Genomic DNA, 57,671 nt, shown 5'->3' with positions numbered 1-57,671 from the left:
AAGCATTTAAAGGAGAATGATGATTCATGTCAGATTATTTAGTGCGGGCGATGGCCTTTGATGGACAAGTGAGAGCGTACGCTGTTCAGTCCACCAACACCGTCGAAGAAGCAAGACGCAGGCAGGATACGTGGGCGACAACATCAGCCGCTCTGGGTAGAACCTTGACGATCAGCTCTATGATGGGAGCTATGCTTAAAGGAGATGACAAAATCACAGTGAAGGTTGAAGGCGGCGGCCCGGTGGGTGCCATTGTCGTGGATGCCAACGCTAATGGGGAAGTTCGCGGCTATGCGAAGAATCCTCATGTTGATTTCGAGTCCAATGCCCAAGGAAAGCTGGACGTATCACGTGCGGTCGGTACGTCCGGGACATTGAGCATTGTGAAGGATCTTGGGATGAGGGATCATTTTACCGGCCAGGTACCGATTGTGTCCGGAGAAATCAGTGAGGACTTCACTTATTATTTCGCGAACTCTGAACAGGTCCCTTCCGCTGTAGGGGCGGGTGTGCTCGTGGATACAGATCACAGCATCCTTGCTTCCGGGGGCTTTATCATTCAAATGATGCCGGGCGCTGACGACAAGACGACGACAGAAATAGAGAAACGTCTCTCTGATATGCGCCCTATTTCCACGCTTGTACAGGAAGGAAAAACACCAGAGCAGATTCTTCATACCGTTCTAGGGGAAGAAAATGTCCAGTTGTTGGACACAAAGCCTGTGAATTTCCAATGCCATTGTTCACGCGAACGGGTCGAGATGGCCATTTCCAGTCTTGGTGATGAGGAAATTGAACGCATGATTGAAGAGGATAACGGTGCGGAAGCGAAGTGTCACTTCTGCAACGAAGATTATCAATTCTCTGCGCATGATCTGGAAGAACTGAAATCTCAGAGCACCAGCTGATTTTTTTCATCAACAGCAGCCGATAAGGATATAAATAAAAGACGGGACTTTCGTTCCGTCTTTTTCTATTCTTTCAGCATGAATTGTTTGACAATTGTAGTGGATTTCAGTAAGTTAAAGTTAAATCCTATTTAAATACTTGGTTTTAGGAGTGATGGTGTTGAGAATCGTTAATAACGTAAGTGAACTTGTAGGACAGACTCCGCTGGTAAAACTGAACGGCAGTGCTGACGAAGACAGTGCAGACATTTACCTTAAACTGGAGTACATGAATCCAGGGAGTTCCGTTAAGGATCGTATTGCCCTGTCCATGGTGGAAGAAGCGGAAAAAGACGGCCGATTGAACGAGGGCGACACGATTGTGGAACCAACGAGTGGAAACACGGGGATTGGTCTGGCTATGATTGCTGCAGCCAAAGGCTATAAAGCGATTCTCGTCATGCCGGATACGATGAGTCAGGAACGTCGGAACCTTCTGCGTGCCTACGGGGCGGAACTGGTTCTTACACCGGGAAGCGATGGTATGAAGGGAGCGATTAAGAAGGCGGCTGAGCTTCATGAAAAGCATGGCTACTTCATGCCTCAGCAGTTTAACAATGAAGCGAACCCTCTCATCCACGAAAAGACCACAGGACCTGAAATCATCGAGCAGATGGGTGATCAATTGGATGCTTTTGTTGCTGGTATTGGCACAGGGGGAACAATTACCGGTGCTGGAAAAGTGCTGAAGGAAAAGTACCCTGACATGAAGGTCTATGCAATTGAACCGGAAGAATCCCCGGTATTATCCGGCGGAAATCCCGGCCCTCACAAAATCCAGGGGATCGGTGCCGGCTTTGTGCCAGGAATCCTGAACACAGAAATCTACGATGAAGTCGTAACGGTTTCAAAGGAAGACTCCTTTACGGCTGCCCGCGAAGCAGCGCGTAAAGACGGAATCCTTGGAGGGATTTCTTCCGGTTCAGCGATCCACGTAGCGAAACAAGTGGCTAAGCAGCTTGGAAAAGGTAAAAAAGTGGTAGCGGTCATCCCTAGTAATGGAGAAAGATATCTATCCACTCCTCTTTACCAATTTGATGAAGAATAAAGCCTGACGCACTCCTTTTAGCAGGGGGTGCGTTTTTTCGTAGGACAGGAATTCCTGTCATGATAGAACTTATGAAATGTTGTAAGATAGGGGAAGAGTAATAAAGAAATGAGGGAAATACATGTCCTTATACTTACACACGCGCGTAAAAACCTATGATTTAACGGAACAGACGCTCGTTATGGGCATTTTAAACGTCACTCCTGATTCCTTTTCGGATGGCGGGCTGTACACAGATGTTGACAGGGCTGTCCAACAGGCTGAAGCTATGGTGGAGGCAGGAGCCCACATCATTGACATTGGTGGTGAATCAACCCGTCCAGGCCATGACCCTGTACCGGCGGATGAGGAGTTGAAAAGAGTTCTTCCAGCGATAGAGGCGGTGAGTCAGGCGGTCGATGTACCCATCTCCATTGATACGTACAAGTCGGAAGTGGCTGACCGGGCAGTCCAGCATGGCGCCTCCATCATTAACGATGTTTGGGGAGCTGTAAAGGATCCAGCTATAGCTGATGTCGCTGCCCGGCATGACGTTCCACTTGTTTTGACCCACAACCGGAACGATCGGAATTATACTTCGTTAATCGATGATATCAAAAAGGATCTGACGGAAATGGTGAGCCGTGTGAAGGCGCGGGGAGTGAAGGATGAGCAGATCATCCTTGATCCGGGTATCGGTTTTGCCAAGAGCCAGCAGGATAACCTCGTCGTCATGCGTCACCTGAGCGACCTTCGTGACCTCGGTTACCCGGTTCTTCTCGGTACTTCAAGGAAATCTTTTATCGGTACAGTGCTGGATCTTCCTAAAGAGGAACGAATGGAAGGGACAGGCGCAACGGTGTGCTACGGGGTGGCCCAGGGAGTGGAAATGGTAAGGGTGCACGATGTGGGTCCCATGGTCCGTATGACGAAAATGATGGATGCTATGATTGGAAAGGGTGGAGGAATTGGATAAAATCTACGTTAATCAAATGGAATTCTGGGGCTATCACGGCCTTTTTCCGGAAGAAAACAAACTGGGGCAGCGTTTTTATGTAGACCTTGAATTGGAGCTGGACTTAAAACCGGCCTCCCAATCTGACGATATGACAAAGTCCATTGATTATGGGGCGATTTATGAAACAACCAAAAAGATTGTAGAAGGGAAGGCCTATAAGCTTGTGGAGTCTGTAGCTGAGCAGATATCCGGAGAGTTGTTCTCCTCCTTCCCGCTGTTAGAAGGGTGCCTTGTAAAAGTATTCAAACCGGACCCGCCCATTCCCGGCCATTATCAATCCGTAGCAATTGAGATATACCGGAGCCGGTCTGATGAATAAAGCTTATATCGCACTCGGCTCCAACCTCGCTGAAAGGGAACAGTACCTTCGTGATGCCATTACTTTACTGGATGAAAATGAAGCCGTTCAAGTAGAGGGGAGATCGGGGGTATATGAAACGAGTCCTGTGGGTTATACAGATCAGGGGGATTTCCTGAATATGGTGATCATCGTGGAGACATCCCTTCCTCCTGAAGATCTGTTGGCGGCTTGTCAGGCGATTGAAGAAGGGCTGGGAAGAAAAAGATTGGTGAAATGGGGGCCGCGGACTATTGATCTCGACATTCTTTTGTATAACGAAGAAAACAGAGCAGCTGCCGACTTGACGATTCCCCACCCCCACATGCATGAACGGGCGTTTGTTATCGTCCCTCTGGCCGATGTAGATCCACAGGCCTACCTTCCCCATCTGCAGAAGCAGGCGGCCGAACTGCTTCATGAACTTCCCGATGCAGAAAGGGAGAGCGTCACGTTATGGGGGCACCTGTGAAGAGAAAGCCGTGAAGCAGCAAGGGCATCAGCCGGGAAAGCTGTGGTTCCCGTGAGCGTTGACACACCCATAAGACTTTTTTATACTAAACCATAGTTAGATGCTGCCAGTCCTTTGCTGGCAGTTTTTGTTATTGTGGCGGCACAGTACAAGGAAAAGATGAGGAATGGAGTGATAGCAGTGTCAGAAGAACTGAATGAATATATGCAGGTGCGCAGAGACAAGATGAACGCTCACCGTGAGCAAGGTCTGGATCCGTTCGGCGACCGTTTCGACCGGACCCACTATGCGGATCAGTTAAAAGAACAATACGATACCTATACAAAAGAAGAATTGGAAGAAAAGCAGTTCCCGGCGACCGTAGCTGGACGAATCATGACCAAGCGCGGGAAAGGGAAAGCCGGCTTCGCGCACATCCAGGATGTCACAGGGCAGATCCAGTTGTACGTCCGTAAAGATGAAATCGGCGAAGAAGCCTATGATAATCTCTTTAAAACAGCAGACTTGGGGGATATTGTCGGAGTAACCGGAGTGATGTTCAAAACAAACGTCGGAGAACTTTCTGTAAAAGCGGAGGAATTCCAGCTGCTTACGAAATCCCTGCGCCCGTTACCTGAAAAGTTCCACGGACTCCAAGATGTAGAACAGCGCTATCGACAGCGTTATCTTGACTTGATTACGAACCCTGACAGCAGGGACACGTTTGTTCTGCGCAGTAAAATCATTCAATCCATGCGCCGTTACCTGGACGGTTTAGGTTTCCTTGAAGTGGAGACACCATTAATGCACGGCATTCCGGGAGGAGCTTCCGCCCGTCCGTTCATTACCCATCACAACGCTCTTGATATGCAGTTGTACATGCGTATAGCCATCGAGCTACACTTGAAGCGTCTCATTGTAGGCGGCATGGAGAAGGTATACGAGATCGGACGTGTCTTCCGTAACGAAGGCGTATCTACGCGTCACAACCCTGAATTTACGATGATTGAATTGTATGAAGCGTATGCGGATTATAAAGACATTATGGCCTTGACGGAAAACATGGTCGCTCATATCGCTAAAGAGGTGCTGGGTACGACAACGGTCATGTATGACGATCAGGAGATTAACCTGGAACCAAACTGGGCCCGCCTGCATATGGTGGATGCAATCAAGGAATATACAGGCGTTGATTTTTGGAAGCACATGAGTAATGATGAAGCTAAAGCTCTTGCTGAAGAACATGGCATTGAAATTAAAGACACAATGACATTCGGTCATATTGTCAACGAGTTCTTTGAGCAGCGTGTCGAGGAAAAGCTCGTCCAGCCGACCTTTATTTATGGACATCCAATAGAGATCTCTCCACTTGCCAAAAAGAATCCTGAAGATGAACGCTTCACGGACCGCTTTGAATTATTCATCGTTGGACGCGAACATGCCAATGCGTTTTCTGAGTTGAATGATCCGATCGATCAGCGCGAACGGTTCGAAGCTCAGCTTAAAGAGCGTGAAGAAGGTAATGATGAAGCCCACATGATGGATGAGGACTTCCTGGAAGCTCTTGAGTATGGTATGCCGCCGACCGGTGGATTGGGCATCGGCGTGGACCGCCTCGTTATGCTGTTAACCAATTCAGCCTCTATCCGTGACGTCCTGCTGTTCCCGCAAATGCGACATCGCGATTCCTGATCCAGCTATCCTCCGCCGGTTATAAAGGCGGGGGATTTCTTTTTACAATAAAATGATAAGATATTTTTAAAAAACTATTGCGTTAGGTTCGTATCCGTGATAAATTATTACTTGTCGCTTTAAGAGAGCGGCGCGGTGTTGAAAAACGCCAAAACGAATCATGAAAAAAGTTGTTGACACAAACGGCTTCCCATGATAAATTAGTATTTGTCGCCAAAAACGACAGCCAAACGCTTTCTCAACTTAATGAAAAAAGTTGTTGACATGAAAAACAACACATGTTAAGATGATTAAGTCGCTGTTTTCAAACGGCCGACAACATTTGATCTTTGAAAACTGAACGAACCAACCAGTACGTCAAAACATTTCTTCTTTAATGAAGAAATTTGAAACAAGCACATTCGGTGTGCAGATGAGCAAGTCAAACTACTTTTATGGAGAGTTTGATCCTGGCTCAGGACGAACGCTGGCGGCGTGCCTAATACATGCAAGTCGAGCGCGGGAAGCGAGCGGATCCCTTCGGGGTGAAGCTCGTGGAACGAGCGGCGGACGGGTGAGTAACACGTGGGCAACCTGCCTGTAAGATCGGAATAACCCCGGGAAACCGGGGCTAATGCCGGGTAATACTTTTCTTCGCATGAAGATAAGTTGAAAGATGGCTTCTCGCTATCACTTACAGATGGGCCCGCGGCGCATTAGCTAGTTGGTGAGGTAACGGCTCACCAAGGCAACGATGCGTAGCCGACCTGAGAGGGTGATCGGCCACACTGGGACTGAGACACGGCCCAGACTCCTACGGGAGGCAGCAGTAGGGAATCTTCCGCAATGGACGAAAGTCTGACGGAGCAACGCCGCGTGAACGATGAAGGTCTTCGGATCGTAAAGTTCTGTTGTCAGGGAAGAACAAGTACCGTGCGAATAGAGCGGTACCTTGACGGTACCTGACGAGGAAGCCCCGGCTAACTACGTGCCAGCAGCCGCGGTAATACGTAGGGGGCAAGCGTTGTCCGGAATTATTGGGCGTAAAGCGCGCGCAGGCGGTTCCTTAAGTCTGATGTGAAAGCCCACGGCTCAACCGTGGAGGGTCATTGGAAACTGGGGAACTTGAGGACAGAAGAGGAGAGTGGAATTCCACGTGTAGCGGTGAAATGCGTAGATATGTGGAGGAACACCAGTGGCGAAGGCGACTCTCTGGTCTGTTTCTGACGCTGAGGTGCGAAAGCGTGGGTAGCAAACAGGATTAGATACCCTGGTAGTCCACGCCGTAAACGATGAGTGCTAGGTGTTAGGGGGCTTCCACCCCTTAGTGCTGAAGTTAACGCATTAAGCACTCCGCCTGGGGAGTACGGCCGCAAGGCTGAAACTCAAAGGAATTGACGGGGGCCCGCACAAGCGGTGGAGCATGTGGTTTAATTCGAAGCAACGCGAAGAACCTTACCAGGTCTTGACATCCTTGGACCTCCCTAGAGATAGGGATTTCCCTTCGGGGACCAAGTGACAGGTGGTGCATGGTTGTCGTCAGCTCGTGTCGTGAGATGTTGGGTTAAGTCCCGCAACGAGCGCAACCCCTAATCTTAGTTGCCAGCATTCAGTTGGGCACTCTAAGGTGACTGCCGGTGACAAACCGGAGGAAGGTGGGGATGACGTCAAATCATCATGCCCCTTATGACCTGGGCTACACACGTGCTACAATGGATGGTACAAAGGGCAGCGAAGCCGCGAGGTGTAGCAAATCCCATAAAACCATTCTCAGTTCGGATTGCAGGCTGCAACTCGCCTGCATGAAGCCGGAATCGCTAGTAATCGCGGATCAGCATGCCGCGGTGAATACGTTCCCGGGCCTTGTACACACCGCCCGTCACACCACGAGAGTTGGCAACACCCGAAGTCGGTGAGGTAACCTTTTTGGAGCCAGCCGCCGAAGGTGGGGCCAATGATTGGGGTGAAGTCGTAACAAGGTAGCCGTATCGGAAGGTGCGGCTGGATCACCTCCTTTCTAAGGATATTACGGAAACGTACTGTGTTGGTTGTTCAGTTTTGAGAGATCAAAGCATCTTTCAAATTTGTGAACCTTGAAAACTGGATAAGGAATTATGACTCATCTAGCGATGAGATCATGATGACAAGACATCTAATTGATTTATATAAACGTCTTTTCACGAAGATAGTTAAGTGAATAAGGGCGCACGGTGGATGCCTTGGTACTAGGAGCCGATGAAGGACGGGACTAACACCGATATGCTCCGGCGAGCCGTAAGCAGGCTTTGACCCGGAGATTTCCGAATGGGGAAACCCACTGTTCGTAATGGGACAGTATCCTATACTGAATACATAGGTATAGGAAGGCAGACCCGGGGAACTGAAACATCTAAGTACCCGGAGGAAGAGAAAGCAAACGCGATTTCCCAAGTAGCGGCGAGCGAAACGGAATCAGCCCAAACCAGAAAGCTTGCTTTCTGGGGTTGTAGGACACTCCTTTGGAGTTATCAAGGAGGAAGATAGACGAATCGATCTGGAAAGATCAGCCGAAGAGGGTAACAGCCCTGTAGTCGAAATCTTCCTCTCTCCGGAGTGGATCCTGAGTACGGCGGAACACGAGGAATTCCGTCGGAATCCGGGAGGACCATCTCCCAAGGCTAAATACTCCCTAGTAACCGATAGTGAACCAGTACCGTGAGGGAAAGGTGAAAAGCACCCCGGAAGGGGAGTGAAATAGAACCTGAAACCGTGTGCCTACAAGTAGTCGGAGCCCGTTAATGGGTGACGGCGTGCCTTTTGTAGAATGAACCGGCGAGTTACGACCGTATGCGAGGTTAAGCAGCAGAAGCGGAGCCGCAGCGAAAGCGAGTCTGAACAGGGCGAGTGAGTATGCGGTCGTAGACCCGAAACCGTGTGATCTACCCATGTCCAGGGTGAAGGTCAGGTAACACTGACTGGAGGCCCGAACCCACGTAAGTTGAAAATTACGGGGATGAGGTGTGGGTAGGGGTGAAATGCCAATCGAACACGGAGATAGCTGGTTCTCTCCGAAATAGCTTTAGGGCTAGCCTCAGAATAGAAAGTCATGGAGGTAGAGCACTGATTGGACGAGGGGCCCCTATCGGGTTACCGAATTCAGTCAAACTCCGAATGCCATAGACTTTGTTCTGGGAGTCAGACCGTGGGTGATAAGGTTCATGGTCGAGAGGGAAACAGCCCAGACCGCCAGCTAAGGTCCCAAAGTGTGTGTTAAGTGGAAAAGGATGTGGAGTTGCTTAGACAACCAGGATGTTGGCTTAGAAGCAGCCATCATTCAAAGAGTGCGTAATAGCTCACTGGTCGAGTGACTCTGCGCCGAAAATGTACCGGGGCTAAACACACCACCGAAGCTGCGGATTGATCTTATGATCAGTGGTAGGAGAGCGTTCTAAGTGCTGCGAAGTCAGACCGTAAGGACTGGTGGAGCGCTTAGAAGTGAGAATGCCGGTATGAGTAGCGAAAAAAGAGTGAGAATCTCTTTCACCGAATGCCTAAGGTTTCCTGAGGAAGGCTCGTCCTCTCAGGGTTAGTCGGGACCTAAGCCGAGGCCGAAAGGCGTAGGCGATGGACAACAGGTTGATATTCCTGTACCACCTCCTTTCCGTTTGAATGACGGGGGGACGCAGGAGGATAAGGAGAGCGTGCCATTGGATGTGCACGTCCAAGCAGTGAGACGGTCGGAATAGGCAAATCCGTCCGGCAACGTCAAGCTGTGATGGGGAGGGAACTATAGTACCGAAGCTCCTGATTTCACACTGCCAAGAAAAGCCTCTAATGAGGAAAGAGGTGCCCGTACCGCAAACCGACACAGGTAGGCGAGGAGAGTATCCTAAGGTGAGCGGGAGAACTCTCGTTAAGGAACTCGGCAAAATGACCCCGTAACTTCGGGAGAAGGGGTGCTCCTCTGCCGAGGAGCCGCAGTGAAAAGGCCCAAGCGACTGTTTACCAAAAACACAGGTCTCTGCGAAGCCGTAAGGCGAAGTATAGGGGCTGACACCTGCCCGGTGCTGGAAGGTTAAGGGGATGCGTTAGCTTATGCGAAGCGTTGAACCGAAGCCCCAGTAAACGGCGGCCGTAACTATAACGGTCCTAAGGTAGCGAAATTCCTTGTCGGGTAAGTTCCGACCCGCACGAAAGGTGCAACGACTTGGGCACTGTCTCAACGAGAGACCCGGTGAAATTATACTATGTGTGAAGATGCACATTACCCGCGACAGGACGGAAAGACCCCGTGGAGCTTTACTGCAGCCTGATATTGAATGTTGGTACAGCTTGTACAGGATAGGTAGGAGCCTTGGAAACCGGAGCGCCAGCTTCGGTGGAGGCGCTGGTGGGATACTACCCTTGCTGTACGGACATTCTAACCCAGGACCGTAATCCGGTCCGGAGACAGTGTCAGGTGGGCAGTTTGACTGGGGCGGTCGCCTCCTAAAGAGTAACGGAGGCGCCCAAAGGTTCCCTCAGAATGGTTGGAAATCATTCGCAGAGTGTAAAGGCACAAGGGAGCTTGACTGCGAGACCTACAAGTCGAGCAGGGACGAAAGTCGGGCTTAGTGATCCGGCGGTACCGTATGGAAGGGCCGTCGCTCAACGGATAAAAGCTACCCCGGGGATAACAGGCTTATCTCCCCCAAGAGTCCACATCGACGGGGAGGTTTGGCACCTCGATGTCGGCTCATCGCATCCTGGGGCTGTAGTCGGTCCCAAGGGTTGGGCTGTTCGCCCATTAAAGCGGTACGCGAGCTGGGTTCAGAACGTCGTGAGACAGTTCGGTCCCTATCCGTCGTGGGCGTTGGAAATTTGAAAGGAGCTGTCCTTAGTACGAGAGGACCGGGATGGACACACCGCTGGTGTACCAGTTGTTCCGCCAGGAGCATCGCTGGGTAGCTACGTGTGGTCGGGATAAGTGCTGAAAGCATCTAAGCATGAAGCCCCCCTTGAGATGAGATTTCCCTCTGCTTCGAGCAGATAAGATCCCTCAGAGACGATGAGGTTGATAGGTCCGAGGTGGAAGCGTGGTGACACGTGGAGCTGACGGATACTAATGGATCGATGACTTATCTATATATACTTCGTGAATGATGTTTCATCAAAAGTTGTTTCCTTATCCAGTTTTGAGGGTTTTCAAAAAAACTTTCAAAAACATCTTGATTTTCAATGCGAGACACGGTATAATAGTTCTTGTCCTTGAAAAAAGGTAAACAAAAGATCTGGTGATGAAGGCGAAGAGGTCACACCTGTTCCCATGCCGAACACAGTAGTTAAGCTCTTCAGCGCCGATGGTAGTCGGGTTTACCCCCGTGAGAGTAGGACGTCGCCAGGTCGATACATATTGGAGGATTAGCTCAGCTGGGAGAGCACTTGCCTTACAAGCAAGGGGTCGCAGGTTCGAACCCTGCATCCTCCACCATTTACATTTAGTTAGCCGGCCTAGCTCAACTGGCAGAGCAACTGATTTGTAATCAGTAGGTTGGGGGTTCAAGTCCTCTGGCCGGCACCATGAGTTGCCTGTTGCTAACTTAAAGTTTTCGAGAGCCATTAGCTCAGCTGGTAGAGCATCTGACTTTTAATCAGAGGGTCGAAGGTTCGAATCCTTCATGGCTCACCATGTATTCTATGCGGGTGTGGTGGAATTGGCAGACACGCTAGATTTAGGATCTAGTGCTTCACGGCGTGGGGGTTCAAGTCCCTCCACCCGCATTATTAAGCGGAAGTAGTTCAGTGGTAGAACATCACCTTGCCAAGGTGGGGGTCGCGGGTTCGAATCCCGTCTTCCGCTCCATTTACTAAGCTAAGTTACTTAATGATATTATAATAAACAACACGACATATACGAAACTGCCGAGCCGGGGTGGCGGAATTGGCAGACGCACAGGACTTAAAATCCTGCGGTGGGTTTCCACCGTGCCGGTTCGAGTCCGGCCCTCGGCACCAAATATATACATGCGCCCGTAGCTCAATTGGATAGAGCGTCTGACTACGGATCAGAAGGTTAGGGGTTCGACTCCTCTCGGGCGCGCCATTATAACGGGAAGTAGCTCAGCTTGGTAGAGCACTTGGTTTGGGACCAAGGGGTCGCAGGTTCGAATCCTGTCTTCCCGACCATTCCAAATTTATAACGGGGCCTTAGCTCAGCTGGGAGAGCGCCTGCTTTGCACGCAGGAGGTCAGCGGTTCGATCCCGCTAGGCTCCACCAATTATTTTATTTGATCTTTGAAAACTGAACGAACCAACCAGTACGTCAAAACATTTCTTCTTTAATGAAGAAATTTGAAACAAGCACATTCGGTGTGCAAATGAGCAAGTCAAACTACTTTTATGGAGAGTTTGATCCTGGCTCAGGACGAACGCTGGCGGCGTGCCTAATACATGCAAGTCGAGCGCGGGAAGCGAGCGGATCCCTTCGGGGTGAAGCTCGTGGAACGAGCGGCGGACGGGTGAGTAACACGTGGGCAACCTGCCTGTAAGATCGGAATAACCCCGGGAAACCGGGGCTAATGCCGGGTAATACTTTTCTTCGCATGAAGATAAGTTGAAAGATGGCTTCTCGCTATCACTTACAGATGGGCCCGCGGCGCATTAGCTAGTTGGTGAGGTAACGGCTCACCAAGGCAACGATGCGTAGCCGACCTGAGAGGGTGATCGGCCACACTGGGACTGAGACACGGCCCAGACTCCTACGGGAGGCAGCAGTAGGGAATCTTCCGCAATGGACGAAAGTCTGACGGAGCAACGCCGCGTGAACGATGAAGGTCTTCGGATCGTAAAGTTCTGTTGTCAGGGAAGAACAAGTACCGTGCGAATAGAGCGGTACCTTGACGGTACCTGACGAGGAAGCCCCGGCTAACTACGTGCCAGCAGCCGCGGTAATACGTAGGGGGCAAGCGTTGTCCGGAATTATTGGGCGTAAAGCGCGCGCAGGCGGTTCCTTAAGTCTGATGTGAAAGCCCACGGCTCAACCGTGGAGGGTCATTGGAAACTGGGGAACTTGAGGACAGAAGAGGAGAGTGGAATTCCACGTGTAGCGGTGAAATGCGTAGATATGTGGAGGAACACCAGTGGCGAAGGCGACTCTCTGGTCTGTTTCTGACGCTGAGGTGCGAAAGCGTGGGTAGCAAACAGGATTAGATACCCTGGTAGTCCACGCCGTAAACGATGAGTGCTAGGTGTTAGGGGGCTTCCACCCCTTAGTGCTGAAGTTAACGCATTAAGCACTCCGCCTGGGGAGTACGGCCGCAAGGCTGAAACTCAAAGGAATTGACGGGGGCCCGCACAAGCGGTGGAGCATGTGGTTTAATTCGAAGCAACGCGAAGAACCTTACCAGGTCTTGACATCCTTGGACCTCCCTAGAGATAGGGATTTCCCTTCGGGGACCAAGTGACAGGTGGTGCATGGTTGTCGTCAGCTCGTGTCGTGAGATGTTGGGTTAAGTCCCGCAACGAGCGCAACCCCTAATCTTAGTTGCCAGCATTCAGTTGGGCACTCTAAGGTGACTGCCGGTGACAAACCGGAGGAAGGCGGGGATGACGTCAAATCATCATGCCCCTTATGACCTGGGCTACACACGTGCTACAATGGATGGTACAAAGGGCAGCGAAGCCGCGAGGTGTAGCAAATCCCATAAAACCATTCTCAGTTCGGATTGCAGGCTGCAACTCGCCTGCATGAAGCCGGAATCGCTAGTAATCGCGGATCAGCATGCCGCGGTGAATACGTTCCCGGGCCTTGTACACACCGCCCGTCACACCACGAGAGTTGGCAACACCCGAAGTCGGTGAGGTAACCTTTTTGGAGCCAGCCGCCGAAGGTGGGGCCAATGATTGGGGTGAAGTCGTAACAAGGTAGCCGTATCGGAAGGTGCGGCTGGATCACCTCCTTTCTAAGGATATTACGGAAACGTACTGTGTTGGTTGTTCAGTTTTGAGAGATCAAAGCATCTTTCAAATTTGTGAACCTTGAAAACTGGATAAGGAATTATGACTCATCTAGCGATGAGATCATGATGACAAGACATCTAATTGATTTATATAAACGTCTTTTCACGAAGATAGTTAAGTGAATAAGGGCGCACGGTGGATGCCTTGGTACTAGGAGCCGATGAAGGACGGGACTAACACCGATATGCTCCGGCGAGCCGTAAGCAGGCTTTGACCCGGAGATTTCCGAATGGGGAAACCCACTGTTCGTAATGGGACAGTATCCTATACTGAATACATAGGTATAGGAAGGCAGACCCGGGGAACTGAAACATCTAAGTACCCGGAGGAAGAGAAAGCAAACGCGATTTCCCAAGTAGCGGCGAGCGAAACGGAATCAGCCCAAACCAGAAAGCTTGCTTTCTGGGGTTGTAGGACACTCCTTTGGAGTTATCAAGGAGGAAGATAGACGAATCGATCTGGAAAGATCAGCCGAAGAGGGTAACAGCCCTGTAGTCGAAATCTTCCTCTCTCCGGAGTGGATCCTGAGTACGGCGGAACACGAGGAATTCCGTCGGAATCCGGGAGGACCATCTCCCAAGGCTAAATACTCCCTAGTAACCGATAGTGAACCAGTACCGTGAGGGAAAGGTGAAAAGCACCCCGGAAGGGGAGTGAAATAGAACCTGAAACCGTGTGCCTACAAGTAGTCGGAGCCCGTTAATGGGTGACGGCGTGCCTTTTGTAGAATGAACCGGCGAGTTACGACCGTATGCGAGGTTAAGCAGCAGAAGCGGAGCCGCAGCGAAAGCGAGTCTGAACAGGGCGAGTGAGTATGCTGTCGTAGACCCGAAACCGTGTGATCTACCCATGTCCAGGGTGAAGGTCAGGTAACACTGACTGGAGGCCCGAACCCACGTAAGTTGAAAATTACGGGGATGAGGTGTGGGTAGGGGTGAAATGCCAATCGAACACGGAGATAGCTGGTTCTCTCCGAAATAGCTTTAGGGCTAGCCTCAGAATAGAAAGTCATGGAGGTAGAGCACTGATTGGACGAGGGGCCCCTATCGGGTTACCGAATTCAGTCAAACTCCGAATGCCATAGACTTTGTTCTGGGAGTCAGACCGTGGGTGATAAGGTTCATGGTCGAGAGGGAAACAGCCCAGACCGCCAGCTAAGGTCCCAAAGTGTGTGTTAAGTGGAAAAGGATGTGGAGTTGCTTAGACAACCAGGATGTTGGCTTAGAAGCAGCCATCATTCAAAGAGTGCGTAATAGCTCACTGGTCGAGTGACTCTGCGCCGAAAATGTACCGGGGCTAAACACACCACCGAAGCTGCGGATTGATCTTATGATCAGTGGTAGGAGAGCGTTCTAAGTGCTGCGAAGTCAGACCGTAAGGACTGGTGGAGCGCTTAGAAGTGAGAATGCCGGTATGAGTAGCGAAAAAAGAGTGAGAATCTCTTTCACCGAATGCCTAAGGTTTCCTGAGGAAGGCTCGTCCTCTCAGGGTTAGTCGGGACCTAAGCCGAGGCCGAAAGGCGTAGGCGATGGACAACAGGTTGATATTCCTGTACCACCTCCTTTCCGTTTGAATGACGGGGGGACGCAGGAGGATAGGGAGAGCGTGCCATTGGATGTGCACGTCCAAGCAGTGAGACGGTCGGAATAGGCAAATCCGTCCGGCAACGTCAAGCTGTGATGGGGAGGGAACTATAGTACCGAAGCTCCTGATTTCACACTGCCAAGAAAAGCCTCTAATGAGGAAAGAGGTGCCCGTACCGCAAACCGACACAGGTAGGCGAGGAGAGTATCCTAAGGTGAGCGGGAGAACTCTCGTTAAGGAACTCGGCAAAATGACCCCGTAACTTCGGGAGAAGGGGTGCTCCTCTGCCGAGGAGCCGCAGTGAAAAGGCCCAAGCGACTGTTTACCAAAAACACAGGTCTCTGCGAAGCCGTAAGGCGAAGTATAGGGGCTGACACCTGCCCGGTGCTGGAAGGTTAAGGGGATGCGTTAGCTTATGCGAAGCGTTGAACCGAAGCCCCAGTAAACGGCGGCCGTAACTATAACGGTCCTAAGGTAGCGAAATTCCTTGTCGGGTAAGTTCCGACCCGCACGAAAGGTGCAACGACTTGGGCACTGTCTCAACGAGAGACCCGGTGAAATTATACTATGTGTGAAGATGCACATTACCCGCGACAGGACGGAAAGACCCCGTGGAGCTTTACTGCAGCCTGATATTGAATGTTGGTACAGCTTGTACAGGATAGGTAGGAGCCTTGGAAACCGGAGCGCCAGCTTCGGTGGAGGCGCTGGTGGGATACTACCCTTGCTGTACGGACATTCTAACCCAGGACCGTAATCCGGTCCGGAGACAGTGTCAGGTGGGCAGTTTGACTGGGGCGGTCGCCTCCTAAAGAGTAACGGAGGCGCCCAAAGGTTCCCTCAGAATGGTTGGAAATCATTCGCAGAGTGTAAAGGCACAAGGGAGCTTGACTGCGAGACCTACAAGTCGAGCAGGGACGAAAGTCGGGCTTAGTGATCCGGCGGTACCGTATGGAAGGGCCGTCGCTCAACGGATAAAAGCTACCCCGGGGATAACAGGCTTATCTCCCCCAAGAGTCCACATCGACGGGGAGGTTTGGCACCTCGATGTCGGCTCATCGCATCCTGGGGCTGTAGTCGGTCCCAAGGGTTGGGCTGTTCGCCCATTAAAGCGGTACGCGAGCTGGGTTCAGAACGTCGTGAGACAGTTCGGTCCCTATCCGTCGTGGGCGTTGGAAATTTGAAAGGAGCTGTCCTTAGTACGAGAGGACCGGGATGGACACACCGCTGGTGTACCAGTTGTTCCGCCAGGAGCATCGCTGGGTAGCTACGTGTGGTCGGGATAAGTGCTGAAAGCATCTAAGCATGAAGCCCCCCTTGAGATGAGATTTCCCTCTGCTTCGAGCAGATAAGATCCCTCAGAGACGATGAGGTTGATAGGTCCGAGGTGGAAGCGTGGTGACACGTGGAGCTGACGGATACTAATGGATCGATGACTTATCTATATATACTTCGTGAATGATGTTTCATCAAAAGTTGTTTCCTTATCCAGTTTTGAGGGTTCACCTCAAACTTTATATTGATGTGGTGGTGAAGGCGAAGAGGTCACACCTGTTCCCATGCCGAACACAGCAGTTAAGCTCTTCAGCGCCGATGGTAGTCGGGTTTACCCCCGTGAGAGTAGGACGCTGCCACGTCAACCAAAAAACCAGAAGTATTTACTTCTGGTTTTTTTCTATTAAGAATATATTGTTGAATAAAGGAGGTTATCCATGAACTGGTCCTACTTTTTCCATGAAGATATACTTATGTTCATCTTTCGATTATTTTTCGCGTTACTATTAGCAGGACTCATAGGTTTTGAGAGGGAATTGAAAAATCATTCCGCTGGATTCCGGACGCATATCCTTGTAGGGGTGGGTGCCTGTATGATGATGCTCCTTTCTTTATATGGATTTCAAGCGTTCATAGAGGAATATGATCAAGTGCGCTTTGATCCCGCCCGTATTCCATCTTATGTAATCAGTGGGATCGGCTTTTTGGGAGCGGGTACGATCATCGTCAACGGCATGACCATCCGGGGGCTGACAACAGCTGCCTCTATTTGGACGGTTGCTGGCATCGGTCTCGTTGTTGGAGCGGGAATGTACGATGTTGCAACAGTAACCACACTGTTTGTGCTGATCAGTCTGATTCTTTTAAACAAAGTAGAAAAAGAGAAATTGAATGGCGGTCCTACGTACCATATTACAATAAAAAAAGATCTGCAGATTCATCAGCTGCTTTCTTTGTTTGAACAGGAGGACCTGGACATCCGCAGTTTGGATGTAACGGCTCTTGATGGCGAGCAGAAGAGAGTGACCGTTCAGATTGAAAAAAAGCCCGGCCTCGATCGTTCAAAGCTGCTGGCGGAGATTACATCTATTAATGGAGTGGAAGGCTGCGGTCATGATCGGTCATGAAATCTACACAGACATCTGTGTAGATTTTTTGTTTTAATTCAAGTTCAATCGGGGAAACATAGATGGTGTGTATCAAACAAACAAGATAGTTGCGTACGGATAAAATTTGAGTATAATAAAATTAAAGTCAAAGATAGTCAAAGTCAGAAGAAGGGGGAGGGGCGATGCGGAACATATCCGATGTCATTGAGGATTATTTAAAAGATATACTGGATCAAAGTCAAAAGCAGATCATTGAAATTAAGCGAAGCGAACTGGCGGAAAGGTTTCAGTGTGTTCCATCTCAAATCAATTATGTGATTAAGACACGTTTTACAGTGGAAAAGGGTTATATCGTAGAAAGTAAACGTGGAGGTGGAGGGTATATCCGCATCAGCCGGATCCAGCATCGCAAGGATTCTGAAATGATCGAAGATGTGATGCACCTCATTCACCCACGTGTCTCTCAGTCTCAGGCGGAGGACGTTCTTGCGCGTCTCGTAGAATTTGATGTGATTACGTTAAGAGAAGGGAAACTTCTCCAGAGTGTCATTGACCGCGATGTGCTGGCTTTTCCTCTGCCTGTCAGGGATGAAATTCGATCGCGGATTATGAAGGCGATGTTATTTACCCTTAAATACAAATGCTGACTGAAGGGAGAGATTCAGATGGAATGCCAGGAATGTCATCAGCGTCCGGCAACGGTGCATCTGACGCAGGTTGTGAATGGTCAGAAGACAGAGATTCACGTCTGTGAGCAGTGTGCAAAGGAAAATGGCTATATGAACTATGGTGAAGAAAATTTTTCGCTGAACGATCTGCTTTCCGGTCTTTTTCATTCTGAGGGCCCTTCTCCATTTAAGGGGCAGAGTCCTCAAACGTATCCTAAAAAAGAAACTCTAAAATGTCCGAACTGCGGACTTACTTATAATGAATTTGCTAGAATCGGCAAATTTGGCTGCGCCGTCTGTTATGAAACATTTAATGATCGGCTTAACCCGATTTTAAGACGTGTACACAGCGGGAATACCCGTCATGATGGGAAGATTCCAAAGAGAGAAGGCGGAAACCTTCATCTGAAAAAAGAAATCGAAGAATATAAAATTAATCTTCGACAATTAATCGAGCAGGAAGAATTTGAAGAAGCAGCGAAATGTAGAGATAAGATACGTTCATTAGAGAACGAACTTCATCAGGATGAGGGTGGTGAAGAGTAATGTCCCTGAAGCAGTTTATCAATGAAGCCATCAGTCCATGGATGAAACAGGAGGGACCGGACAGCGATATTGTGATGAGCAGCCGCATACGCCTCGCCCGGAATTTTGCAGAACATCCTTTTCCTATCATCGCAAAGGAGGACACCTTAAGTAAGGTCCTGGCTCATTTTGAAGAAAATTTTCAGCAGACGTCTTTCCGGGACTATAAGGATTTTGAATTGGTCCGGATGCGGGACCTTCAACCTGTAGAGAAAAGGGTGCTTGTAGAAAAGCACTTGATCAGCCCTCACCTTGCTGAGCACTCAGAAAACTCAGCCTCACTGATTTCTCAAAATGAACAGGTCTCCATCATGGTTAATGAAGAAGACCATGTACGCATACAATTATATTTCCCGGGTTTTCAGCTTGATAAAGCACTGGAACAGGCGAGTCAGCTTGATGACTGGCTCGAGGAAAAAGTAGATTATGCCTTTGATGAAAATCGAGGATATCTTACGGCCTGTCCTACAAACGTAGGTACGGGGATGAGGGCTTCCGTAATGATGCACCTCCCTGCTTTATCGATGACTCAGCAGATCAACCGGATGATTCCGGCGATCAACCAGCTGGGGCTGGTGGTAAGAGGTATTTACGGGGAAGGCAGTGAAGCACTGGGGAGCATTTTTCAAATATCCAACCAGATTACTCTCGGAAAGTCGGAGGAGGACATTGTGGAAGATCTCCATAGTGTCGTGAAGCAGCTGATCGACCAGGAGAGGAAAGCAAGAAAGACGTTGATGCACCGCTCCAGTATCCGTCTGGAGGATCGGATTTTCCGGTCGTACGGGGTGTTGACAAACAGCCGCATCATCGAATCGAAAGAAGCGGCGAAATGTCTGTCCGACCTGCGGCTCGGTATCGATCTTGGTCTCATTGATCATATTCCAAGAACCATTTTGAATGAATTGGTGATTTTGACACAGCCGGGCTTCCTTCAGCAATACGCTGAAACATCGTTATCCCCTGATGAGAGGGATGTAAGGAGAGCTTCGCTTATCCGTGAGAGGCTCCAGCTTGAGCATAAAGAATAATGTTAGGAGGGAATGTCCATGATGTTTGGGCGATTTACAGAAAGAGCACAGAAAGTACTTGCTTTAGCGCAGGAAGAAGCTGTCCGTTTAGGACACAACAATATTGGAACAGAACACATTCTGCTTGGACTTGTCAGTGAAGGGGAAGGCATTGCAGCCAAAGCTTTGACGGCTTTAGGTCTGGAATCCTCTAAAATCCAGCAGGAAGTCGAGAAGTTAATCGGCAAGGGAGAGAAAGTATCCCAGACGATTCACTATACGCCGCGTGCGAAAAAGGTGATTGAGCTTTCCATGGATGAAGCACGCAAGCTTGGTCATTCCTATGTCGGAACCGAACACATTCTTCTCGGTTTGATCCGCGAGGGAGAAGGAGTTGCGGCCCGTGTATTGAACAACCTTGGTGTAAGCTTGAATAAAGCCCGTCAGCAGGTTCTTCAGCTGCTTGGGAACAATGAGTCCACCGGCGGTCAGAATCGCAGAGGCGGCGGCTCAGGAGCTCAGGCGGCGAATGCGAATACGCCGACCCTTGACTCCCTTGCCCGTGACTTAACAGCAATTGCCAAGGAAGGTAATATCGACCCGGTCATCGGCCGCAGTAAGGAAATTGAGCGCGTGATTCAAGTATTAAGCCGCCGTACGAAGAACAACCCTGTTCTTGTAGGTGAGCCTGGTGTTGGTAAGACCGCTATCGCTGAAGGTCTTGCCCAGCAGATCATGAATAACGAAGTGCCCGAAATCCTTCGTGAAAAACGCGTCATGACGCTTGATATGGGAACCGTTGTCGCTGGCACGAAATACCGCGGTGAATTTGAAGACCGTCTGAAAAAAGTGATGGAGGAAATCCGTCAGGCCGGCAATATCATTTTATTCATTGATGAGCTTCACACGCTGATCGGCGCCGGTGGTGCTGAAGGTGCCATTGATGCTTCCAACATCCTTAAACCGTCGCTTGCCCGTGGTGAGCTGCAGTGTATCGGAGCTACGACACTTGATGAGTACCGTAAGTATATTGAAAAGGATGCGGCTCTTGAGCGCCGATTCCAGCCGATTCAGGTGGATGAGCCGACGCTTGATGAGTCTGTTCAGATCCTTCAAGGACTGCGTGACCGCTATGAAGCGCACCACCGTGTAACGATTACAGATGAATCCATTGATTCTGCCGTCCGTTTTTCTGATCGTTACATCACAGACCGGTTCCTTCCGGATAAAGCGATCGATTTGATTGATGAAGCAGCATCCAAAGTGCGGCTGCGTTCCTACACGGCTCCACCGAACTTAAAAGAGCTCGAACAGAAGCTTGAGGAAGTTCGCAAGGAGAAAGATGCAGCGGTACAAAGCCAGGAATTTGAAAAGGCCGCTTCCCTGCGTGACAGCGAGCAGCGCCTTCGTGATGAACTGGAGCAGACGAAAGACGAATGGAAGGAAAAGCAGGGACAGGAAGACTCTGAGGTAACTGTTGAAGATATCGCAGCCGTCGTTTCTGTTTGGACCGGCGTTCCTGTTTCCAAGATGACGAAAGATGAAAGTGAGCGTCTGTTGAACCTTGAAGAGACGCTTCACAACCGTGTCATTGGTCAAGAAGAAGCCGTTAAGGCCATTTCCAAGGCGATCCGCCGTGCCCGTGCCGGTTTGAAAGATCCGAAGCGTCCAATCGGTTCCTTTATTTTCCTTGGACCTACAGGTGTAGGTAAAACAGAACTCGCCCGCGCCCTTGCAGAAAGCATGTTCGGCGAGGAAGATGCCATGATCCGTATCGACATGTCCGAGTACATGGAAAAACACAGCACGTCCCGTCTGGTCGGCTCTCCTCCAGGTTATGTCGGCTACGAAGAAGGCGGCCAGCTGACTGAGAAAGTGCGTAACAAGCCTTACTCCGTCGTTCTGCTGGATGAAATCGAAAAGGCGCACCCGGAAGTCTTCAACATCCTTCTCCAGGTTCTGGAAGATGGTCGTTTGACAGATTCCAAGGGCCGTGTCGTTGATTTCCGTAACACGGTGCTGATTATGACATCCAACGTTGGAGCCCAGGAGCTTAAGCAGAATAAATATGTTGGATTCTCTATGGGAGAATCGGGCCAGGATTACAAGGACATGAAGTCCAAGGTTACGGATGCATTGAAGAAAGCCTTCCGTCCTGAATTCCTGAACCGTATCGACGAGACAATCGTCTTCCATTCTCTTGAGAAGAAACATATGAAAGACATCGTTGTTCTTATGGCTGAAGAACTCAGAAAACGCCTGTTGGAACAGAAAATCGACTTTACGCTCACAGACGCAGCCATTACCTATATTGCAGATTCCGGTTTTGATCCGGAGTACGGTGCAAGACCACTGCGACGTTCCATTCAGAAAAACGTCGAAGATCTGTTGTCTGAAGAGCTTCTTAAGGAAAACATCGCTAAAGGCCAAAAAGTTAAAATTGATCTGGACGATGAAAAGAACTTCGTCGTTCATAAGCAGCAGGAGTCTTCAACAAGCTGACTGCATGAGTAAAGAATCGGAAGGTGTCTGCCTTCCGATTTTTTTCTTATTCCGGTATGATTTGAATCACAACATTTAATAAAAATGATAAGACTGTGAAACTTCCTCACAATCTTTTTCGTATACACTCATAGGAATAGAAGAGGTGATCTCTTGGCAAAAAGAAAGACAAAGTTTGTCTGCCAGGAATGTGGATATGAAACACCGAAATGGATGGGGAAATGCCCTGCGTGCCATCAATGGAACACGCTCGTGGAGGAAATGTCGGCTCCGGCTGCCAATTCCCGTCACGTTTTCCAGACCAGTTCCACTTCTGCAACGACAAAACCTGAAAAAATTACACAGATCAAATCACAGAAAGAGCCACGGCTGCCGACAGATATGCCTGAATTCAACCGCGTGCTCGGCGGTGGTATTGTAGCAGGCTCCTTAGTTTTAATCGGGGGAGACCCGGGTATCGGTAAGTCAACATTACTCCTTCAGGTTTCCGCGCAGATCGCTGATAAGGATTTTCCGGTCCTCTACATATCAGGGGAAGAATCTCCCCGGCAGACGAAGCTGAGGGCGGAACGTTTAGACATCACATCTGACGAGCTTTATGTACTGTCGGAGACGAATCTCCAGGACGTGACGAACCAGATTGAACAGATCGATCCGAAGTTCGTCGTCATTGACTCGATCCAGACGATATTCAAAGAGGATGTCACATCTGCCCCGGGGAGCGTTTCCCAGGTGAGGGAATGTACGAGTCAGCTGATGAGAATTGCCAAAAGCAAAGGTATCCCGATTTTTATTGTGGGGCATGTTACGAAAGAAGGATCCATCGCGGGGCCGCGGCTTCTGGAGCATATGGTGGATGCCGTCCTTTATTTTGAAGGAGAGCGCCATCACACCTTCCGAATTTTGAGAAGTGTGAAAAACCGTTTCGGAAGCACGCACGAAATGGGTATATTCGAAATGAAGGAAAAAGGACTTGAAGAAGTGCTCAACCCTTCGGAGATCTTTCTTGAGGAGCGGTCCCAGGGGGCAGCCGGCTCAATTGTTGTTGCTTCCATGGAAGGAACGAGACCCGTGCTTGTGGAAATTCAGGCCCTCATTTCACCAACGGCCTACGGGAATCCGAGGCGTATGGCGACAGGACTTGATAACAGCCGGGTGCCGCTGCTTATGGCGGTTCTTGAGAAACGGGCCGGTCTTCTGCTCCAAAACCAGGATGCGTATGTCAAAGTCGCCGGTGGTGTCAAACTGGATGAACCGGCTATTGATCTTGGCGTGGCGATCAGCATTGCCTCAAGCTTCCGCAACCAATCGTCCAATGGGGATGATGTCGTAGTAGGGGAAGTGGGTCTGACCGGTGAAATCCGTCGTGTAGCAAGGATTGAACAGCGTGTTCAGGAAGCGGCTAAGCTTGGCTTCAAGCGGGTCATCATTCCTAAGAAGAACATGGATGGCTGGACACCGCCCTCCCAGATTGAAGTGATCGGAGTCAGCACCGTCCAGGAAGCTATGAAGGTCACATTGGGGGACACATAAATGGAATGGCACGAAATCAAGGAAAACGGAATTGGAGACATTTTGAAGCTGGTGGCTCCGGGGACGCCACTTAGGGACGGCATTGACAACGTCCTCCGTGCAAATACGGGGGGCTTAATCGTCCTGGGCTATGGAGACGGTATGCGGGAACTCGTGGATGGTGGTTTTCACATCCAGTCAGACTTCACACCGGCGCACTTATATGAATTGGCCAAAATGGACGGAGCGCTCATCCTTAATGATGAAGGTACGAAAATTTTATACGCGAATGCCCAGTTGATGCCGAACCCTGATATCCTCTCCAATGAAACAGGGATGCGTCACCGGACAGCTGAGCGGGTGGCCAAGCAGACAGGTTCACTTGTGATTGCCATCTCCCAGCGGAGGAATGTCATAACGCTGTATAAAGGATCGCTCCGTTATTCCTTGAAAGACATCGGCGTCATCCTGACGAAGGCGAATCAAGCGATTCAGACATTGGAAAAGTATAAAAATGTGCTCGACCAAAGCGTCACCAACCTTGGAGCCATGGAATTCGAGAACATGGTTTCCTTTTCTGAAGTGGTCCAGGTTGTACACCGGATTGAAATGGTTCTCCGCACAAAGACAGAAATCTTAAATTATGTGAATGAGCTTGGAATTGAAGGACGTCTGATCCAGCTTCAGCTCACGGAACTGGTCTCCAACATTGAGGAAGAGGCAGAGCTTCTCATGAAGGATTACAGCCGCCGGCCTGATTACGAACCTTACTATATGTTAAAGAAGATGCAGGAAGTGTCCAATCCGGAACTTCTTTCTGATGAGCAGGTATTAAAACTACTGGGGTATTCAACCGGAACGAAGCTTTCTGATGCCGTTCATCCACGAGGCTACCGGATTCTCAGCCGGATCCCGCGTCTTCCGTTTTTAATTATTGAACACCTGGTGCAGCGGTTCAGCACCCTTGATGATCTCATCCAGGCTTCCCCCAAAGAGCTTGTCAAAGTCGATGGCGTCGGGGAAATCCGGGCAGCAAAAATCAGAGACGGACTCGACCGCATACAGGAACAACTGTTTGTAGACCGTCATATATAAGAACATTGACTTATTTAAAATAAATGTGGTATGATGAATGTTTTGCTCATTGACTAAAAATGGAAGTTGTGCTAAGTTTAAGACCATCATTCCTTTTTATATGATTAATGGTTGTGAGGTTTGGTCATACTGTGTTTGAGGAGGTGAATACAAGTGCTTAAACGTATTGTACAGTTGTTTATTGTTATTACCGGCGGAACCATCGGTTACCTCTATTTCCCTGAACTGTTTACAACCATGGGGCTTACGTGGCAGACCTGGATTCAAGCTGTCATGGGAGCTGTAATAGGAGCACTTATTTTATTTTTATTAACATTCTGGATCGTAGATTATATTGTCGATTTCATTCGATGGGTGGAGGATTCTCTTGTCCGGGCCCCTGTCGCTGATTTACTGTTCGGAAGTTTAGGTTTAATTGTTGGACTGCTGATCGCGTATTTGATTAATGTGTTTGTCCAGGATATTCAAATTCAGGTCATCAACCAGGTCGTACCGATTGCTCTTACCGTTCTGCTTGGCTACCTCGGTTTTCAGGTCGGATTCAAACGTAAAGATGAATTCTTGAATCTTGTTTCCAAAAAGGATAAAAAAGCGGACGAGGACGCGGAAAGCTCTTCCGGTACAGCGGTGGATGAGTCGTTGATTCCAAAGCAGAAGATTCTTGATACCAGTGTCATTATTGATGGTAGAATCGCAGATATCTGTGAAACTCACTTTCTGGAAGGTACGATCGTGATTCCCCAGTTTGTTCTTGAAGAACTTCAGCACATTGCTGATTCCTCTGACGGACTGAAAAGAAACCGCGGACGCAGAGGTTTGGATATTCTGAACCGGCTGCAGAAGGATCTTCCTGTTAATGTGGAGATTTATGAAGGTGACTTTGAAGAGATTCAGGAAGTGGACAGCAAGCTTGTCAAACTCGCTAAAGTCACGGACGGTATTGTCGTGACCAACGACTTCAACTTAAATAAAGTCTGTGAGTTTCAAAATGTTCAAGTGCTGAACATCAATGATCTTGCAAATGCTGTGAAGCCTGTTGTGCTCCCTGGTGAGGAAATGACCATCCAGGTGATCAAAGACGGGAAAGAGCAGAATCAGGGTGTCGCTTATCTGGATGACGGAACAATGATTGTCGTTGAAGAAGGGAAGGACTTTATCGGTAAGACGATTGAAGTTGTGGTCACCAGTGTCCTTCAGACATCAGCGGGCCGCATGATTTTCGCAAAGCCTAAATCACTTGAAAAAGCCCTTTAAAAACGGTATAAACTAAATAGAGAAATACAAAAGTGATAACGCGTATGTTATCGCTTTTGTTCTTTTATGGGGAATTTCACAACACTATCCCGCTCAAGGTGGCTATTATGATAAAATACACAGCGATTGTGCTTGCGGCCGGACAAGGAAAGCGGATGGGTGCAGGTCACAATAAACAATTCATTAACATCAATGATAAACCTCTGATCCTTCATACTCTGTCTGTCTTTGAACAAGATGAGTGGTGTGGGGAAATCGTTCTCGTTACGAATGAACAGGAGCAGGACCAGATGGAGAGACTGCTTGAGCGATTTCCTTCAACCACACCCATCAAGGCTGTGAATGGGGGAGCAGAACGGCAGGACAGTGTACATGCCGGACTATCTGTCGTGCAGAGGAAAGACATCCCTGTACTGATCCATGACGGGGCGCGTCCTTTTGTCATGGAGGAAAGTCTTCATCAATTAGCAGAAACAGCTGTGGAAAAAGGAGCGGCGCTGCTGGCTGTTCCGGTCACGGATACGATTAAACAGAAAGAGGGAAGGACGCTTACAACCCTCGACCGTAACAAACTGTGGGCTGCCCAGACGCCGCAGGCTTTTCAGTATGATCTGATTACCGAAGCGCATGAAGAAGCGCAGGAACGTGGATACTATGGTACAGATGATGCATCGTTAGTGGAACAGTCTGGTAAAGAAGTGGCGGTCGTGCAGGGAAGTTATGACAATATTAAGCTGACAACTCCTGAGGACTTACATAAGGCAGAAGCCTATTTGAATAACCAAAAGGAAAAGGAGGCACATTCAATGTTTCGAATCGGACAAGGTTTTGATGTGCACCAGCTGACAGAAGGTCGTCCATGTATCATCGGGGGAATTGAAATCCCTTATGAAAAAGGACTCCTCGGACACTCGGATGCCGATGTTCTGCTTCATACCATCGCGGATGCTTGTCTTGGAGCGGTAGGAGAAGGAGATATCGGCAGGCATTTTCCGGATACCGATCCGGAGTTCAAGGATGCAGACTCCGGCCGTCTTCTCCAGCATGTATGGGAAATCATTAAGAAAAAAGGGTATACGCTTGGGAATATGGACTGTACTGTGATCGCCCAGGCACCGAAAATGGCCCCTTATATTGAACAAATCAGAGAAAACATTGCGGATCTGCTCCAGACCGAAAAAGATCTCATCAATGTCAAAGCCACAACAACAGAGAAGCTTGGTTTTGCCGGACGAAAAGAAGGAATTGCGGCCCAGGCGGTTGTTCTGTTGCAAAAGAATCCACAATCCTAAGCAAAAAATGATAAAATGAGTCAAGGATTATGACCGGTTACCGGAAAGGAGAACAATTATGACAAACGAAGTACGTGTGCGGTATGCACCAAGTCCAACGGGGTATCTTCATATCGGAAATGCCCGAACAGCTCTGTTCAATTACCTGTTTGCTAAAAATGCAGGGGGGAAAATGGTCGTTCGTATTGAGGATACGGATGAAAAGCGGAATGTCAAAGGCGGCGAGCAAAGCCAGCTGGATTATTTGAAATGGCTCGGGATTGAATGGGAAGAAAGTCCGAACCTTGGTGGGGAATACGGACCTTACCGTCAGATGGAACGCCTGGACATCTACAAGAAATATGTCGATGAACTGATGGAGCGCGGACTAGCCTACAAGTGCTACATGACGTCTGAAGAACTGGAAGCGGAACGTGAGGCGCAGATGGCCCGCGGGGAGGCACCTAAGTATTCCGGCGCACACAGCAGCCTGACAGAGGAACAAATGGCGGCATTTGAAGCCGAAGGCCGTGAGCCGAGTATCCGCCTGCGTGTGCCGGAGAACCATACGTATACGTTCAACGACATTGTACGCGGAGACATCACGTTTGAATCCGGCGACTTTGGAGACTGGGTCATCGTTAAGAAAAACGGTACACCGACGTACAACTTTGCTGTAGCCATCGATGATTATCTAATGAAAATCACTCACGTGCTGCGCGGAGAAGAGCACATTTCCAACACACCAAAGCAGATGATGGTTTATGAAGCATTCGGATGGGAAGCTCCGAAATTTGGTCATATGACGTTGATCCTGAACGAAGACCGTAAAAAGTTGAGCAAGCGTGATGAGCACATTCTTCAGTTCATTTCCCAATACAACGATCTGGGGTATATGCCTGAAGCGCTTTTCAACTTCATCACCCTGCTGGGCTGGTCCCCTGTAGGTGAAGAGGAGATCTTTACGAAGGATCAGCTGATCGATATTTTCGATGCTGAGCGCCTTTCCACGTCCCCGGCTGTATTTGATGCAGCCAAGCTGAAATGGATGAACAACCAGTATATTAAAGCGGCTGACCTTGATCACGTCGTTGAACTGGCTCTTCCTCACCTCGTGGAATCCGGCCGTGTATCGGAAGACATGAGTGATGAGGATCGCCAATGGGTGAAGGAACTCATCGGCCTTTATCAGGAGCAGTTGAACTACGGAGCGGAAATTGTCGAATTGACAGAGCTCTTCTTCAAGCAGGAAATTCAGTATGATGAAGCGGCTATGGAAGTGCTTCAGGGCGAGCAGGTGCCTGAGGTGCTTGAAACGTTCAAAAAGAACCTTCAGCAATTGGAAGAGTTCACACCGGCCAATATCAAGGCACAAATTAAAGCGGTGCAGAAGGAAACCGGCCATAAAGGGAAGAAACTCTTCATGCCGATCCGTGTCGCTACAACCGGTCAGACACACGGTCCGGAGCTTCCTAACGCGATTCATCTGCTTGGACTTGATACCGTTACGGTCCGACTGAACGATGTATTAAGCAAAGGACAAGCTTAAATCGTTCACAGGAAGGAAATAATATCATATAGTAGAGTTACCTATACGAAACGTTGATGAGGAGAAGTAAAGGAACCACTCTTCTGCAGAGAGAATCACCTTTGGCTGGAAGTGATTTGGAGAGAGTTCCTTGAAATGCACCTCGGAGTCTTCCGCTGAATATCAGTAGGCGGAAGCGGCTGCCTTCCGTTATCAAGGCTCGAGAGGGGAAAGGATTTCATGTTTCCCAAACAGAGTGGAACCACGTTCAAGCGTCTCTGTGCTTAAGGCACAGAGACGCTTTTTTTCTGCTTTGTGTTATTCAAAGGAGGGAGCAAGTATGGGGCTTTTTAAGATGTTCAAGGAAGATGTGGATGTGGTGTTTGATCAGGATCCTGCTGCTCGTTCTTACATTGAAGTCATTCTTACCTATTCCGGCCTCCACGCCATCTGGGGGCACCGGGTGGCCCATGCGTTTCACAAAAGGAAATTCTTTTTTCCTGCCCGGCTGATTTCCCAGTGGAGCCGCTTCTTAACCGGTATTGAAATTCATCCGGGAGCGAAGATCGGCCGCCGTTTTTTCATTGACCACGGCATGGGAGTCGTTATCGGGGAAACGTGCGAAATCGGTGATAACGTGACGATATTCCAAGGCGTGACCCTCGGAGGGACTGGGAAGGAGAAAGGGAAGCGGCACCCAACGCTGCTCGATAACTCCCTTGTTGCTACAGGAGCGAAGGTTCTTGGATCCATCACTATAGGAGAGAATTCCAAGGTAGGGGCTGGGTCTGTCGTGTTGAAAGATGTCCCTGATAATTCCACAGTCGTCGGAATCCCTGGTCATGTCGTTATCCAGAACGGCAGGAAAGTCCAGAAAAACCTCGACCACCATAAACTGCCGGATCCTGTTTATGACCGGCTGAACAATCTGGAAAAAGAACTACAGCAGCTGCGTGATCAGCTGAAAGCGAAAGAAGGAGTGAAGACTAATGGCGATTAATGTATACAACACTTTAACGCGTAAGAAAGAACCATTTACACCCATTGAAGAAGACAAGGTAAAAATGTATGTGTGCGGACCCACCGTGTACAACTACATTCATATCGGAAACGCGCGCCCGGCCATCGTCTTCGATACGGTCCGCCGTTATTTTGAATACCGAGGCTACGATGTGCACTATGTGCTCAACTTTACTGATGTGGATGACAAATTGATTAAAGCGGCCAACGAAATGGGCGAAGGTGTGACAGAAATCGCCAACCGGTTTATCGATGCCTATAAGGAAGATGTCGGTGCCCTTGGAGTTAAAGAAGCCGTCGATCATCCCCGGGTAACAGAAAACATGGAAGAAATCATCAGTTTCATTCAAGGACTTGTTGATAAAGGATACGCCTATGAAGCAGGCGGAGATGTTTATTTCCGCACCCGCTCCTTTGACAACTACGGAAAGCTTTCTCATCAATCCGTCGATGAGCTTCGTTCCGGATCGCGTATTGAGGTTGGAGATAAGAAAGAAGATCCGCTTGATTTCACCCTTTGGAAAAATGCGAAGCCGGGGGAAATTACATGGGATAGTCCCTGGGGCACCGGACGTCCGGGCTGGCATATTGAATGCTCGGCTATGGCGAAAAAGTATCTTGGAGATACGATTGATATTCATGCAGGCGGACAGGACCTTACCTTCCCCCACCATGAAAACGAAATAGCACAGTCAGAAGCCCATAACGGAGAATCCTTTGCTCGTTACTGGATGCATAATGGGTATATTAATATCGACAACGAAAAAATGTCGAAATCCCTCGGAAACTTTATTCTTGCTCATGATCTTGTGAAAAAGCATGATCCAAAAGTCATCCGCTTCTTCATGCTGAGTGTCCAGTACCGTCATCCGATCAATTTCAGTGATGAATTATTGAAGGGCGCAAAGAGCAGCTTTGAACGAATTCAGAATGCTTATGAAAACCTTCGTCACCGTAAAGAAACGTCGGTGAGCCTGCAGGCCGACCGTGACGAGTGGATGGAGAAAGTACAGGGATTCAAGGATCAGTTCATTAAAGAAATGGATGATGACTTCAATACAGCGAATGCAATTTCTGTCATTTTCGACCTGACCAAGGCCGCCAACCTTTACCTTCAGGAAAGTCAGACACATGTCGATGTGCTTGATGCATTCGAACAGACGCTGGAAGAATTGCTGCGTGTGCTTGGTATTCAAATTGGAGAAGAAACAGACCTTCTTGATGAAGAAATCGATGCTTTAATCGAAGAGCGTAAACAGGCAAGGAAAGACCGGAATTTCGAGCGTGCCGACCAAATCCGTGATGAGTTGAAAGACCGTCATATTATCCTGGAGGATACATCACAGGGAACGCGCTGGAAGCGGGGCTGAAGACCATGAAGGATGTTAAACAGATGAAGAGCCTCGCCCTCGCCTACATGGGGGATTCCGTGTATGAACTGTATGTCAGGCATCACCTTTTGGAAAAAGGAGAAGTGAAACCACAGCAGCTACATCAGGCGGCGGTCCAGTTCGTATCAGCTGGATCGCAGGCCGCTGTTGTCCAAGCCTGGCAGGCGGACGGACTTTTGACGGAGGAAGAAGAAGGGGTGCTGCGCCGGGGGCGCAATGCCAAATCCGGCTCCGTACCGAAAAGCACGAATGTCCAGACCTATCGTTATTCCACAGCTTTTGAAGCTGTACTTGGCTTTTTGTATTTGTCCGGTCGTACTGAAAGACTGGAAACTCTGATCGACTATTCCATTAAGCACGTAGAAGAAAGGAGCGAGCATTCATGACAAACGGAGAATGGATCATAGGAAAAAATCCGGTGCAGGAAGCGCTGAGAGCCGGACGATCCATCAACAAGGTGATGGTATCCGATCAGCTCCAGTACCAGGCGTTTAAAAAGCTGGAGCTACTGGCTAAAGAACAGGGCGTCAACGTTCAGAAGGTACCGAAAAAGAAAATCGACCAGCTTGTGGACGGAAACCACCAGGGGGTGGCTGCTTCTGTAGCCGCCTACGAATATGCAGACCTTGAAGATCTTTTTGCTAAAGCGGAGGAAAAAGGGGAGGCGCCGTTTTTCATCATCTGTGATGAGATTGAAGACCCTCATAATCTGGGATCGATTCTGCGGACAGCAGACGCAGCAGGAGCTCACGGAGTGATCATTCCGAAAAGGCGGTCCGTTGCTCTTACGGCGACTGTTGCGAAAACGTCAACAGGAGCGATTGAATACATTCCTGTGGCCCGTGTAACGAACCTTGCCCGTACCATTGATGAATTAAAGGAACGGTTCGTCTGGGTTGTCGGCACAGATGCAGAGGGTACGGAGGATTACAGACAGCTGGATGGCGGTATGCCGATTGCCCTTGTCATCGGAAGTGAGGGCCGGGGGATGAGTCGTCTCACCAAAGACAAGTGTGACTGGACCGTCAGTCTGCCGATGGCTGGCAGAGTAACCTCCCTGAACGCTTCTGTTGCCGCATCCCTCCTTATGTATGAAGTCCATCGCAAACGGCATCCGCTGGGTGAGTAACAGATGGTTGTACTAATTGTTGATGGCTATAACATGATCGGAGCCTGGCCGGAACTCGTGAAATTAAGGGATAAGGATCTCGGACAGGCCCGGGATCTATTAATTGAGATGATGGCTGAGTACCAATCCTATACAGGTGACCGGATCATCATTGTATTTGACGCCTATCATGTGCGCGGCCTCGAAAAAAAACAAAAAAATTACAAAGTGGAAGTCATCTTTACAAAAGAAAACGAAACTGCTGATGAGCGTATTGAAAAATTAGCCGGTGATTTGAATGATGTCCGCACACAGGTCTATGTGGCGACATCGGATTATGCCGAGCAGCGGACGATCTTCGGGCAGGGAGCTTTCCGGAAGTCGGCCCGGGAACTTTATATTGAAATGAGAAATATAGAAAACCAGATTGAGAAAGATGTAGAAAATCATAATCTATACCCGTACCAGTCCAAGATTCCCATCGACAAAGAGATGCGGGAAATCTTTGAGAAATGGCGGCGAGGAGATAAATAATTCTGACAACTTGTTGACGCTTTTCAAGCGCTTACTGTATAATATTGCTATATTTAGGTAGCACGGTCGGAGGGATCCTGTGTGAGCATCTTACAAACGGAGAAAAGCAGCAGTGAGTTGGATCTTAGCAAGCTTGATGATGAAGCGATCGTTGAAAGGATCAATCAAGGACAGGTCCAGGCGCTTGACTATTTGATCAATAAGTACAAAAATTTTGTTCGCGCAAAGGCTCGAACCTACTTTCTTATTGGAGCAGACAGGGAAGATATTGTTCAGGAAGGTATGATAGGCCTTTACAAAGCGATCCGCGATTATCGTGAAGGCAGACTCTCGTCTTTTAAAGCATTTGCAGAACTGTGCGTCACCCGTCAGATTATCACCGCCATTAAAACCGCCACCAGACAGAAGCATATCCCTTTAAACTCCTACGTTTCTTTGGACAAGCCGATTTACGACGAAGAGTCAGACCGGACTCTGCTTGATGTTATCGCCGGTTCCAAAGCCATTGACCCTCAGGAATTAATTGTGAATAAAGAAAAATTCGCCGATATGGAAGAGAAGATGTCCGAGCTGCTGAGCGATCTGGAAAGAAAGGTTCTCACGCTGTACTTGGATGGACGTTCCTATCAGGAAATTTCAATAGAGCTCGACAGACACGTGAAGTCTATTGATAATGCACTGCAGCGGGTGAAGAGAAAGCTTGAAAAGTATTTGGAAGTGAGTGAAATCACCCTCTGAACGCTGCATTGACACGGTAACCTTTGAATGCTACATTAAATGAGTATGTGTAAACCTCTTAAAAGAGAGGCGACGGAAATGCGGAAAAAAGTGATATTAGCTTGTACAGAATGTCTCAATCGAAATTATAGTTCATATACAAATCGTTCCAACCAATCTGAACGTCTCGAGGTACGGAAGTTCTGCAAAAACTGCGGGAAACATACGTTGCACCAGGAGACAAAGTAGAGAAGCAGCCGGATGGCGCAAGTTTGGGGGTATTGCAGCATGTTTAAGTTCTTCAAGAATGTAGCTCGGGAGATGAAGAAGGTAAGCTGGCCGAAGGGTCAGGAACTGACACGTTACACCATCACCGTTCTCGGAACGGTCGCTTTCGTAGCTGTGTTCTTTGCTATTGTAGATCTTGGGATTTCCCAAGTGCTTGAACTCATTGCTCAAGAATAGTAGAGTGGATTTTATGCTATAATAGGAGATAGACTTACAAAAAACCCGTTCCGCGGGTTTTTTCATGTTGGAGAAATTTTCATCACTCTAATACAAGGGAGGGAAGGGCAAGCACTTGTCCTGTGATTATGGAAAAAAGATGGTATGTAGTGCACACGTACTCAGGTTATGAGAATAAGGTTAAGACAAACCTTGAAAAGCGCGTGGAATCAATGGGTATGGAAGATAAGATTTTCCGTGTCCTTGTCCCGGAGGACGAAGAAGCTGAGATTAAAAACGGCAAAAAGAAAATCGCAAAGAAAAAGGTCTTCCCAGGCTATGTTCTTGCGGAAATGGTGATGACGGATGATTCCTGGTATGTTGTTCGTAATACGCCGGGGGTGACCGGCTTCGTCGGTTCCACAGGTTCAGGGTCCAAGCCGATTCCTCTACTCCCTGAAGAAGTAGAAACGGTGCTTAAGCGGATGGGCATGAATGAAGAGCCGAAGGCAGAGGTTGACTTTGAGGTGAAGGAAAGTGTTACAGTAACAGATGGGCCTTTTGCCAACTTCACAGGTACGATCGAATACATTGACACGGATAAACAGAAAGTCAAAGTCCACGTGAATATGTTCGGACGTGAAACACCAGTCGAGTTGGACTTTACTCAAATCGAAAAATTATAAAATTCATCTCTCCCCTTGCATATTAGAGTTAAAGATGCTAGAATTTTTATGTTCTATATGCGCCCTGTAAAATACAGGTTTCTGCATATTGCAATGGAGTGGGAGGGTGAATCCCTATTACCACATCACGGACTTTAAGGAGGTGTGTCTCGTGGCTAAAAAAGTAATTAACGTAGTTAAGCTTCAAATCCCTGCGGGTAAAGCAAACCCAGCGCCGCCAGTAGGACCGGCACTAGGTCAAGCAGGTATCAATATCATGGGTTTCTGTAAAGAGTTTAACGCTCGTACACAGGAACAGGCGGGTACGATTATTCCGGTTGAAATTACGGTATATGAGGACCGTTCATTTACATTCGTTACTAAAACTCCACCTGCTGCTGTTCTTCTTAAGAAAGCGGCTGGTATCGAATCAGGTTCCGGTGAGCCAAACCGTAACAAAGTTGCTTCTGTTAAACGTGACCAAGTTCGCGAAATCGCAGAAACAAAAATGCCTGATTTAAATGCGGCTGACGTTGAAGCTGCTATGCGCATGGTTGAAGGTACAGCGCGCAGCATGGGAATCACAATCGAAGACTAATCCCACAGCGTCACATGGAGATAGGAGAAGGTTGCGGAAATGGAGCTTGTGACTCTTTCGCAACCTTTATTCGTGGGAGGAAAATCCGTTAAAACCACAAGAGGAGGAAATTGAAATGGCTAAAAAAACGAAAAAGCAGCAAGAACTTCAAAAACTTGTTGACCGTACAAAAGCTTACGATGTACAAGAAGCGATCAAGCTTGTAAAAGAAACTTCAAAAGCTAACTTTGATGAAACTGTTGAAGCAGCTTTCCGTCTGGGTGTAGACCCTAAAAAAGCGGATCAGCAGATCCGTGGCGCGATGGTGCTTCCACACGGTACAGGTAAATCCCAGCGTGTGCTTGTTTTCGCTAAAGGTGATAAAGCGAAAGAAGCAGAAGCAGCTGGTGCAGACTACGTAGGAGAGCAGGACCTGATCAACCAAATCAACCAAGGCTGGTTCGATTTTGATGTAGTTGTTGCAACTCCAGACATGATGGCTGAAGTTGGTAAACTTGGTCGTGTACTTGGACCAAAAGGTCTTATGCCAAACCCTAAAACCGGCACGGTAACGTTCGAAGTTGAAAAAGCTGTCAATGAAATCAAGGCTGGTAAAGTTGAATACCGCGTTGATAAAGCAGCAAACATCCACGTCCCGATCGGTAAATCTTCTTTCGATGAAGAGAAACTTGCTGAAAACTTCGCAGCGATTACAGATGCGTTGGTTAAAGCGAAGCCGCAGGCTGCTAAGGGAACTTACATGCGTAACGCTGCTGTTTCATCTACTATGGGTCCTGGAATCAAAGTAGACGTTTCTGCTTACACGAAGTAATAAAAAGTGTTGACTTTCCGCTATTAGTGTTATATACTAAGTAGCGTTGTATAAAAAGAATACGTTATACCGTAGACAGCAGGGGCGGTTTTCCGCTTAAAGTCCTGCCGAGGTGTGTGATATATCATAGAGCAGCGCCATCTGCCCTGCTCTATGAAAAACACCTCCATGTCTATGTGGAGGTGTTTTTCTTTATTAAGAAAACCTTCGAACGGTATGATGAAAAGTCAATAGGAGGTGGAACGATGAGCGGTATTATCGAACAGAAGAAACAGATTGTATCTGATCTAGCTGAAAAGTTCCGCAACAGTAAATCTGCTGTATTAGTAGATTACCGCGGTCTTGATGTAGCTGAAGTCACTGAACTTCGTAATCAGCTTCGTGAAGCCGGCGTAGAATACAAAGTGCATAAAAACACGATGATTCGCCGTGCGGCTGCAGAAGTTGAACTATCTGACCTTGATGAAGTGTTACAAGGACCAACAGCGATAGCTTTCCACACAGATGATGCGGTAGCTCCTGCTAAAATCTTGAACAACTTCGCTAAAGATCATGAAGATCTTGAAATCAAGGGTGGCGTAGTTGAAGGTCAGGTTGCAACTCTTGAGCAAATCCAAGAGCTTGCCAACCTTCCGAACTACGAGGGTCTTGTATCTATGTTCCTAAGCGTACTACAAGCTCCAATCCGCAACTTCGCTTATGCTACACAAGCAATCGCGGATCAAAAAGAAGAAGAAAGTGCGTAAGTTAGCATTCGTTTAAAATAAACCAACAAAACTAAGGAGGAAATTTCTCATGTCTAACGAACAAATTATCGAAGCGATTAAAGAAATGTCTGTTCTTGAGCTTAACGACCTAGTTAAAGCAATTGAAGAAGAATTTGGTGTATCTGCTGCAGCTCCAGTTGCTGCTGGTGCTCCTGCCGGTGGTGCAGAAGCTGCTGAAGAGCAAACTGAATTTGATGTAGTACTAGAATCTGCCGGTTCTTCTAAGATCAAAGTGGTTAAAGCTGTACGCGAAATCACTGGTGCTGGTCTTAAAGACGCTAAAGAAATGGTTGATGGTGCTCCAAGCGCAATCAAAGAAGGCATTTCTAAAGAAGAAGCTGAAGAGATCAAATCTCAGCTTGAAGAAGCAGGCGCTACTGTCGAACTTAAGTAAGGAAAACCTTGGAGAAAAGCTCGCTGATATATCGGCGGGCTTTCTTTTTCTTAATAGACATTTTATTCTCTAAAATTCAGACAATGGAGAAGGTGTTCGGATATGTCGGAGCATTATTATTCAAAAAAGACATCAACGGCTAGTGAAGAGAAAACATGGTCCTTTGAATTGAAGGGGTTTCCATTTTCTTTCACAACAGATCATGCCGTCTTTTCCAAAAATGAAGTGGATTACGGCTCAAGGGTCTTGATTGATGCCTTTCAACTCCCTGAAGTGGAAGGGGAAATCCTTGATCTTGGATGTGGGTATGGCCCTATCGGGTTGTCTCTGGCTAAAGCTTTCAGTGACCGCCGTTTTGTGATGGTGGATGTAAACGAACGGGCCCTCCATCTGGCGGGAAAGAATGCGGCTGCCAATCACATTCATAATGTAACCATTCTGGAGAGTGACCGCCTTCAGGGTGTCCGGGGCAGGAAGTTTGCTGCTATTTTAACCAATCCACCGATTCGTGCCGGTAAGTCTGTTGTGCATGCGATGTTTGAAGAAGCATCGGAAGCGCTGCTGCCAGGCGGGGAGTTGTGGGTTGTGATTCAGAAAAAGCAGGGGGCGCCATCTGCTAAGCAGAAACTCGATGAATGGTTCGGTTCATCTGAAGTCGTTTTGAAAAAGAAAGGTTACTACATTCTCAAAGCAAAAAAGATTGACTAGCAAACCCACTTGTGCTAGTATTGAAAAATGCCAATATATCTGATATCTGTCAAGTCTTTTTTACAAAATAGTATAAAAAACTTGCGGACTGGTCAGAATGGTAAAATCGAACGCTGCAAGTAAATGAGGTTTTTAATGTATGAAAAGCCTTTTTCTTTTTTGTCTAACGTTAGAGAGAAATGAAGAATCACCATCTGCAATTGCCGCAGATGTTTAAATATGCTTGTGGCAAGATCAACCGCAAGCCTGTTCGGCATGTCTTGCCGGACCCTTTTTTCGTTATTAAAATGCTTGATTTGAGGGGTGAATCAGTTGACAGGTCAACTAGTTCAGTATGGACGACACCGCCAGCGCAGAAGTTATGCACGTATCAGTGAGGTATTGGAATTACCAAACCTGATTGAAATCCAAACCGCTTCTTACGATTGGTTCTTAAAAGAAGGTTTGAAGGAAATGTTCCAGGACATTTCCCCGATTGAAGATTTCACAGGTAATCTATCGCTTGAATTCGTAGACTACAGCCTTGGCGAACCAAAGTATCCAGTCGATGAGTCAAAGGATCGCGATGTAACATATAACGCACCGCTTCGAGTGAAAGTACGCCTTCTAAACAACGAGACAGGTGAAGTAAAAGAGCAGGAAGTTTTCATGGGTGACTTCCCATTGATGACAGACACAGGTACCTTCGTAATCAACGGTGCTGAGCGTGTCATTGTATCTCAGCTCGTCCGCTCTCCAAGCGTGTACTTTAACAAGAAAATAGATAAAAACGGTAAACGCGGCTATACGGCAACCGTCATTCCAAACCGCGGAGCGTGGCTGGAATTTGAAACAGATGCCAAAGATGTCGTACACGTACGTATTGACCGTACGCGTAAGCTGCCGATTACAGTTCTGCTGCGTGCTTTAGGATTCGGAACCGACCAGGAGATCATTGATCTTATCGGCGACAACGAATACTTGAAAAACACGCTTGAGAAAGATAATACGGAGACTACAGAGAAAGCGCTGCTTGAAATCTACGAGCGTCTACGCCCTGGTGAGCCGCCTACAGTAGAAAATGCGAAAAGCTTGTTGGTTTCCCGTTTCTTCGATCCAAAACGCTACGACCTAGCGCGCGTTGGACGATATAAAATGAACAAAAAGCTTCATATTAAGGACCGTTTGTTCAATCAGACACTGGCGGAAACGCTGGTCGATGAGGAAACAGGCGAAGTCATCGCTGAAAAAGGCGATAAGATTGACCGCCGTCTCCTGAATAAACTGATCCCTTACTTCGATGATCAGGAAGGTACATTGAGTGAAGAAACACTTGAACCCGTTGAAGGCGTTCTTGAAGATCCGATCCAAGTACAGTCTGTGAAAATCGTTGATCCAACTGACCCGGAAGGGGAGCGTTCCATCAACGTTATCGGCAATGCCAACATTGACCGTGATGTGAAGAACATTACTCCTGCTGATATTCTTTCTTCTATCAGTTACTTCTTCAACCTGCTGCATGATGTAGGCGGTACAGACGATATTGACCACCTTGGTAACCGTCGTCTGCGTTCTGTAGGTGAACTTCTTCAGAACCAGTTCCGTATTGGTCTTTCCCGTATGGAGCGTGTCGTTCGTGAGCGTATGTCCATCCAGGATACATCGTCCATCACGCCACAGCAGTTGATTAACATCCGGCCGGTGATTGCGTCCATTAAAGAGTTCTTCGGAAGCTCGCAGCTTTCACAGTTCATGGACCAGACCAACCCGCTTGCGGAATTGACGCACAAACGCCGTCTATCCGCTCTTGGACCAGGTGGTTTAACTCGTGAACGCGCAGGATTTGAAGTTCGTGACGTACACTATTCCCACTACGGGCGTATGTGTCCGATCGAAACACCGGAAGGTCCAAACATTGGACTGATCAACTCCCTTTCTTCCTATGCGAAAGTGAATGAGTTCGGATTTATTGAAACGCCATACCGTCGTGTCGACCCGGATACAAACAAAGTAACGGCTCAAATCGACTACCTGACTGCCGATGAGGAAGATAACTACGTGGTCGCCCAGGCGAACGCGAAGCTTGATGATGACGGTGGATTCACAGATGAAGAAGTTATCGCACGTTTCCGCGGGGAAAACACGGTCGTAGCCCGTGACCGCCTTGACTACATGGACGTATCTCCGAAGCAGGTAGTATCTGCTGCGACAGCTTGTATCCCATTCCTTGAGAATGATGACTCCAACCGTTCCCTTATGGGTGCGAACATGCAGCGTCAAGCAGTACCATTGCTGAAGCCGGATGCGCCTCTTGTGGGTACTGGTATGGAATATGTGTCTGGTAAAGACTCCGGTGCTGCCGTTATTTGTAAGCACGAAGGAATTGTTGAGCGCGTGGAAGCGAAAGAAGTCCGCGTCCGCCGTATTTCTGAAGTAGATGGCAAAGAGGTTGAGGGAGATCTTGACCGTTACCGTCTTCAGAAATTCATCCGTTCCAACCAGGGAAGCTGTTATAACCAGCGTCCAATCGTTTCTAAAGGTGACCGTGTTACAAAAGGGGAAATCCTAGCTGATGGTCCATCCATGGATATGGGTGAACTGGCTCTTGGACAGAACCCGCTTGTGGCCTTCATGACATGGGATGGTTACAACTACGAGGATGCGATCATTATGAGTGAGCGCCTTGTTAAAGACGATGTATACACTTCCATCCACATTGAAGAATATGAATCAGAAGCCCGTGATACGAAGCTTGGACCTGAAGAGATCACTCGTGATATTCCTAACGTCGGTGAAGATGCTCTTCGTGACCTGGATGACCGTGGAATTATCCGCGTCGGAGCAGAAGTCAGTGACGGAGATCTGCTTGTCGGTAAAGTTACACCTAAAGGGGTAACAGAACTGTCTGCAGAAGAACGCCTTCTTCACGCTATCTTCGGTGAAAAGGCTCGTGAAGTCCGCGATACGTCTCTTCGTGTTCCTCACGGTGCCGGTGGTATCGTTCTTGATGTGAAAATCTTTAACCGTGAAGACGGAGATGAGCTTCCACCAGGAGTGAACCAGCTGATCCGTGCTTATATCGTTCAGAAGCGTAAGATTTCTGAAGGGGATAAGATGGCTGGACGTCACGGTAACAAAGGTGTTATTTCCAAGATTCTTCCGGAAGAGGACATGCCGTTCCTTCCAGATGGAACACCGGTTGATATCATGTTGAACCCACTTGGTGTACCATCTCGTATGAACATCGGTCAGGTGCTGGAGCTGCACATGGGTATGGCCGCCCGTTTGATGGGTGAAAGAATTGCCACCCCGGTCTTTGATGGTGCCCGCGAGGAAGATGTTTGGGAAACATTACAGGAAGCAGGCATGGCTCGTGATGCGAAAACGATCCTGTATGATGGACGTACCGGGGATCCGTTTGATAACCGTGTATCTGTCGGTGTCATGTACATGATCAAACTGGCACACATGGTTGATGATAAACTCCACGCCCGTTCAACTGGACCTTACTCTCTCGTTACCCAGCAGCCACTTGGTGGTAAAGCCCAATTCGGTGGTCAGCGTTTCGGTGAGATGGAGGTATGGGCCCTTGAAGCATATGGTGCTGCCTATACCCTGCAGGAAATCCTGACGGTTAAATCCGATGATGTTGTTGGCCGTGTGAAAACATACGAAGCCATCGTCAAAGGTGACAACGTACCGGAACCTGGTGTGCCGGAATCCTTCAAGGTTCTTATCAAGGAACTTCAAAGTCTTGGTATGGATGTGAAGATTCTCTCCGGTGATGAGGAAGAGATTGAGATGCGGGATATTGAGGAAGAGCAAACCAAAGAATCCGAGAATTTGAACTTAGACGATTAAGTTAGAAACACTGCTGTCGCTCGTGTTCTAAGCTTAGGGTAAAACCTGGATACTGAAAGGGAGGTAGGCCCCTTGCTAGATGTTAACAACTTTGAGTATATGAAAATCGGCCTCGCTTCACCGGATAAGATTCGTTCTTGGTCCTATGGTGAAGTTAAAAAGCCGGAAACCATCAACTATCGTACGTTGAAACCAGAGAAAGACGGTCTTTTCTGTGAGCGTATCTTCGGGCCTCAAAAAGACTGGGAATGTCACTGTGGAAAATACAAACGCGTCCGTTACAAGGGCGTCGTTTGTGACCGCTGTGGCGTTGAAGTAACAAAAGCGAAAGTACGCCGTGAGCGTATGGGGCACCTTGAACTAGCTGCCCCTGTCTCTCACATCTGGTACTTCAAAGGTATCCCGAGTCGTATGGGTCTTGTATTGGATATGTCGCCAAGAGCGCTTGAAGAGGTTATTTACTTCGCCGCTTACATCGTGACCGATCCAGGCGAGACTGCTCTTGAGAAGAAGCAGCTGCTTTCTGAAAAAGAGTACCGTTCATACCGTGAGAAATTCGGACAAGGCTTCCAGGCTGCTATGGGAGCGGAAGCCATCCGTAAACTTCTATTCGACATCGACTTGGATGGAGAAGTAGACACACTGAAGGAAGAATTGAAAACTGCCCAGGGTCAGCGACGCACACGTGCGATCAAGCGCCTGGAAGTGTTGGAGTCCTTCCGTCACTCTGGTAACGATCCTTCATGGATGATCCTGGATGTTCTTCCTGTCATCCCTCCGGAACTGCGCCCAATGGTGCAGCTGGATGGTGGACGTTTCGCCACATCTGATTTGAACGACCTTTATCGTCGTGTCATCAACCGTAATAACCGTCTGAAGCGTCTATTGGATCTTGGAGCCCCTACGATTATCGTTCAGAACGAGAAGCGTATGCTTCAGGAAGCTGTTGACGCCCTGATCGATAACGGCCGACGCGGACGACCGGTTACAGGTCCTGGTAACCGTCCACTTAAATCTCTTTCCCACATGTTGAAAGGGAAGCAGGGACGTTTCCGTCAAAACCTTCTTGGTAAGCGTGTTGACTATTCCGGACGTTCCGTAATCGTTGTAGGACCATCGTTGAAGATGTACCAGTGTGGTCTTCCGAAAGAAATGGCTCTGGAGTTGTTCAAGCCTTTCGTTATGAAGGAATTGGTTTCCCGCGGACTTGCACACAACATCAAGTCAGCTAAACGTAAGATTGAACGCGTTCACCATGAAGTTTGGGATGTTCTTGAGGATGTCATTAAAGAGCACCCGGTTCTTCTTAACCGTGCACCAACGCTTCACCGTCTTGGTATCCAAGCGTTCGAACCGACGCTTGTAGAAGGACGCGCCATTCGTCTGCACCCGCTCGTATGTACGGCTTATAACGCCGACTTTGACGGTGACCAGATGGCTGTACACGTACCGTTATCCTCAGAAGCTCAGGCTGAAGCGCGTATTCTGATGCTTGCGGCTCAGAACATCCTGAACCCGAAAGACGGAAAACCAGTTGTTACGCCGTCACAGGATATGGTACTTGGTAACTACTACCTCACTCTTGAGCGTACCAACGCAATAGGAGAAGGTATGTTCTTCAAGGACTTGAACGAAGCGCTGATGGCTTACCAGAATGGTTATGCCCACCTGCACACACGTGTAGCTGTTCAGGCGAGTTCCTTGAATAACGAAACATTCACAGAAAAACAGAACCAGCAGCTTCTTCTGACTACGGTCGGTAAGTTGATCTTCAACGAAATGCTGCCTAGTTCTTTCCCTTATATCAATGAACCAACAAAAGAAAACCTGGAGATCAAGACTCCGGATCATTACTTTATTGAAAATGGAACAGATATCCGTGCGGAAATTGCGAAGCGCGACGAAGTCGCTCCATTCAAAAAAGGAATTCTTGGAGACATCATTGCAGAAGTGTTCAAACGCTTCTCCATCAGTGAAACGTCCAAGATGCTTGACCGTATGAAGGATCTTGGTTTTGCTTACTCTACGAAGGCCGGTATTACAGTCGGTGTATCCGACGTTGTCGTACTTCCAGAGAAACAGGAAATTCTTGATGAAGGTCAGAAGAAAGTCGATAAGGTCATGAAACAGTTCCGCCGCGGTTTAATTACCGAAGAAGAACGTTATGACCGCGTCATTGAAATCTGGGGAGCAGCCAAGGATGATATTCAGAACCGTCTGATGAAATCCCTTGATCCGCGTAACCCGATCTTCATGATGAGTGATTCCGGAGCCCGTGGTAACGCCTCTAACTTTACGCAGCTCGCTGGTATGCGTGGTCTGATGGCCAACCCGGCTGGACGTATCATTGAACTACCAATCAAGTCCAGTTTCCGTGAAGGTCTGACTGTACTTGAATACTTCATCTCCACACACGGTGCACGTAAAGGTCTTGCTGATACAGCCCTTAAGACAGCCGACTCAGGTTATCTGACTCGTCGTCTTGTAGACGTTGCGCAGGATGTCATCGTCCGTGAAGATGATTGTGGAACGGACCGCGGCTTGACTGTTGCCGCCCTTCAGGAAGGCTCTGAAATCATTGAGCCGCTGATCGACCGTCTCATTGGTCGTACAGCGTTCCAGAAAATTGAACACCCTGAAACAGGTCGTGTTCTTGCAGAAAGAAACGAAGTTATTTCCGAAGATACTGCGAAACAGATTGAAGATTCCGGTATTAAGGAAGTTGTCATCCGAACTGCCTTCACTTGTAATACGAAGCACGGCGTATGTAAGAAATGTTATGGCCGCAACCTTGCCACTGGTGATGAGGTTGAAGTTGGAGAAGCTGTCGGAATCATCGCAGCGCAGTCCATCGGTGAGCCTGGTACACAGCTTACTATGCGTACCTTCCACACAGGCGGGGTAGCCGGAGACGATATCACACAGGGTCTTCCTCGTATCCAGGAGATCGTGGAAGCTCGTAATCCGAAAGGTCAGGCTGTCATCACTGAAATCGATGGTACTGTCCACGAAGTGAATGAAGTGAAAGAGAAACAGGAGATCGTCGTCCAGGGCGCGGTTGAGTCCCGCTCCTATACTGCTCCATACGGTGCCCGTATGAAAGTAAGTGTCGGTGACGAAGTGAAGTCCGGTGATGCGTTGACGGAAGGTTCCATCGATCCGAAGGAACTGTTAACCATCAAAGGTCTCGACGGAGTTCAGGAATATCTTCTTAAAGAAGTTCAGAAAGTATACCGTATGCAGGGTGTAGAAATTTCTGATAAGCACGTAGAAGTTATGGTCCGTCAAATGCTCCGCAAAGTCCGTGTTCTTGACTCTGGTGACACAGATGTTCTACCTGGATCCCTTCTTGAAATTCACCAATTCAAAGAAGCGAACCAAAAAGTGCTCATGGAAGGTGGTCAGCCGGCAGTCGGCCGTCCAGTCATCCTGGGTATTACGAAAGCGTCTCTTGAAACAGACAGCTTCCTGTCCGCCGCGTCCTTCCAGGAAACGACTCGTGTCCTGACTGATGCAGCTATTAAAGGCAAGCGCGACGAGCTGCTTGGCTTGAAAGAGAACGTCATTATCGGTAAACTTGTTCCTGCAGGTACGGGCATGACCCGCTACCGCAAGATACAGGCTCAAGCCGAGGGTGCGCAGACCGAAACTTCGGTAACACCCGAAGAGGTTACGCAGCCATAAAAAGAGAAGTAGATGTTAACAAAGGGTAAAAAATAAGGAAGCACTAAAAATCTCACCCGAATGCAGTTGACATGCATTTGGGTGAGTGATAATATTATCAAGGTGCTTCCATTTATCCTTGTTACTTTGGAGGATATGAAGATGTCTTATGAAAAAGTAGCACAGGCAGGTTTCGATATCATTATCGGAACAAAGCAGACACTGAAAGCCATGAAAAATGGTGAAGTGAACGAAGTCATAACGGCTGACGATGCCGATCAGTCCATGACATTTAAAGTAGCTGAACTGGCCCGGCAACTGAACATTCCCCATACACGGGTTCCTTCCATGGAAGAGCTCGGGAATGCATGCGGTATTGACGTTGGTGCGGCTACAGTGGCGATAAAGCAATAAAGTTTTGGCGTTTCAACGCGAAAGCTTTGTTTTTTGCCTTTTTATGAACCACCTGGATGTGTGGTATTAAAAAATGAAGGGAGGATACAACCATGCCAACTATTAACCAATTGGTACGTAAAGGTCGCGTGAGCAAGACAAAGCAGACGAACTCTCCAGCTTTGAACAAAGGCTATAACAGCATGAAAAAGCGTATGACAGATCTTGCTGCTCCACAAAAACGTGGTGTCTGCACACGTGTTGGTACAATGACACCGAAGAAACCGAACTCTGCACTTCGTAAATATGCACGTGTTCGTTTGACTAACCAGCTTGAGGTTAACGCTTATATCCCTGGTATCGGCCACAACCTTCAAGAACACAGTGTTGTTCTTATCCGTGGCGGTAAAGTTAAAGACTTGCCAGGTGTACGTTACCACATCGTACGTGGTGCGCTTGATACTTCAAGTGTTGACGGCCGTATGCAAGGTCGCTCCAAGTACGGTACCAAAAAGCCAAAAGCTAAAAAATAAACGATATGAATATATCGCTTAAATAAACTAAAACAATTGTGAGAAGGGAGGGGAACATATGCCACGTAAAGGTCCAGTAGCAAAACGTGATGTGTTGCCAGATCCAATGTATAACTCTAAGCTTGTTACTCGTTTGATCAACCAAATCATGGTGAACGGTCAGCGCGGAAAAGCTCAAAAGATTCTTTATAAAGCTTTTGAACTTGTTCAGGAGCGCAGCGGAAACGAAGCAATGGAAGCATTCGACGAAGCAATGAAGAATGTTATGCCTGTATTGGAGGTTCGCGCACGCCGTGTGGGTGGTTCCAACTACCAGGTACCAGTTGAGGTTCGTCCGGAACGTCGTCAGGCTCTAGGTCTTCGTTTCATCGTAAACTATGCGCGTCTACGCGGAGAGAAAACGATGGAAGAGCGCCTTGCTAACGAAATTCTTGATGCATCGAACAACACTGGTGCTTCCGTTAAACGCCGCGAAGAAATGCACAAAATGGCAGAAGCGAACAAAGCATTCGCTCACTACCGTTGGTAATCACCAAAAAAATAACTGTTCAAACAGGAAGGAGAAAGATTCATGGCTAGAGAGTTCTCCTTGGAAAAGACTCGGAATATCGGGATCATGGCTCACATCGACGCTGGTAAAACAACGGCGACTGAGCGTATTCTTTTCTACACAGGACGTATCCACAAAATTGGTGAAACTCACGAAGGAGCTTCCCAAATGGACTGGATGGAGCAGGAACAGGAGCGCGGAATCACAATTACTTCCGCCGCTACGACTGCTCAGTGGAGAGACCACCGTATTAACATCATCGACACTCCTGGACACGTAGACTTCACTGTTGAAGTTGAGCGTTCCCTGCGTGTACTTGATGGATCTGTAGCTGTTCTTGACGCCCAATCCGGTGTTGAGCCTCAAACAGAAACTGTTTGGCGCCAGGCTACCACGTACGGTGTTCCACGTATCGTGTTCGTTAACAAAATGGACAAAGTAGGGGCTGACTTCATTTACTCCCTTGGCACATTGAAAGACCGCCTTGGTGCAAATGCCGCAGCTGTTCAACTTCCTATCGGTGCAGAAGATGAATTCGAAGGAATCATCGACCTTGTAACGATGGAAGCCTACTACTACATGGATAACCTTGGGACTCGTGCAGAAGCACGTGCCATTCCGGATGACTACAAAGATCAGGCTGAAGAGTACCGCGGCAAGCTTGTAGAAGCTGTTGCTGAACTTGATGAAGACTTGATGATGCAGTATCTGGAAGGAGAAGAAATCACGAACGAGCAGCTGAAGACGGCTATCCGTACAGCTACTCTAACTGTAGACTTCTACCCAGTCTTCTGTGGGTCTGCCTTCAAGAACAAAGGTGTACAACTTCTAATTGATGGTGTTATTGATTATCTACCATCTCCATTGGATGTACCTCCAATTGAAGGTCACGTACCACAAACTGAAGAGCATGTTGTCCGTAAGGCTGATGACAACGAGCCATTCTCTGGTCTGGCTTTCAAAGTTGCCACAGACCCTTATGTAGGTAAACTGACATTCTTCCGCGTATATTCCGGAACACTTTCCGCTGGTTCTTACGTGAAAAACTCCACGAAGGATAAGCGTGAGCGTGTAGGTCGTATCCTGCAGATGCACGCAAACTCCCGTGAAGAGATTTCCACAGTATACGCTGGTGATATCGCTGGTGCGGTAGGTCTTAAAGACACGGGTACAGGTGACACTCTATGTGATGAGAAGAGCCTTGTTATCCTTGAATCTATGGAGTTCCCTGAACCGGTAATCTCTGTAGCTATCGAGCCTAAATCCAAAGCTGACCAAGATAAAATGGCCATTGCCCTTGGTAAGCTTGCTGAAGAAGATCCAACGTTCCAAACGGAAACAAACGTTGAAACAGGACAAACGATCATCGCTGGTATGGGTGAGCTTCACCTTGACATCATCGTTGACCGCCTGAAACGTGAGTTCAAAGTTGAAGCGAACATTGGCGCTCCACAGGTTGCCTACCGCGAAACATTCCGCGCTAGTGCACAAGTGGAAGGTAAGTTCGTACGTCAATCCGGTGGTCGTGGACAATTCGGTCACGTATGGGTTGAGTTCGAACCAAACGAAGAAGGCGCTGGTTTCGAATTCGTCAACAAGATTGTTGGTGGTGTTGTACCGCGTGAATACATTCCATCTGTAGAACAAGGGATTAAAGAATCCTTGGAGAATGGTGTGTTGGCCGGCTACCCAATGGTAGACATCAAAGCAACTCTTTATGATGGTTCCTACCACGATGTCGACTCCAACGAAATGGCCTTTAAAGTTGCTGCTTCCATGGCACTTAAAGAGGCTAAAAACAAGTGTAAGCCTGTTCTACTTGAACCAATGATGAAAGTAGAAGTTGTTATTCCTGAGGAATACATGGGCGATATCATGGGTGACGTAACTTCCCGTCGTGGACGTGTTGAAGGTATGGAAACTCGTGGTAATGCACAAGTGGTTAAAGCATTCGTTCCACTATCTGAAATGTTCGGTTACGCAACAGCGTTGCGCTCCAACACTCAGGGCCGCGGAACTTACACCATGCACTTCGACCACTACGAAGAAGTTCCGAAGAGCATCTCTGAGGAAATCATCAAGAAAAATTCCGGACAATAATTGATTTTTTAAACAAGTTACAGTATAACTTGTAATGTAAGCTTAGGAGTGCTTGTCACTCCTTGGCTGCATATAAATCTTAAACTAATAATTGTTACTTATCTAAAGGAGGAAATATACAATGGGTAAAGAAAAATTTGACCGGTCCAAGTCCCACGTTAACATTGGTACTATTGGACACGTTGACCACGGTAAAACTACTCTAACTGCAGCGATCACTACTGTACTTCATAAGAAATCTGGTTCTGGTGAAGCTATGGCCTACGACATGATCGACGGTGCTCCTGAAGAGCGTGAGCGTGGAATCACTATCTCCACTGCACACGTTGAGTACGAAACTGAATCTCGTCACTATGCACACGTTGACTGCCCAGGTCACGCTGACTACGTTAAGAACATGATCACTGGTGCTGCTCAAATGGACGGCGCGATCTTGGTTGTATCTGCAGCTGACGGTCCAATGCCACAAACTCGTGAGCACATCCTACTTTCTAAAAACGTAGGTGTACCAGCTATCGTTGTATTCTTGAACAAAGTTGACATGGTAGACGACGAAGAGCTTCTTGAGCTAGTTGAAATGGAAGTTCGTGATCTTCTATCTGAATATGACTTCCCTGGTGACGATGTACCAGTAATCAGCGGTTCTGCTCTTAAAGCTCTTGAAGGTGAAGAGAAATACGAGCAGGCGATCTATGACCTTATGGACGCTGTTGACGAGCACATCCCAACTCCAGACCGTGACACTGACAAGCCATTCATGATGCCTGTTGAGGACGTATTCTCCATCACTGGCCGTGGTACAGTTGCAACTGGCCGTGTTGAGCGTGGTCAAGTTAAAGTCGGTGACGAAGTTGAAATCATCGGTATGGCTGAAGAGTCCTTCAAGACTGCCGTAACTGGTGTTGAAATGTTCCGTAAGCTTCTTGACTATGCAGAAGCTGGCGATAACATTGGTGCTCTTCTACGTGGTGTTAAGCGTGAAGACATCAACCGTGGTCAGGTACTAGCTAAGCCTGGTTCCATCACACCACACACAAACTTCAAAGCTGAAGTTTATGTACTAGCTAAAGACGAAGGTGGACGTCACACTCCATTCTTCTCTAACTACCGCCCACAGTTCTACTTCCGTACAACGGACGTAACTGGTGTTATTCAACTTCCTGAAGGCGTAGAAATGGTTATGCCTGGGGACAACGTTGAAATGACAGTTGAACTTATCGCTCCAATCGCGATCGAGGACGGAACTCGTTTCTCCATCCGTGAAGGTGGACGTACTGTAGGTTCAGGCGTTGTATCTACAATCACTAAATAAGATTTCTCTTATTTTATAGGAAGCAGCAGCCATCCGGCTGCTGCTTTTTTTATGTTATCACTTGAAAGAACCGGCTGAATTTGTTTTAATGTATTATGGAATTTTCGTGGTGCATCGATCGGATTTTATATAGAAGAGATGGTTGAAATGTGCCGCAAACATCAGTATAATAGTAAAAGTGTCCGTAGATAAATTATTTATGGATTTTCCTTGCATTGACCCGAATTATTCTATATAATGAGTAATGTTGGTCATAAAAGGCGATGAAGCGAAAGGTTGTTGACACACCCGGCCCCTTTGCCATGGCTGGTGTTCAAGTTTTTTCGCGGAGAATGTCTATTTTAAAAATGGGCGAAGAAGGAGGGAATATCATGGCAAAAGAAAAAATTCGTATTCGTTTAAAAGCGTATGATCACAGAGTGCTTGATCAGTCAGCAGAGAAGATCGTTGATACAGCTAAGCGTTCCGGCGCGGAAGTATCTGGTCCGATCCCGCTTCCAACTGAGCGTTCTGTATATACAGTACTTCGTGCGACTCACAAGTATAAAGACTCTCGTGAGCAGTTCGAAATGCGCACACACAAACGTCTGATTGACATTGTTAATCCAACACCACAGACTGTTGATTCACTAATGCGTTTGGATCTACCATCTGGTGTGGATATCGAAATTAAACTATAATATATCGTTAAGATAATAGGAGGTGTAACGGATGACGAAAGGAATCTTAGGACGCAAGGTCGGCATGACACAGATTTTCTCAGACAACGGTGAATTGATCCCTGTAACTGTTATTCAGGCTGAGCCGAACGTAGTTCTTCAAAAGAAAACTACAGAAAATGATGGTTATGAAGCGATCCAGCTTGGATTTGCTGATGAAAAGTCCAACCGTTTGAAGAAAGCTGCTCAAGGGCACGCTGACAAAGCAAACACAACACCTAAGCGCTACGTTCGTGAATTCCGTAATGCGAACCTTGATGACTTTGAACTAGGTCAAGAGGTTAAGGTAGATATGTTTGAAACTGGTGACGCAATCGATGTGACAGGTACTTCTAAAGGGAAAGGTTTCCAAGGTGCAATCAAGCGCCACAACCAATCCACTGGACCTAAAACACACGGTTCCCGTTTCCACCGCCGTTCCGGTTCTATGGGACAAGGTGCAGACCCATCTAAAGTCTTCAAAGGCAAAGGTCTTGCAGGACAAATGGGTGGCGAGCAGGTAACTCTTCAAAACCTTGAAGTAGTTAAAGTAGACGCTGAGCGTAACCTGCTTCTAGTCAAAGGTAATGTACCAGGCGCGAAAAAATCTTACGTTAAGATTACAAGTGCAAATAAGGCTAGCAAATAATCAACGAAGGGAGGATATGTCATGCCTAAAGTAGCACTATTAAACCAAAGCGGTTCTAATGTTGGTGAAATCGAACTGAATGAAGCCGTATTTGGGATTGAACCTAATACTCACGTATTACACGAAACAGTGTTGATGCAGCGCGCGAATCTTCGCCAAGGCACACACAAAGTAAAAGGACGTTCTGAAGTATCCGGCGGTGGCCGTAAACCATGGCGTCAAAAAGGTACAGGCCGTGCACGTCAAGGGTCTATCCGTTCACCACAATGGGTTGGCGGTGGAACTGTATTCGGTCCTACACCACGCAGCTACAGCTACACGATGCCGAAAAAAGTTCGTCGTCTTGCACTTCAGTCCGCTTACTCTTCTAAAGTACAGGAAGGTAACGCAATCGTTCTTGAGAGCTTGTCTCTAGACGCTCCAAAAACTAAAGAAGTTGTAAATATGCTTAGCGCACTAGACGTAAACGAGAAGGCTTTGATCGTTACAGCAGGAGAAGATAAGAACGTAGCTCTATCTTCTAATAACATCCCTACAGTAAATGCTCTCCCTGTAGAGCAGGTAAGTGTGTTAGACTTGCTGACGCATGACAAGCTGATCCTTACTAAGGAAGCAGCTGAAAAAGCAGGGGAGGTGCTCTCATAATGAAAGAACCACGCGATATTATTAAGCGCCCTGTCATTACTGAACATTCTGCTGATCTTATGGGAGAAAAGAAATATACGTTTGAAGTTAGCCCGAAAGCTAACAAAACTGAAATTAAAAATGCAGTTGAAGAAATCTTTGGCGTTCAGGTTGAATCTGTCAACACAATGAACCTTAAAGGTAAATTCAAGCGTATGGGTCGTTACGGCGGCTATCGTTCTGATCGTAAGAAAGCAGTTATTAAGTTGACTCAGGACAGTGAAGAACTAGAATTCTTTGAAGTATAATTGACTAATTGATAATGAAGGAGGGAAATAAAGATGGCGATTAAAAAGTTCAGACCGATTACTAACGGTCGTCGACACATGTCAGTTTCTGATTTCGCTGAAATTACGACTGACAAACCTGAACGCTCCCTTATCGCTCCACTTCACAAAAAAGGTGGACGTAACAACCAGGGTAGGCTGACAGTTCGTCATCAGGGCGGAGGCCACAAGCGTCAGTATCGTATGATCGACTTCAAACGCGACAAAGATGGAATACCTGGACGCGTTGCTACAGTTGAATATGATCCGAACCGCTCCGCTAACATTGCACTAATCAACTATGTTGATGGTGAAAAACGCTACATCCTTGCTCCTAAAGGTGTTAAGGTTGGCACAGAAATCATTTCAGGTGAAGGTGCGGATATCAAACCTGGTAACGCTCTTGCACTTAAAGATATTCCAGTTGGTACAATCGTACACAACGTAGAACTTAAGCCGGGACGCGGCGGACAGCTTGTTCGTTCTGCTGGTGCTTCTGCACAAATCCTTGGCCGTGAAAACAAATACACTCTAGTACGCCTGACTTCTGGTGAGGTCCGCCTGGTACTATCTACCTGCCGTGCAACAATCGGTCAAGTTGGTAACCTTGAGCACGAACTTATCAGTGTTGGTAAAGCTGGACGTTCTCGTTGGAAAGGCAAGCGCCCTACTGTACGTGGTTCCGTAATGAACCCTAGTGATCACCCACACGGTGGTGGTGAAGGACGCGCACCAATCGGTATGCCATCTCCTGTATCTCCATGGGGTAAACCAACTCTTGGATACAAGACAAGAAAACGCAACAAGCCGTCTGATAAATATATCGTACGTAGACGCGGTAAAAAATAACGGGATTGTCGGGCGGGCAGTAGGACCCGTCTCTCAATCGCGAAGGGAGGTTTATTCATGGGCCGCAGCCTGAAAAAAGGACCTTTTGTAGATGATCATTTGATGAAGAAAATCGAGAAGCTTAATGAAGATAGCAAGCAGCAGGTCGTGAAGACTTGGTCTCGTCGTTCAACTATCTTCCCTAACTTCGTAGGACACACCATTGCTGTTTATGATGGTCGCAAACACGTACCTGTCTATGTTACAGAAGACATGGTAGGTCATAAACTAGGTGAATTCGCGCCAACCCGTACGTTCAAGGGACACTCTGGCGATGACAAGAAAACAAAACGCTAATATAGAGAGGAGGCACTCTAATGCAAGCTAAAGCAGTTGCTAAAACCGTTCGTATCGCTCCTCGTAAAGCTCGTCTTGTAATTGATTTAATTCGAGGAAAAAATGTGGGTGAAGCTCTAGCTACACTTCGCCTGAAAAACCGCGGCGCATCTCCAGTAGTTGAGAAACTTCTTAACTCTGCGATCGCCAACGCTGAACACAATTATGAAATGGATCCGGAAAACCTATATGTTTCCGAAGCGTTTGTAAACGAAGGCGTAACACTTAAACGTTTCCGTCCTCGTGCAATGGGCCGCGCAAGCCAGATCAACAAACGCACAAGCCACATCACTGTGGTCGTATCAGAAAAAAAGGAGGGATAATCAGTGGGTCAAAAAATTAATCCGGTAGGTCTTCGTATCGGCGTTATCCGTGACTGGGAGTCCAAGTGGTACGCTGGTAAAGACTACGCAGACTTGTTACATGAAGACATTAAGATTCGTGAATATGTTGAAACTCGTCTTAAAGATGCTGCTCTTTCCACGGTCGAAATCGAACGTGCAGCAAACCGTGTAAACATTACTGTGCACACAGCTAAGCCAGGAATGGTTATCGGTAAAGGCGGTTCTGAAGTCGAAGCACTTCGTAAAGCTCTTAACCAACTCACTGGTAAACGAGTTCACATCAACATCGTTGAAGTGAAAAAGCCAGATCTTGACGCTACACTTGTAGCTGACAATATTGCACGTCAATTGGAAAACCGTGTATCTTTCCGTCGTGCTCAGAAACAAACTCTACAACGCGCAATGCGTGCAGGAGCTAAAGGTATCCGTACCCAGGTATCTGGTCGTCTAGGTGGCGCAGATATCGCTCGTGCTGAATACTACAGTGAAGGAACTGTACCACTTCATACACTTCGTGCAGACATCGATTACGGTACTGCTGAAGCAGACACCACTTACGGTAAGCTTGGTGTTAAAGTGTGGATCTATCGTGGTGAAATCCTTCCAACTAAAACTGATAAATAAGGAAGGGGGAACAGCATTATGTTAATGCCTAAACGTGTTAAATATCGTCGTCAACACCGTACAAGCTTGAAAGGCCGTGCAAAAGGCGGTACTGAAGTTGCGTTCGGTGAATATGGTTTGCAAGCTATCGATCCAGCTTGGATCACAGCCCGTCAGATCGAGGCAGCGCGTATCGCGATGACTCGTTACATGAAGCGTGGCGGTAAAGTTTGGATCAAAATCTTCCCTGATAAGCCTTATACTGCTAAGCCCCTAGAAGTACGTATGGGTTCCGGTAAAGGTGCTCCAGAAGGTTTCGTAGCAGTTGTGAAACCAGGGAAAATTATGTTTGAGATCGCAGGAGTTTCTGAAGAGGTAGCCCGCGAAGCACTTCGTCTTGCTTCCCACAAACTTCCGATCCGCACGAAATTCGTAAAACGTGAAGAAATTGGTGGTGAAATCAATGAAGGCTAATGAGATCCGTGAATTAACCACTGCCGAAATTGAACAAAAAGTTAAATCTCTTAAAGAGGAACTTTTCAACCTACGCTTCCAATTGGCAACAGGTCAACTTGAGAACACTGCACGTATCCGTCAAGTTCGCAAGTCCATCGCCCGTATGAAGACTGTTGCTCGTGAACGTGAGCTAGGCGTAAATAACTAATAGATGAGAGGAGGTCACCCTCACATGACTGAACGTAATAATCGTAAGGTTTATACCGGCCGTGTTGTTTCTGACAAAATGGACAAAACAATCACTGTTATGGTAGAAACTTATAAGTTCCACAAGCTTTATGGCAAACGCGTAAAGTATTCCAAAAAGTTCAAAGCACATGACGAAAACAACCAGGCGAAAAACGGCGACATCGTGCGCATTATGGAAACTCGTCCATTGTCCGCATCCAAGCGTTTCCGTCTTCTAGAAGTTGTTGAAGAGTCTGTTATTATCTAAATAAAGTTCGCTCGGAGATGATCCGAAGGGAGGTTACATGGTATGATTCAACAGGAATCTCGTCTGAAAGTTGCAGACAACTCTGGTGCACGTGAAATCCAAACGATCAAAGTCTTGGGTGGATCCGGCCGTAAAACAGCTAACATTGGTGATATCATCACTGCTACTGTGAAACAGGCAACACCAGGAGGCGTTGTTAAAAAAGGTGAAGTAGTTAAAGCTGTTATCGTACGTTCTAAGAGCGGTATGCGCCGTAAAGATGGTTCTTATATCCGTTTCGACGAAAACGCAGCAGTAATCGTTCGTGATGACAAAGGACCACGCGGTACTCGTATCTTCGGACCGGTAGCTCGTGAACTTCGTGATGCTAAATTCATGAAGATTGTATCTCTAGCTCCAGAAGTATTATAAAAGCCTGAATGAAATGCCTTGTTAAGGAGGTGCGCGTAGAATGCACGTAAAAAAAGGTGACAAAGTAATGGTCATTAGCGGTAAGGATAAAGGCAAGCAAGGTACAATCCTTGAAGCTTATCCAAAGAAAGATCGTGTTCTTGTTGAAGGCGTGAACGAAGTGAAAAAACACGCGAAGCCGTCTCAAGAAAACCCACAGGGTGGAATCTTGACTCAGGAAGCAGCGATCCACGTATCAAACGTAATGCCGATTGATCCTAAGACTGGCGAACCGACCCGTGTTGGTTACAAAGTCGAAGACGATAAGAAAGTTCGTATCGCGAAAAAATCCGGTGAAGCGCTGGACAAATAACCCATAGATGAAAGGAGGGCCACACGATGAACGAACTAAAGAAACAATATAAAGAAGAAGTTGTTCCATCCCTGATGAGCAAATTTGAATATGAGTCCATCATGCAGACACCAAAAGTTGAGAAAATCGTTGTCAACATGGGTGTAGGCGATGCTGTTCAAAACGCGAAAGCACTTGATACAGCTGTTGAAGAACTAACAATGATTACTGGTCAGAAACCAGTGATTACGAAAGCTAAGAAATCAATCGCAGGCTTCCGTCTACGTGAGGGTATGCCGATCGGTGCGAAAGTAACCCTTCGCGGAGAGCGTATGTACCAATTCCTACAAAAGCTGATCGCCGTATCACTACCACGTGTGCGTGACTTCCGTGGTATTTCTAAGAAAGCTTTTGATGGTCGTGGAAACTACACTCTTGGTGTTAAAGAGCAATTGATTTTCCCAGAGATCGATTACGATAAAGTAAACAAAGTGCGTGGAATGGATATCGTTATTGTCACTTCTGCTGACTCTGACGAAGAAGCGCGTGAACTATTAGCTCAATTCGGCATGCCGTTCCAAAAATAATGAGCTGACATTAAGGAGGGAAAATAGTGGCTAAAAAATCAATGGTCGCGAAGCAACAGCGTAAACAGAAGTACGAAGTACGCGAATACACTCGTTGTGAACGCTGCGGACGTCCGCACTCCGTACTACGTAAGTTTAAGCTTTGCCGTATTTGTTTCCGTGAACTTGCATACAAAGGACAAATCCCTGGTGTCAAAAAAGCCAGCTGGTAAACCCGTAACAGGGAAGGAGGTAAAAGAGTTATGACAATGACAGATCCAATTGCAGATATGCTGACTCGTATCCGTAATGCGAATATGGTTCGCCACGAGAAGCTTGAACTTCCAGCTTCCAACGTGAAAAAAGAAATCGCTGATATCCTTAAGCGTGAAGGTTTCGTACGTGACTACGAATTTGTAGAAGACAACAAGCAGGGTGTTCTTCGCATCTTCCTTAAGTACGGCCAGAACAACGAGCGCGTAATCACTGGTGTTAAACGTATCAGTAAGCCAGGTCTACGTGTGTATGCGAACTCCGAAGAGCTTCCTAAAGTTCTTAACGGACTTGGTATTGC

The 57,671-nt window shown here is 47.7% G+C and carries 54 protein-coding genes, 9 tRNA genes, 6 rRNA genes and 2 other annotated features (2 of these 71 only partly in view); all 69 genes read left to right on the top strand.

What is annotated here, in order from left to right:
- On the top strand, positions 1-20 hold the end of the coding sequence (locus tag ACXADP_RS00975; RefSeq protein WP_474970216.1) for a type III pantothenate kinase. The gene continues 772 nt to the left of window position 1, outside the view; the window shows 20 of its 792 coding nt (coding positions 773-792); its start codon lies beyond the left edge, outside the window; it ends in the stop codon at positions 18-20.
- Positions 21-26: 6 nt separating this feature from the next.
- Positions 27-908: an Hsp33 family molecular chaperone HslO gene (gene hslO / locus ACXADP_RS00970; protein ID WP_474970217.1), complete on the top strand. Its 882-nt coding sequence runs from the start codon at positions 27-29 to the stop codon at positions 906-908.
- 154 nt (positions 909-1,062) lie between these two features.
- Positions 1,063-1,995, top strand: coding sequence for a cysteine synthase A (gene cysK, locus ACXADP_RS00965; protein WP_474970464.1), 933 nt, complete (start codon positions 1,063-1,065; stop codon positions 1,993-1,995).
- 121 nt (positions 1,996-2,116) lie between these two features.
- On the top strand, positions 2,117-2,950 hold the full coding sequence (gene folP / locus ACXADP_RS00960) for a dihydropteroate synthase (protein ID WP_474970218.1): 834 nt from the start codon (positions 2,117-2,119) through the stop codon (positions 2,948-2,950).
- Positions 2,943-3,311: a dihydroneopterin aldolase gene (gene folB / locus ACXADP_RS00955; RefSeq protein WP_474970219.1), complete on the top strand. Its 369-nt coding sequence runs from the start codon at positions 2,943-2,945 to the stop codon at positions 3,309-3,311. Before folP ends, folB begins: the two co-directional genes overlap by 8 nt.
- A complete protein-coding gene (folK, locus tag ACXADP_RS00950; protein ID WP_474970220.1) occupies positions 3,304-3,801 on the top strand; it encodes a 2-amino-4-hydroxy-6-hydroxymethyldihydropteridine diphosphokinase in 498 nt (165 codons plus the stop codon). Before folB ends, folK begins: the two co-directional genes overlap by 8 nt.
- 180 nt (positions 3,802-3,981) lie before the next feature.
- Positions 3,982-5,472, top strand: a complete 1,491-nt coding sequence (gene lysS, locus ACXADP_RS00945; protein WP_474972282.1) for a lysine--tRNA ligase — start codon at positions 3,982-3,984, stop codon at positions 5,470-5,472.
- Between the two features lie 431 nt (positions 5,473-5,903).
- Positions 5,904-7,468, top strand: a 16S ribosomal RNA gene (locus tag ACXADP_RS00940).
- Between the two features lie 170 nt (positions 7,469-7,638).
- Positions 7,639-10,555 (top strand): 23S ribosomal RNA (locus ACXADP_RS00935).
- A 144-nt stretch (positions 10,556-10,699) separates the two neighbouring features.
- A 5S ribosomal RNA gene (gene rrf, locus ACXADP_RS00930) occupies positions 10,700-10,813 on the top strand.
- Positions 10,814-10,824: 11 nt separating this feature from the next.
- Positions 10,825-10,900, top strand: a tRNA-Val gene (locus tag ACXADP_RS00925).
- 14 nt (positions 10,901-10,914) lie between these two features.
- Positions 10,915-10,990 (top strand) — tRNA-Thr (locus ACXADP_RS00920).
- Positions 10,991-11,022: 32 nt separating this feature from the next.
- A tRNA-Lys gene (locus ACXADP_RS00915) sits at positions 11,023-11,098 on the top strand.
- A gap of 10 nt (positions 11,099-11,108) precedes the next feature.
- Positions 11,109-11,190 (top strand) — tRNA-Leu (locus ACXADP_RS00910).
- A gap of 7 nt (positions 11,191-11,197) precedes the next feature.
- Positions 11,198-11,272: transfer RNA gene (locus tag ACXADP_RS00905), tRNA-Gly, on the top strand.
- A gap of 63 nt (positions 11,273-11,335) precedes the next feature.
- Positions 11,336-11,424: transfer RNA gene (locus tag ACXADP_RS00900), tRNA-Leu, on the top strand.
- Between the two features lie 11 nt (positions 11,425-11,435).
- Positions 11,436-11,512: transfer RNA gene (locus ACXADP_RS00895), tRNA-Arg, on the top strand.
- Positions 11,513-11,518: 6 nt separating this feature from the next.
- Positions 11,519-11,595 (top strand) — tRNA-Pro (locus ACXADP_RS00890).
- 15 nt (positions 11,596-11,610) lie between these two features.
- Positions 11,611-11,686 (top strand) — tRNA-Ala (locus ACXADP_RS00885).
- 119 nt (positions 11,687-11,805) lie between these two features.
- Positions 11,806-13,370 (top strand): 16S ribosomal RNA (locus ACXADP_RS00880).
- Between the two features lie 170 nt (positions 13,371-13,540).
- A 23S ribosomal RNA gene (locus ACXADP_RS00875) occupies positions 13,541-16,457 on the top strand.
- Between the two features lie 78 nt (positions 16,458-16,535).
- Positions 16,536-16,649: ribosomal RNA gene (rrf, locus tag ACXADP_RS00870) — 5S ribosomal RNA — on the top strand.
- Together the 16S, 23S and 5S rRNA genes with 9 tRNA genes alongside form the textbook arrangement of a ribosomal RNA operon.
- A 75-nt stretch (positions 16,650-16,724) precedes the next feature.
- Entirely contained in the window at positions 16,725-17,414 is a 690-nt protein-coding gene (locus ACXADP_RS00865; RefSeq protein WP_474970221.1) for an MgtC/SapB family protein, read from the top strand.
- A 164-nt stretch (positions 17,415-17,578) separates the two neighbouring features.
- A complete protein-coding gene (locus ACXADP_RS00860; RefSeq protein ID WP_474970222.1) occupies positions 17,579-18,043 on the top strand; it encodes a CtsR family transcriptional regulator in 465 nt (154 codons plus the stop codon).
- A gap of 18 nt (positions 18,044-18,061) precedes the next feature.
- On the top strand, positions 18,062-18,610 hold the full coding sequence (locus ACXADP_RS00855; RefSeq protein WP_474970609.1) for a UvrB/UvrC motif-containing protein: 549 nt from the start codon (positions 18,062-18,064) through the stop codon (positions 18,608-18,610).
- Positions 18,610-19,680, top strand: a complete 1,071-nt coding sequence (locus ACXADP_RS00850) for a protein arginine kinase (RefSeq protein WP_474970224.1) — start codon at positions 18,610-18,612, stop codon at positions 19,678-19,680. The genes ACXADP_RS00855 and ACXADP_RS00850 overlap by 1 nt, the downstream gene beginning before the upstream one ends.
- 18 nt (positions 19,681-19,698) lie before the next feature.
- The gene (clpC, locus tag ACXADP_RS00845; protein ID WP_474970608.1) at positions 19,699-22,161 is read left to right on the top strand and encodes an ATP-dependent protease ATP-binding subunit ClpC; all 2,463 of its coding nucleotides are present in this window, start codon (positions 19,699-19,701) and stop codon (positions 22,159-22,161) included.
- Positions 22,162-22,314: 153 nt separating this feature from the next.
- Positions 22,315-23,694, top strand: coding sequence for a DNA repair protein RadA (gene radA / locus ACXADP_RS00840; protein WP_474970607.1), 1,380 nt, complete (start codon positions 22,315-22,317; stop codon positions 23,692-23,694).
- Positions 23,695-24,768 carry a DNA integrity scanning diadenylate cyclase DisA gene (gene disA / locus ACXADP_RS00835; RefSeq protein WP_027953448.1) on the top strand — a complete coding sequence of 358 codons (1,074 nt, stop codon included), beginning with the start codon at positions 23,695-23,697 and terminating at the stop codon, positions 24,766-24,768.
- A gap of 153 nt (positions 24,769-24,921) precedes the next feature.
- Positions 24,922-26,022 (top strand): PIN/TRAM domain-containing protein, encoded by a 1,101-nt coding sequence (locus tag ACXADP_RS00830; RefSeq protein WP_474970227.1) that lies wholly within the window; start codon positions 24,922-24,924, stop codon positions 26,020-26,022.
- Between the two features lie 44 nt (positions 26,023-26,066).
- Positions 26,067-27,314, top strand: a complete 1,248-nt coding sequence (locus tag ACXADP_RS00825) for a bifunctional 2-C-methyl-D-erythritol 4-phosphate cytidylyltransferase/2-C-methyl-D-erythritol 2,4-cyclodiphosphate synthase (protein ID WP_474970606.1) — start codon at positions 26,067-26,069, stop codon at positions 27,312-27,314.
- A 58-nt stretch (positions 27,315-27,372) separates the two neighbouring features.
- Positions 27,373-28,842, top strand: a complete 1,470-nt coding sequence (gene gltX, locus ACXADP_RS00820) for a glutamate--tRNA ligase (protein ID WP_474970605.1) — start codon at positions 27,373-27,375, stop codon at positions 28,840-28,842.
- Positions 28,843-28,886: 44 nt separating this feature from the next.
- Positions 28,887-29,104: a binding site (T-box leader), on the top strand.
- Positions 29,105-29,161: 57 nt separating this feature from the next.
- A complete protein-coding gene (gene cysE / locus ACXADP_RS00815; RefSeq protein WP_474970230.1) occupies positions 29,162-29,821 on the top strand; it encodes a serine O-acetyltransferase in 660 nt (219 codons plus the stop codon).
- Positions 29,811-31,211, top strand: coding sequence for a cysteine--tRNA ligase (gene cysS / locus ACXADP_RS00810; RefSeq protein WP_474970231.1), 1,401 nt, complete (start codon positions 29,811-29,813; stop codon positions 31,209-31,211). The genes cysE and cysS overlap by 11 nt, the downstream gene beginning before the upstream one ends.
- A gap of 5 nt (positions 31,212-31,216) precedes the next feature.
- The gene (locus tag ACXADP_RS00805; RefSeq protein WP_474970232.1) at positions 31,217-31,618 is read left to right on the top strand and encodes a Mini-ribonuclease 3; all 402 of its coding nucleotides are present in this window, start codon (positions 31,217-31,219) and stop codon (positions 31,616-31,618) included.
- Entirely contained in the window at positions 31,615-32,361 is a 747-nt protein-coding gene (gene rlmB / locus ACXADP_RS00800; RefSeq protein ID WP_474970233.1) for a 23S rRNA (guanosine(2251)-2'-O)-methyltransferase RlmB, read from the top strand. Before ACXADP_RS00805 ends, rlmB begins: the two co-directional genes overlap by 4 nt.
- A gap of 3 nt (positions 32,362-32,364) precedes the next feature.
- Positions 32,365-32,874, top strand: coding sequence for an NYN domain-containing protein (locus ACXADP_RS00795; protein ID WP_474970234.1), 510 nt, complete (start codon positions 32,365-32,367; stop codon positions 32,872-32,874).
- 81 nt (positions 32,875-32,955) lie between these two features.
- Positions 32,956-33,612: an RNA polymerase sporulation sigma factor SigH gene (sigH, locus tag ACXADP_RS00790; RefSeq protein WP_027953439.1), complete on the top strand. Its 657-nt coding sequence runs from the start codon at positions 32,956-32,958 to the stop codon at positions 33,610-33,612.
- Between the two features lie 78 nt (positions 33,613-33,690).
- Positions 33,691-33,840, top strand: a complete 150-nt coding sequence (gene rpmG / locus ACXADP_RS00785; protein WP_084162932.1) for a 50S ribosomal protein L33 — start codon at positions 33,691-33,693, stop codon at positions 33,838-33,840.
- Positions 33,841-33,879: 39 nt separating this feature from the next.
- A complete protein-coding gene (secE, locus tag ACXADP_RS00780; protein ID WP_027953438.1) occupies positions 33,880-34,056 on the top strand; it encodes a preprotein translocase subunit SecE in 177 nt (58 codons plus the stop codon).
- A 128-nt stretch (positions 34,057-34,184) separates the two neighbouring features.
- A complete protein-coding gene (nusG, locus tag ACXADP_RS00775) occupies positions 34,185-34,721 on the top strand; it encodes a transcription termination/antitermination protein NusG (protein WP_027953437.1) in 537 nt (178 codons plus the stop codon).
- Between the two features lie 151 nt (positions 34,722-34,872).
- Positions 34,873-35,298: a 50S ribosomal protein L11 gene (gene rplK, locus ACXADP_RS00770; RefSeq protein WP_027953436.1), complete on the top strand. Its 426-nt coding sequence runs from the start codon at positions 34,873-34,875 to the stop codon at positions 35,296-35,298.
- Positions 35,299-35,413: 115 nt separating this feature from the next.
- Positions 35,414-36,109, top strand: coding sequence for a 50S ribosomal protein L1 (rplA, locus tag ACXADP_RS00765; protein ID WP_027953435.1), 696 nt, complete (start codon positions 35,414-35,416; stop codon positions 36,107-36,109).
- A gap of 51 nt (positions 36,110-36,160) precedes the next feature.
- Positions 36,161-36,309: a sequence feature (ribosomal protein L10 leader region), on the top strand.
- A gap of 45 nt (positions 36,310-36,354) precedes the next feature.
- Positions 36,355-36,855 carry a 50S ribosomal protein L10 gene (gene rplJ / locus ACXADP_RS00760; RefSeq protein ID WP_474970466.1) on the top strand — a complete coding sequence of 167 codons (501 nt, stop codon included), beginning with the start codon at positions 36,355-36,357 and terminating at the stop codon, positions 36,853-36,855.
- 49 nt (positions 36,856-36,904) lie between these two features.
- Positions 36,905-37,270, top strand: coding sequence for a 50S ribosomal protein L7/L12 (gene rplL, locus ACXADP_RS00755; protein WP_474970235.1), 366 nt, complete (start codon positions 36,905-36,907; stop codon positions 37,268-37,270).
- A gap of 102 nt (positions 37,271-37,372) precedes the next feature.
- Complete coding sequence (locus ACXADP_RS00750) at positions 37,373-37,978, top strand: class I SAM-dependent methyltransferase (protein ID WP_474970236.1); 606 nt, start codon at positions 37,373-37,375, stop codon at positions 37,976-37,978.
- Between the two features lie 312 nt (positions 37,979-38,290).
- The gene (gene rpoB, locus ACXADP_RS00745) at positions 38,291-41,818 is read left to right on the top strand and encodes a DNA-directed RNA polymerase subunit beta (protein WP_474970237.1); all 3,528 of its coding nucleotides are present in this window, start codon (positions 38,291-38,293) and stop codon (positions 41,816-41,818) included.
- 72 nt (positions 41,819-41,890) lie between these two features.
- A complete protein-coding gene (rpoC, locus tag ACXADP_RS00740) occupies positions 41,891-45,502 on the top strand; it encodes a DNA-directed RNA polymerase subunit beta' (protein WP_474970238.1) in 3,612 nt (1,203 codons plus the stop codon).
- A 141-nt stretch (positions 45,503-45,643) separates the two neighbouring features.
- The gene (locus ACXADP_RS00735) at positions 45,644-45,895 is read left to right on the top strand and encodes a 50S ribosomal protein L7ae-like protein (protein WP_474970467.1); all 252 of its coding nucleotides are present in this window, start codon (positions 45,644-45,646) and stop codon (positions 45,893-45,895) included.
- A 92-nt stretch (positions 45,896-45,987) separates the two neighbouring features.
- On the top strand, positions 45,988-46,407 hold the full coding sequence (rpsL, locus tag ACXADP_RS00730) for a 30S ribosomal protein S12 (protein ID WP_027953428.1): 420 nt from the start codon (positions 45,988-45,990) through the stop codon (positions 46,405-46,407).
- A gap of 58 nt (positions 46,408-46,465) precedes the next feature.
- Positions 46,466-46,936 (top strand): 30S ribosomal protein S7, encoded by a 471-nt coding sequence (gene rpsG, locus ACXADP_RS00725; protein WP_474970239.1) that lies wholly within the window; start codon positions 46,466-46,468, stop codon positions 46,934-46,936.
- Positions 46,937-46,978: 42 nt separating this feature from the next.
- Positions 46,979-49,057, top strand: a complete 2,079-nt coding sequence (fusA, locus tag ACXADP_RS00720) for an elongation factor G (RefSeq protein WP_474970240.1) — start codon at positions 46,979-46,981, stop codon at positions 49,055-49,057.
- Between the two features lie 121 nt (positions 49,058-49,178).
- Positions 49,179-50,369 (top strand): elongation factor Tu, encoded by a 1,191-nt coding sequence (tuf, locus tag ACXADP_RS00715; protein WP_474970604.1) that lies wholly within the window; start codon positions 49,179-49,181, stop codon positions 50,367-50,369.
- Positions 50,370-50,740: 371 nt separating this feature from the next.
- Positions 50,741-51,049 (top strand): 30S ribosomal protein S10, encoded by a 309-nt coding sequence (gene rpsJ, locus ACXADP_RS00710; protein WP_027953424.1) that lies wholly within the window; start codon positions 50,741-50,743, stop codon positions 51,047-51,049.
- Positions 51,050-51,080: 31 nt separating this feature from the next.
- Entirely contained in the window at positions 51,081-51,716 is a 636-nt protein-coding gene (gene rplC / locus ACXADP_RS00705) for a 50S ribosomal protein L3 (protein ID WP_027953423.1), read from the top strand.
- Positions 51,717-51,737: 21 nt separating this feature from the next.
- Positions 51,738-52,361, top strand: coding sequence for a 50S ribosomal protein L4 (gene rplD, locus ACXADP_RS00700; protein WP_027953422.1), 624 nt, complete (start codon positions 51,738-51,740; stop codon positions 52,359-52,361).
- On the top strand, positions 52,361-52,648 hold the full coding sequence (gene rplW / locus ACXADP_RS00695) for a 50S ribosomal protein L23 (RefSeq protein WP_474970242.1): 288 nt from the start codon (positions 52,361-52,363) through the stop codon (positions 52,646-52,648). Before rplD ends, rplW begins: the two co-directional genes overlap by 1 nt.
- A gap of 33 nt (positions 52,649-52,681) precedes the next feature.
- Positions 52,682-53,515: a 50S ribosomal protein L2 gene (rplB, locus tag ACXADP_RS00690; protein WP_474970243.1), complete on the top strand. Its 834-nt coding sequence runs from the start codon at positions 52,682-52,684 to the stop codon at positions 53,513-53,515.
- A gap of 57 nt (positions 53,516-53,572) precedes the next feature.
- On the top strand, positions 53,573-53,851 hold the full coding sequence (gene rpsS, locus ACXADP_RS00685; protein ID WP_027953419.1) for a 30S ribosomal protein S19: 279 nt from the start codon (positions 53,573-53,575) through the stop codon (positions 53,849-53,851).
- Positions 53,852-53,871: 20 nt separating this feature from the next.
- Positions 53,872-54,213, top strand: coding sequence for a 50S ribosomal protein L22 (gene rplV / locus ACXADP_RS00680; protein ID WP_027953418.1), 342 nt, complete (start codon positions 53,872-53,874; stop codon positions 54,211-54,213).
- Between the two features lie 3 nt (positions 54,214-54,216).
- Positions 54,217-54,858, top strand: a complete 642-nt coding sequence (gene rpsC, locus ACXADP_RS00675; protein WP_027953417.1) for a 30S ribosomal protein S3 — start codon at positions 54,217-54,219, stop codon at positions 54,856-54,858.
- An 18-nt stretch (positions 54,859-54,876) separates the two neighbouring features.
- Entirely contained in the window at positions 54,877-55,311 is a 435-nt protein-coding gene (rplP, locus tag ACXADP_RS00670; RefSeq protein WP_027953416.1) for a 50S ribosomal protein L16, read from the top strand.
- Positions 55,301-55,501, top strand: coding sequence for a 50S ribosomal protein L29 (gene rpmC / locus ACXADP_RS00665; RefSeq protein ID WP_027953415.1), 201 nt, complete (start codon positions 55,301-55,303; stop codon positions 55,499-55,501). The genes rplP and rpmC overlap by 11 nt, the downstream gene beginning before the upstream one ends.
- A gap of 24 nt (positions 55,502-55,525) precedes the next feature.
- Positions 55,526-55,789, top strand: a complete 264-nt coding sequence (gene rpsQ, locus ACXADP_RS00660) for a 30S ribosomal protein S17 (RefSeq protein ID WP_027953414.1) — start codon at positions 55,526-55,528, stop codon at positions 55,787-55,789.
- Positions 55,790-55,831: 42 nt separating this feature from the next.
- Positions 55,832-56,200 carry a 50S ribosomal protein L14 gene (gene rplN, locus ACXADP_RS00655; protein WP_027953413.1) on the top strand — a complete coding sequence of 123 codons (369 nt, stop codon included), beginning with the start codon at positions 55,832-55,834 and terminating at the stop codon, positions 56,198-56,200.
- Between the two features lie 40 nt (positions 56,201-56,240).
- Positions 56,241-56,552 carry a 50S ribosomal protein L24 gene (gene rplX / locus ACXADP_RS00650; protein ID WP_027953412.1) on the top strand — a complete coding sequence of 104 codons (312 nt, stop codon included), beginning with the start codon at positions 56,241-56,243 and terminating at the stop codon, positions 56,550-56,552.
- A gap of 26 nt (positions 56,553-56,578) precedes the next feature.
- A complete protein-coding gene (gene rplE, locus ACXADP_RS00645) occupies positions 56,579-57,118 on the top strand; it encodes a 50S ribosomal protein L5 (protein WP_027953411.1) in 540 nt (179 codons plus the stop codon).
- 26 nt (positions 57,119-57,144) lie between these two features.
- Positions 57,145-57,330, top strand: a complete 186-nt coding sequence (locus ACXADP_RS00640; protein ID WP_027953410.1) for a type Z 30S ribosomal protein S14 — start codon at positions 57,145-57,147, stop codon at positions 57,328-57,330.
- Between the two features lie 30 nt (positions 57,331-57,360).
- Positions 57,361-57,671 carry the 5' portion of a 30S ribosomal protein S8 gene (gene rpsH, locus ACXADP_RS00635; RefSeq protein WP_027953409.1) on the top strand. It continues 88 nt past the right edge of the window, so only the first 311 of its 399 coding nucleotides appear in the window; the start codon lies at positions 57,361-57,363; its stop codon lies beyond the right edge, outside the window.

Source organism: Halobacillus sp. AWH4_228, assembly GCF_056158365.1.
The sequence above is the reverse complement of the archived record's forward strand: the minus strand, read 5'-3'. Positions and strand labels throughout refer to the sequence as shown.

Coding starts and splice junctions, on each gene's coding strand:
- hslO (WP_474970217.1), top strand. CDS start 27: ATGTCAGATTATTTAGTGCGGGCGATGGCCTTTGATGGACAAGTGAGA.
- cysK (WP_474970464.1), top strand. CDS start 1,063: ATGGTGTTGAGAATCGTTAATAACGTAAGTGAACTTGTAGGACAGACT.
- folP (WP_474970218.1), top strand. CDS start 2,117: ATGTCCTTATACTTACACACGCGCGTAAAAACCTATGATTTAACGGAA.
- folK (WP_474970220.1), top strand. CDS start 3,304: ATGAATAAAGCTTATATCGCACTCGGCTCCAACCTCGCTGAAAGGGAA.
- ACXADP_RS00865 (WP_474970221.1), top strand. CDS start 16,725: ATGAACTGGTCCTACTTTTTCCATGAAGATATACTTATGTTCATCTTT.
- ACXADP_RS00860 (WP_474970222.1), top strand. CDS start 17,579: ATGCGGAACATATCCGATGTCATTGAGGATTATTTAAAAGATATACTG.
- ACXADP_RS00855 (WP_474970609.1), top strand. CDS start 18,062: ATGGAATGCCAGGAATGTCATCAGCGTCCGGCAACGGTGCATCTGACG.
- ACXADP_RS00850 (WP_474970224.1), top strand. CDS start 18,610: ATGTCCCTGAAGCAGTTTATCAATGAAGCCATCAGTCCATGGATGAAA.
- clpC (WP_474970608.1), top strand. CDS start 19,699: ATGATGTTTGGGCGATTTACAGAAAGAGCACAGAAAGTACTTGCTTTA.
- disA (WP_027953448.1), top strand. CDS start 23,695: ATGGAATGGCACGAAATCAAGGAAAACGGAATTGGAGACATTTTGAAG.
- ACXADP_RS00825 (WP_474970606.1), top strand. CDS start 26,067: ATGTTATCGCTTTTGTTCTTTTATGGGGAATTTCACAACACTATCCCG.
- gltX (WP_474970605.1), top strand. CDS start 27,373: ATGACAAACGAAGTACGTGTGCGGTATGCACCAAGTCCAACGGGGTAT.
- cysE (WP_474970230.1), top strand. CDS start 29,162: ATGGGGCTTTTTAAGATGTTCAAGGAAGATGTGGATGTGGTGTTTGAT.
- cysS (WP_474970231.1), top strand. CDS start 29,811: ATGGCGATTAATGTATACAACACTTTAACGCGTAAGAAAGAACCATTT.
- ACXADP_RS00805 (WP_474970232.1), top strand. CDS start 31,217: ATGAAGGATGTTAAACAGATGAAGAGCCTCGCCCTCGCCTACATGGGG.
- rlmB (WP_474970233.1), top strand. CDS start 31,615: ATGACAAACGGAGAATGGATCATAGGAAAAAATCCGGTGCAGGAAGCG.
- ACXADP_RS00795 (WP_474970234.1), top strand. CDS start 32,365: ATGGTTGTACTAATTGTTGATGGCTATAACATGATCGGAGCCTGGCCG.
- rpmG (WP_084162932.1), top strand. CDS start 33,691: ATGCGGAAAAAAGTGATATTAGCTTGTACAGAATGTCTCAATCGAAAT.
- secE (WP_027953438.1), top strand. CDS start 33,880: ATGTTTAAGTTCTTCAAGAATGTAGCTCGGGAGATGAAGAAGGTAAGC.
- nusG (WP_027953437.1), top strand. CDS start 34,185: ATGGAAAAAAGATGGTATGTAGTGCACACGTACTCAGGTTATGAGAAT.
- rplA (WP_027953435.1), top strand. CDS start 35,414: ATGGCTAAAAAAACGAAAAAGCAGCAAGAACTTCAAAAACTTGTTGAC.
- rplJ (WP_474970466.1), top strand. CDS start 36,355: ATGAGCGGTATTATCGAACAGAAGAAACAGATTGTATCTGATCTAGCT.
- rplL (WP_474970235.1), top strand. CDS start 36,905: ATGTCTAACGAACAAATTATCGAAGCGATTAAAGAAATGTCTGTTCTT.
- ACXADP_RS00750 (WP_474970236.1), top strand. CDS start 37,373: ATGTCGGAGCATTATTATTCAAAAAAGACATCAACGGCTAGTGAAGAG.
- ACXADP_RS00735 (WP_474970467.1), top strand. CDS start 45,644: ATGTCTTATGAAAAAGTAGCACAGGCAGGTTTCGATATCATTATCGGA.
- rpsL (WP_027953428.1), top strand. CDS start 45,988: ATGCCAACTATTAACCAATTGGTACGTAAAGGTCGCGTGAGCAAGACA.
- rpsG (WP_474970239.1), top strand. CDS start 46,466: ATGCCACGTAAAGGTCCAGTAGCAAAACGTGATGTGTTGCCAGATCCA.
- fusA (WP_474970240.1), top strand. CDS start 46,979: ATGGCTAGAGAGTTCTCCTTGGAAAAGACTCGGAATATCGGGATCATG.
- tuf (WP_474970604.1), top strand. CDS start 49,179: ATGGGTAAAGAAAAATTTGACCGGTCCAAGTCCCACGTTAACATTGGT.
- rpsJ (WP_027953424.1), top strand. CDS start 50,741: ATGGCAAAAGAAAAAATTCGTATTCGTTTAAAAGCGTATGATCACAGA.
- rplC (WP_027953423.1), top strand. CDS start 51,081: ATGACGAAAGGAATCTTAGGACGCAAGGTCGGCATGACACAGATTTTC.
- rplD (WP_027953422.1), top strand. CDS start 51,738: ATGCCTAAAGTAGCACTATTAAACCAAAGCGGTTCTAATGTTGGTGAA.
- rplW (WP_474970242.1), top strand. CDS start 52,361: ATGAAAGAACCACGCGATATTATTAAGCGCCCTGTCATTACTGAACAT.
- rplB (WP_474970243.1), top strand. CDS start 52,682: ATGGCGATTAAAAAGTTCAGACCGATTACTAACGGTCGTCGACACATG.
- rpsS (WP_027953419.1), top strand. CDS start 53,573: ATGGGCCGCAGCCTGAAAAAAGGACCTTTTGTAGATGATCATTTGATG.
- rplV (WP_027953418.1), top strand. CDS start 53,872: ATGCAAGCTAAAGCAGTTGCTAAAACCGTTCGTATCGCTCCTCGTAAA.
- rplP (WP_027953416.1), top strand. CDS start 54,877: ATGTTAATGCCTAAACGTGTTAAATATCGTCGTCAACACCGTACAAGC.
- rpmC (WP_027953415.1), top strand. CDS start 55,301: ATGAAGGCTAATGAGATCCGTGAATTAACCACTGCCGAAATTGAACAA.
- rpsQ (WP_027953414.1), top strand. CDS start 55,526: ATGACTGAACGTAATAATCGTAAGGTTTATACCGGCCGTGTTGTTTCT.
- rplN (WP_027953413.1), top strand. CDS start 55,832: ATGATTCAACAGGAATCTCGTCTGAAAGTTGCAGACAACTCTGGTGCA.
- rplX (WP_027953412.1), top strand. CDS start 56,241: ATGCACGTAAAAAAAGGTGACAAAGTAATGGTCATTAGCGGTAAGGAT.
- rplE (WP_027953411.1), top strand. CDS start 56,579: ATGAACGAACTAAAGAAACAATATAAAGAAGAAGTTGTTCCATCCCTG.